Source organism: Gemmatimonadaceae bacterium (assembly GCA_035606695.1).
Taxonomy (GTDB): Bacteria; Gemmatimonadota; Gemmatimonadetes; order Gemmatimonadales; family Gemmatimonadaceae; genus JAQBQB01.
Genome location: DATNEW010000050.1, coordinates 230,687 through 276,117, shown reverse-complemented (window position 1 = coordinate 276,117; position 45,431 = coordinate 230,687). Strand labels below are relative to the sequence as shown.

Below are 45,431 nucleotides of genomic sequence, written 5' to 3'. Positions count from 1 at the left end.
CTGGCGTCATCGGGCGTCATCGGGCGTCATCGGGCGTCATCGGGCGTCATCGGGCGTCATCGGGCGTCATCGTTGCGCTCACTCACGAAATGATACGGGGGCCACGGTCCAGTGAAGTCGAAGCGAAATCCATTTGGTGTGTGTCGCGCGACGAGCGTTGTTAGAGTTTTCTGAAATTCTTCGATCGCATTCGGCTCGACGAGAAACGCCGCGTTCAGCACCATGGTGCCGCGTTCGGCCGAGGGATCGCCGGCCGTGACGCGCGGAATTAGCGAGCGCACGACGCCGTCCGGCCGCGCATGCGGCGCGAGCGCGGCGACGATCTCGTCGGCGATACGCTGCGATACCAAGCGCATCTCCGCCTTCTTTTCCGCATCGAGCTTCCGGTCGAGGAGGTAGCGCTGTCCGGGCGTCGCGTCGCGCGCGATCGCGGCCAGCTCGCGAAGGCGCGGACTCAGCTCCTCCACCGCGATCGAGAGCTCGGCCTCCACGCGATACATGCGCAGCGCATACTCGCGCGCCGCACCAATGCGCGAGAGAACGGACGCCACCTGCGCGCCGCGCTCGCGAAGCATTGATTGCACGGCTTCGCGTCCACTGAACATCGAGAACATCGGCAGGGGGATCACCGCGCCGCGATCGCTCGCCCACGTCAGCACGCGATCGTGCGCGACGGCGCGCGGGCTGAGCCACTCGATGTCGCCGCTGCGCGTCTCGAGATGCGCCGGCGCATAATCATCGCCCTGAAGCACCGACACGAGCGCCGCCACATCGTCATGCACTTCGAGCGCGACCGACGTATCGTCGAGACCGGCGGGCGCCGACGTTCCGGCATTCGCCGACGGGACGATGCCATACACGTACCACAGCGCGTTGGGTGCGTTCGATGCCATGCTCGGTCGTCAGGATTGCGTGTGCGTCGAAAATATTCGCCACGAGTGCGACCACGCGCGAATGGCGGCGGCGCCGATGGGCGGCGGAGCGATTTCCTCCGCGAAAAACTGTTGCGCGACGACCGTTGCTGGAAGAGGGTCGGGCACGTTCGTGACACGATTCCACACCAGCGCCGCGACGTCGATCCCCCGCGATTGGATCGCCCTCGAGAGTCGTTCCGTCTCGGCACGCACGATCGGCTCGTCCAGCGCAACGACGATCACGCCGCAGCGCTCGCGGTCGTGCAGCAGTGCATCGAGCGCGCGCGTGCGCTTGGCGAAGCCGAGCAGGTCCTGTGCGGCGTCGCCGAGTGGCATTGCGTCTCGATACTTGAGCATCAAGCGCATGAGACGGTGCGTCCAATCCAGCGCGATCGCCGGCATGTCGAGAAGGCGCAACAGATGTCCCGTAGGCGCCGGGTCGACGACGACGCAGGCAAAGCGCTGCTCGTCGAGTGCGTCGCCCAGGAGCGAGAGCGCGAAGAGCTCGTCGATCCCGGGCGGCGCGAGCGCGAGCAAATCGCGGAGAATGGCGCGATCGTGCTCCACGTCGACGCCGCGGCCGACGAGCGCGGCAAAGAGGTCGTCGATGCGCGTTCGATACTCGTCGCGAATGCGCGCGAACGCGGCGCCGGCATCCATCTGCCGAACGACCAGACCGGGCACGTCCGCAATCCGACTCTCGACGTCAGAGCGCGCCCAAGCGGTGCCGGACTCGCCGAGTGCGTCGGCGAGGGACGCCGCAGGATCGGTGGAGACGAGCAGCACGTCGCCGATTCCTTTCTCGGCCGCCGCGATCGCGATCGCGCACGATACGGTGCTCTTGCCGACACCGCCTTTGCCGCCGACGATGGTCAGCGTGCGTGCGGCTGGCATTGCCGTGACCGTATCATGTGCGTCGGGCGCCTCGACCATCGGTAGTTGCCACCGCGGTATCTCGACGTGCGGCACCGATGCATCGAGCACATCGCCGTCCGCGCCGGGAGGCACCGCGTTTACGACGATGGCGGCTACGCGAACGCCCAGCGCGCGCAAACTCTCGAGATAGCGCCCCGATTCGGCTTGGACCATCGGCTCGAGCCGCGTGACGAGTACCGCCGCGAGCGATGACGCGTCGGCGAGCGTTGCGCGAAGGCGATCGATGCGCTCGCGCATGTCGTCGAGAAACGCATCGGCGCGATCCCGGCGGTAGCGATGCGTGAGCGCACGCACCATGAACCGATGCTTACCCTGCATGAGGTCGAGCATCGACAGCAGCGCGCCAAAGGTGTCCGGCAGCGCGAGCAGCCGCAGCGTATGGCCGGTGGGCGCGGTGTCGACGACGATGCGCGCGTAGGGTGTCGCCGGGTCGGCGAGCACGTCGGCGAGTGCGAGCAGCGCGAAAATCTCGTCGGCGCCGGGCAGCGCCGCGTCAACCAAACCATCGACGTCCGCGCGATCGAGATACGTGCCTCGATCGACGATCTCCGCGATCACGTCGCGCCATTGTCCAAGGAAATCACGACGCAACACCGCGGCGTGGAGTTGCCACGCATCGAGATGGCTTCGCACGTGTGAGATCTCGCTGCCAACCGGTGCGCCGAGCGCATCGGCGAGTGCGGCGGCGGGGTCGGTGGAGAGCAAGAGCGTTGTCTCTCCGCGCGCCGCGAAGTCGGTCGCGACACGTGTGGCGCACGTCGTCTTACCGACGCCGCCCTTTCCGACGAGCAAAGTTGTGCGGGGGAGACGATCGAGCAGGCCCGAAAGGCGGCTCACCAAGAGACCGTTCTACGATGGCTCGTCGTCGTCTCTCGCGACGCGTACCGGGCCGCCGCTCGTCGCTTTGCCGAATCGTTCGCGCCACGCGCGCACCTCGCGCAGGCGGGCCATGAGTGCGGCTTCCCGCTCGACGTATTCATCGTCGGTGATGTCGCCGAGCTCGAGTTGCATCTGCAGCTCCATGAGCTCCTGCTTCACCGGCGCGTCGTCGGTGAGCTCTTCTTCCGCGACTTGCACGACCTTGTTCAGCGACCAGCGTATGCCGGCCACCGGACCAGTCACCGGGAAGAAGAGAACTTTGCTGAGGAGACCCATCGCCCTAGTCGGCTTTCTCCAATTTCAATTTGATGTTCACGAAGTTGTACGGCGGCCAGGGGCCGGAGTACTTGAACGACAGCACGTCTTCATACTTGCGGCTGGTTTCTTTCACGCGCTCGTCGAAGGCGGCTTCCTGGGCGCGATTCACCAGGAACGCCGCGTTGAGAATCATGCGGTCGCCGATGGGCTTGTTCGAGCGGCTCGCCACGGCGACCGGCTTCAACGCGTCGTGAATGTCGGCGACATAACGCGCGCTCATCTCCTCGAGCGCACCCTCGATCAAGCGCCCCAACTGCATGCGCGCGAAGTACGTCGAGCTGGCGGTGTGCCGGCTGATCTCGTCCTTCAGCCGCCGGATCTCGTCGTTGTCCTTCTCCAGATTCGCCACCACTTTCTCGCGGTCCCACAACACTTTGAGACCGAATTCGATCTTGTCCTGCATCTTGTCGAGCACGTCGCTGAACGCCTGATATGTCGAGCGCAGCAACTCGGTGACGTCGTCTTCGGAGCGAAAGACGGTGCCGAAGGACATCGGAATCACGGTGTGCTCGCGCATCACGGTTTCGTTCACGAACTCGTGCGCCAAGACATTGTCGCGCGTCGGATCGTAGATCACGATTGGCGTATCGCTCACGACCGCCGCGAGATCGTGAAACGCGACCGTGAACACCCGCTGGCCGCCGCCGATCCCGATCGCGCCAAAATCGCGCTGCCGCTCGCTGCGAATGATGCAATAGACGTATTTGCCGCCGTCATTCGCGCTGGGCGTGAGCGATTCGTTTTCAGCCGTCGTCTGATCGGGCATAGTGTCCAATATATGCCCGGTGCAAACCTCGGCCAGTCAGCGGCCCCTTACATCGCTTACGCGGCCTGCGCCGCTCGTGCGGTTCGTGCGCTCAGGCGAAGACGCGCTTGCGCGACACCGCCGGCCAGAGCTCGGTCTGCGGCAACTCTCCCTCGAGCTGGCTGCGCACGCGGCCCGCAATTTCTTCGACGGCGTTTGGATCGGCCACGAGATCATACTCGCGCACATCCAGGGGAAGCACCGCACAATGGCGGAACCGGCCAATCCAATCGGCGTATCGCGCGTGCAGGGACGCCCAGTATTCGGCCGACGCGTCCTTCTCTTTCGGCCGGCCGCGCGTGGCGATGCGTTCGGTGATGACGTCGAGCGGTCCGTGCAGATAGATCAACAGGCGAGGCGGACGCGCGGCCGGTGAATGCAGCAGCTCGGCGTACAAGCGGCGGTAGAGCTGCCATTCATCGCTCGTCATGAGCCCCTGCTCGTGCAGGCCCCGCGCAAAGATTTCTGCATCCTCGTACCAGGTGCGGTCGAGCACCCAGCTACCGCCGAGTCCGCGCATCCGGCGCATGCTCGCGAAGCGTGTCGCGAGAAAATGCAACTGGAGATGGAGCGCGTACGCGCGCATCTCGTCGGGACCGCCGTAAAAACTCTCGAGCCACGGATTGTCAGCGTCGACGCTCTCGAGAGCCAACTGCAGGCCGAATCGCGCGGCGAGCGCGCGCGACAGAGTCGTCTTACCCGTGCCGACCATACCAGCGACGCCAATCAACATGGCTCGCAAGGTAAGAATCACGTCCCGATTTTGAAACGGTTATTCGCGTCGTGCAACTAAGCGTGAGAGTTCCGCGAGAGATTCAACCAAATGTGAGGTTGCCCGTCGCGGCGTCGAACGTCACGGCGATGGAATCGAGCGGGCGACTCGCCGGGCCGACGATCACGGCGCCCGTATTCGCGAACACCGAACCGTGGCACGGACACTCGAAGCGGTTATTCGTGACCTGCGTGTCGCAGCCCTCGTGCGTGCACACCATCGAGAAGGCGTGAAAGGTCGACGGTCCGGTGCGAATCACCGCGCGCGAACCGCCGACGTCGACGAGCGTCCCCACGTTCGCGAGCGCGGGAAAATCATTGACGTTGATGCTTCCACCAACCTGTACGGTTGCTTCGCTCGGACCGATCTGGCCGTCGCCGCATCCTTCGGCCAGGGCGAGCGCGGCGGCGGCCATCGCGGACTTGGCGAGAAATGCGCGGCGATTCAGGCAGTCATGACAAGACATGGCAGGATCTCAGAGCGTGATGAACGCGGTATTCCACTGCGCTTCGTCCTCGTCCTGCTGATACAACTTGTCGAGATTCGCCACGATCGACGCGCCGTCCTTGCGCACCGCGAAGCGATCCAGCCCGCGCGTGGCGCGGCCGCTGTCCTTGATGTATTCACCGTCGCCGAGATAGCGCGAGTGGTGCTTGGGACACTCGAACTGCGAATCCTTCGCGGACCAGCGCACCGCTGTGTTCTGATGCGGGCACGCGAGTGAATACACGTACACCTTGCCTTGCCACCGCATGAGAATCGTTCCGTTGTCCCGATCGATCTGCGCGCCGTCGGCCGCGGGAACGGCGTAGCTCTTGTCTTCTCGGCCACCCGACAGCGCGCTCACGAACTCGATCGGCGCCGCGGCGGCGATCGAGGGCGCTATTCCGAGCGCGGCGAAGATCGCGCCGGCGGCGAGCGCCGCGTCGCGAAGAAATGTCCGCCGCTCGACGAGCGGACATTCACCGCAGTCGTGTGCGTCGTCGCCGCGAATATGTCGTGCATCCACCATGCGTCTCTCTCCGAATCAGCCGCGCTCAGCCGCGATCAGCTGCGCACTACGAGAAATTCACCAGGGCGATCCCCAATGCCGTGATGATGAACCACAACGTCAAGCTCGAGACTGCCGTCCGATGCAGCGTTTGCCACGCCGCGGCGGAGTCATCGCCGCGTTCGATCACCGCCTCGGCCCGCGTCATGAACAAGCCGTTCACGAGAAGAATCACGACGAGCGCCATTTTGATCCAGAAAATCGCCGATCCCCAAAAGGTCTCGAGATCCGACGTCAGCAGCGCGAGGCCGCTGAGCACCACCACGACGAGTCCGGTGATCACCCACCGATGCACCGACGCGAGCTCACGCGTGTAGTGCGTCCGGTCGCTCGCCGCGATTCGAAGCGCGCGCAGCGTTCCCCGGTCCGCGGCGATCGCGAGACCGCCGGCCATCAGCAACCCGCCAATGTGCAGGAACTGGACGATCGTCTCCGCCGTCTTCGAGTGGCTGTAGAAGTCGTTCCACGGCTTGAGCAAGTCGACGAGCGAGGACGGAGGCGCGATCATGGGTCGATGTTTCCTGTTTCTACCGGTTCCAGATTTTCATCGCGAGGCCGCTGAGCACAGTGACGCCCATGGCGGACAATGCGACGGTGCGATGTTCTCGTCGCTTGACCTGACTGTTTTCCGCGTCGTTGGAAAGCTTGGCGCCGGCGTAGGTAAAGGCCGCGTCGGCGCCGATCATCGTCAACGCGTGTACGGTGCGCAGCACACGTCCTTGCGGTGCCGAACGCGAATCCCACCAGTTCCACGCGCCTGTAACGGTATTCACGGTAAAGGCACCGGCCAAGTACGTCGCCCCTACGCGATGCGTCGTTTTCGCCCAGGTGGGCGCGGCACGGCTCTCGTCGTACAATCGCTTTCCCGCCGCCCACTGCGCCGCAAAGACCGGCAACGTACTGTAGGCGACGTAGCGATGAATTGTCAGTCGGCGAGAATACCAATCGCTCACGTCCACGACCTTCGGACGCTTGCGCAGTGTATCCTCCGGCGGCCTCACCGAGTCAGTCTTGATGGCTACCGGCGACCCGCCGATAATCAGACACAGCGCTCCTAGCACGAACATGATGCATCCCGGGACCAGGTTGAGCCGAACCGCTACACCCGCGATAAACCCGGCCACCATCGCCGGACGTTCCCACCACACCACCACGAAATGAGCACCGTCTTCGTCGCTCGGCAGCCGATCTTCGAGTTGGGCCGCGGATTGTTTGGCTACGAGCTGTTGTACCGGCGCGACGCTAGCGTACAGGGAGCCGACGGGGAAGATGGCTACATGAGCGCCGAGGTCATCTCGGCCTCGATGCTCGGCATTGGTCTACGCAGTCTGACGAACGGCGGATTGGCCTTCATCAACTTCTCGCGCGCCCAGCTCATGAACGAAAGCTGGACGTTGTTCGAGCCCGGCGACGTCGTCATCGAGCTCCTCGAGAGCATCGTGCACGATCACGAAACGATCGCCGCGTGCCAACGCATGGTGGAAGCCGGCTATCGTCTCGCTCTCGACGACTACATCTACTCCGAAGAAACGGCTCCCCTCCTCGATCTCGCGACGATCGTCAAGATCGACGTGCTCGATCGCCCGCTCGACGAGATCGAGGCGGTGGCAAAGCATCTCAAGCGCGCCGGCATCAGGCTGCTCGCCGAACGTGTGGAGACGGCCGCCGTTCGCGATGCGTGCACGCGCATGGGCTTTCAGCTCTTCCAGGGCTACCTGTTCAGCAAGCCCGAGACGTTGTCGAAGGAAGACGTCTCGGCCGGACAGCTCGCGATCATGCGGCTGCTCAATTTGCTGCAGGATCCCGCGACGCCGGACGCGCACATCGAGAAGGCGTTCGCGGCCGACGTCGCGCTGTCGTACAAGCTGCTGCGCATCGTCAACGCCGCGTCGGTGGGCGGGCGTGGCATCACGTCCATCTCGCACGCGATTCGACTGGTTGGCCGCGAGACGCTCCACCGCTGGCTCGCCGTGATTCTCGTCGCATCGCTCGGCGGGCAGGGCGACGTGACGCACGAGATGGCCCTCACCGCCATCACCCGCGCGCGGATGTGCGAGCTCGTGGCGTCCAGCGCGCACGCGCGCTCCGGTGGCTCGGCATTCATTGTCGGCCTGCTGTCGCTGCTCGACGTGCTGCTCGAAGTCCCGATGGATAAAATTTTATCTCGCCTCGAGCTCTCGGACGAAGTCCGCAACGCCCTGCTCAAGCGCGGCGGACCGCTCGGCACGCCGCTTCAGCTCGTGGAATCGTACGAAAAAGCGAACTGGGACGAGGCAAGGGGGCTCGCGGACGACGTGCCGCTCGAGGACGAAGTGCTGCCGACGCTCTACATGGACGCGCTGCATTGGGCCGCGCAGCAGATGGGCGACAACGCGTAACTGTCATCCTCGCGACCCGGAGCGCAGCGAAGGGGAGTCGAGGATCTGCTCTTACCCTGTCGTCCCCGGCGGCCCGATCGGTCGCGGCATCACGACCGTGCCGCTGTCCGGATTGCTCTCGAACGGCAGGAAGATCGAAATACGCCGGTTCTTCGGATCGAGCGGATTTTCCGGATTGCGCAACTGTCTATCCGCCATGCCGCGCACTTCGAGCACGCGCGAACCCGCGAGTCCTGCTTCCTCCATCACGCGCCGCGCCGCATTCGCGCGATCCGCCGAGAGCTCCCAGTTCGAGTAGAGCCCGGCGTACTGCGCCGCGTCGGTGTGCCCCTCGATGATCACCGAGTTGCGAAGGGGCGACAACTCCGTCGCGACGACCTGGAGCGTCTTCCGCATCTTGTCGGTCATCTGGGACGAGGCCGTCGCGAAGAACTGCTGTCCGCTCGAGTCCTCGGACAGCTCGATGCGCAGCCCCATGTTCGTCTCGATGATCTCGACACGATCGCCGATCGCCGACAAGCCGGCTTCCTTGAGCTTCGACTTGATGCGTCCGCCCATCTTCGACAGCTCGAGCTGTTCGTCCTGTCGCGTCACGAGCTTGATGGGCGTGGTTTTCACCATGCCGGGCGACGAGCCGGACGAGATCGGGCTCTTGCCGGCCGTGTAGCCCTTCTTGAAGCCGACCGGGTTCGAGAAGTAGCCCTCGATCGAATTTCGAAGATTCTGATCCATGCCCAGAATCCACATCACCATGAAGAAGGCCATCATCGCCGTCACGAAGTCGGCGTACGCCACCTTCCACGAACCTCCGTGATGAGCGGCGTGGCCCTTTTTCTTCTTCTTGATGATGATGATCTGCTTCTTGTCGCCCTTGGCCACCGAATTACGCCGCCTTCCGCGTCAACGCTTCCAGCTCGGAGAACGTCGGACGGTCGACCGGCTCGATGTTGCGTCGCGCGAACTCGACGCAGGTCATCGGCGCGTCGCCGCGCGCGAACGCGAGCAGCGCGGTGCGAATGCAGCTCATGTACGAGGCTTCGGCGCGGTTGCGCACCTCGATCGCCTTCGCGATCGGATTCATGACGCCGTACGAGAGCAGAATGCCGAGGAAGGTACCGACGAGCGCGGCCGCGACCTTTTCGCCGATCGACTGCGCGCTGCCGCCGATCGAGCCCATCGTGATCACGACGCCGAGCACCGCGGCGACGATGCCGAATCCGGGCATCGCGTCGGCGATGGTCGTGAGCGCGGAGGGAATCGCGTTCTCTTCTTCATGCAGCTTCTCGAGATCCATCTCCAGGATCTCGGCGAGGTGGTGATCCTCGACCGCGCCGCTCAACAACACCTTGAGTGTGTCGCAGAGGAACGGCAGCGCATGATGATGATGACTGAAGAACTCGTACTTCTTGAAGATGTCGCTCTTGTCCGGCTCTTCGATGTGCGCTTCGAGACCGACGAGTCCGTCCTTGCGCGCTTTCTGAAAAACGTCGTAGAGAACTTTGAGGAGCTCGCCGTACGCCTTTTCGCTGTACGGATTAGGTTTGAGCAGTCCCAGCATCGACGCGAACGCGCCTTTCACCACGCTCATCGGATTGCCGATCAGGAACGCGCCGAACGCCGCACCACCAATGATGATGAATTCGGACCACTGAAGCAGCACGATGACATGACCGTGATGCATCGTGAAGCCCATCAAAATGCTTCCGAATACGATGACGAGTCCGACGATGACGAACACGGGCTGCTCGCTGGGCGATGGGCGGTTGGCGGTGCACGAGGTGCAGAAGGTTCAAGGCGTGCGATCTCAAGATCAGTATCGGGCGTGTGTTCCCGTACCTATAGAGAGACGTAGAGCGTGATACAGGACGGAGCCCCCGCGACCCCTTCAAACGAGGGTCCGGAGATCGATGGCGTGCAGGAATGGCTCGATCTCGTGGACCAGGCCCTTCAGGGCCTGCACCACGCGCTCAATAACCGTATCGGCTCCCTCTCCGCCCTAGTTGAGCTTTTTCAGCTCGGCGACCTGCCGCCCGACGGGTCCGGATTCGAGAATCTCTCCGCCGATCTGACGCGACTCGAGGATTGCAACCGCATGGTGCGGCTGCTCCCGCGCGACGTTTCCGCGGGCGAAGAGCCGGTGATCCTCGACGACGTGCTCGCCGACGTGTTCGCCGTGCATCGATTTCTGCACGACATCCGCGACTCGCAAATCACCATCGTCCCGACGCGGTATGTCGAACCCGTCCGCGTGCCGCGCTGGGCGCTCGTTCGCGTGCTGACCATGTTGCTGGTGGACGCCAAGCGTCTTGCCCGCGACTTGAAGGCGGTTGTGCGCGCGGTCACCGAGTCCGACGAACAGTGGGTGCGCGTGGAGTTCCGCGTCGGGGCACCGCTCGTGGCCGAAATTCCGGCGTCTTCCGGAACGCGCTACGCGGAATTGCTCGCGGCGACGTTCGGTGGGACCGTTACTCGCCGGCCCGGCGTCGCGGAGCTTCGTCTTCCGACGCTGAAGGCGCGTCGGGCGGCGGACCGCCAATGACCTGCAGCCAGTCCTGACCGCCGCTGGCCGCCGTCTTACCGGCGCGCTGATTCTCCGTCGCCACGTCGTTCACGATCTCGCCACGCAAGATCGTCACGTCGTTCGGCGCTTCGATGCCGAGCCGAACACCGCCGCGATCGCACGCCAAAACGACGACACGAATGCCGTCGCCGATCAGAATCACGTCGCCGACTTTTCGGCCGAGAATCAGCATTCCGAAAACTAACGACCGAGATCGACCAGCGTTTGGGTCATGTCGTCGACCACGCTGACCAGCCGCGCCGCGGCCTGGTAGGCGTGCTGATGCTGGATGACGCTGATCAGCTCTTCGTCAGTCACCACGCCGCTCACGCTCTGGCGCTGCGCTTGGGCGTTCGAGGCGAGGGTCTGCTGCACCGTCGAGTCGTCCTGCGCCTGCTTGGCCGAGGTCGCGACGTCGCCGACGATCTGCTGGAAGAACGTCTGCACGGACACGCTGCCCAGTGGGTTGCCGTTCGCGTCCGTGAACGACACCGGCGTATCGCGAAGCGCCGAGATCTGCGCGGCGACGTCGTTGTTGCCGGGTCCGGTGGCGGTCCCGCCCGACGCCGCGACGAGGGAGCCGTCGGTGAGCGTCGACGCGATGCTGATGCCGCGCGCCGTGAGCGCCGGATCGCCGCCGGCCGGCGGAACGGCAGCCATCTCGAAGAAGTTGCCCGCGGGGGCGCCGACCGGCGGATTTCCGGTAAAGACCTGACCCGACGAGTGAATGCTGTTGACCGTTTGCACCAGACCCTTCGCCATCGAGTCCAGTTGATTCATCGTGGCCGGAATGCGGTTCGTGACGAGATCGACGCGGGCGCCCAGCGAACCGCCCAATCCGGTCATCGGAAGCGTCGGCGCATTCGCGAACGTGATCGTCGGCACCGTGCCCGTGCCGACCTGCAACTGGTTCACGGTCGGTCCATCGACGAGCGAGCGGCCGTTGACGTAGATCGCGACCGATCCACTGGCGTGCTCGACGACCTGTCCGCCGACGAGCGTCGACATCTGATCCACGAGGTTGTCGCGCGCGTCGCGAAGATCGTTCGCCGCGTTGCCGTTTGATTCGGCCGCGACGATCTCGTTGTTGTAGTTCGCGATCTGCTGGCTCAGCGAGTTCACCTGTGCCACGTCCGTTGTCATGCCGTCGCGCGTCTGGCTGGCCAGCGTGTCGAGCCGCGCGGCCATGTTGTTCATCGTCGTCGCGACGTTGATGCCGTTCTGCCGCACGACCTCCTTGGCGGATCCGTTGGTCGGGTCGGTCGCGAGGTCGTTCCACGAGGAATAGAACGAGTCGAGCGCGGAGCTCAAGCCGTTGTCGGACGGCTCATTGAGAATACTCTGAATGCCGTCCAGACCGGTGCTCGTCGTCTCCGCCTGGGACTGTGCCGAAGCGTCGCTGCGGTACGTGATGTCGAGCAGCGAATCGCGCGCGCGCGACACGGTCTTGATGTAGACGCCCGTGCCGATCGTGCCGTACGGAAAGATGGTCGGCAGCGAAGTAGCCATCTCGACCCGCTGCCGAGAATAGCCCGTCGAATCGGCGTTGCTGATGTTCTGCGACGCGATTTGAATGGCGGTCTGCTGGGCATTCATGCCCGTGCGCGCCATGTTGAGAATGCTGCCGATGCTCATCAGATCCTCCGGTCGAGCAGCGTCGTCGTCTGCTGCGCGCGCGGTGGGGCGGCCGGCGGCTGAACCGAGTACGTCGGTGAGCCGGCCGGGCCGGCGACGCCGGCGAGCGTGCGCGCATACTCGTCGCCGCAGGCGAGCGCCTGCCGCAGAATGCGCCGGTTGATCGCGACTTCGCGCGAGAGCGAGCGCGCCGCGTTGTGCAGATCGTCGCGCGCGGCGCGAAGCGCGGCCGTCATCCGCGGGCCCAGCACTTCGTCGAGCGAATGAATGCCGAGATCCTCGCGCTGGCCGATGAGTGTGTTGAGATTGCGGCGGCGGCGGCGCGCTTCGCTCAGCGTGACCAGCACGCGATGCGTCGCGAACACGCTGTCGTCGACGGATTGCAGGTCGTCGGCGCCCACGGCGTCCCGCTGGCGCCGCATGACGGCGATCAGCTCGTCGAGCAGACGGCGCTCCGTCTGCAGCGCGTCGGTCAACGAATCGACCGGCGACAGAACGGTGCGCTGGACGGGGAGATTCGATTCTTCGGTGGTCGTCTCGGGCGTCATCACGGAGAGGCGATCTTGCGGTCGGGGACGGAAGCGGAAGCGGGGGACGCGTGAAGCGCGGAGGATGCGGCCTGGACGTCGCTGTCCGACGCGGCCTCGGCCGAACCCAACCGCGCGCGCAGCTGATTGTAGAGCGCGTGAGCCAGCGAATGCTCGCCGTCCCACTGCGACGGAACCTGTTCCGCCATTTTTTCGTCGAGCAGCGAGGTGAACGTTTCTTCACCCGCGTTCTTCTGAATCATGCCGCCCTCGGGCACCGTGTCGCGCATGGCGGCGAAGAGGCGCTGCACGAAGAGACCTTCGAGCTGCAGCGCCGTCTTGCGCAAGCGCATCTCGTCGCTGGCCGGTGACTTGGCCGCCGCGGCGATCGAGGGCGAGACGATGGTCATCGAACGACGACCTCGGCGGCGATGGCGCCGATGGCGCGCAGCGATTCGAAGATCGCCGCGATCTCGGACGGCGGAGCAGCGACGGCATGCAGCGCGGCGGCAACGCGTGTCACCGGCGTACCGGCGGCCATGCGAAGATTGCCGGGCGGTGCCGCCGTCGTATCGTTCTGGCCGATCGTGATGGTGACGCCGCCGTGACTCACGGTGGCTTCACCGACGGTGAGCTCGCCGCCGGCGATGATGGTGCCGTCGCGGCTGTCGATGATCAACATCGACGTGCGCCGGCCCTGCACCCGCATGTCCTGAACCCGGGCGAGCAGCGTGGCGTGATCGTCTTTAGAGTCTTTGAATTTGAGCGAGATCGAGCCCGGATCGTCGACCGTCGCGGTGCCGTCGCCCATCTCCTTGTTGATCGCCGTCGCGATGCGCGTCGCCATGGTGACGTCGGGATCGCGGAGCAGGAGGCTCGAGCTCTGCGTGAATTGCGGGCGCGGCATCTCGACCTCGAGCAAGCCGCCCTCGGGAATGCGTCCGGAGTTTTCGATGGCGCTCGAGCCCTTGGTGCCGATATCGGCCATGAGCATCGCACCCTGCGCGGTCGCGACCGGATCGGCGCCGACGTCGGAGAGGAGTGGCGTCATCCACAACACGCCGCCGCGCAACGAGCGCGCGTCGCCGAGCGAGGACACGTGAATCTCGAATCGTCCGCCGGGACGAAGATACGGCGACACCTCGGCGGTAACCAAGACGGCGGCGACGTTCTTCGTCTTCAGCGCTTCGACGGGGAGCGTAACTCCAAAGCGGCGAAGAAGGTTGACGATCGAGTTCACGGTCATACCACCCTGCTTGCCCCCGCTCGCGCGATCGCCCGTTCCATCCAGGCCGATGACGAGACCGTAGCCCATCAAGCGCACCGGAATGGCCTTGTCCTCGATCGTGAGATCGCGAACGCGGATCATGTCCTGGGCGCCGAGACGAAGCGCGGGAACGAGGAGCATGGCGCCGAGGAATCCTACGGTCACCCTGACGCGCCATGCTCTCCCGATACAACTCAGTACAGATTGTTCCTCGCTGCGGCGCTTCGCACCTTCGCTCGGAATTCCGCGGTTCTTCTCGCGAGATTGTTCCTCGCTGCGGCGCTTCGCACCTTCGCTCGGAATTCCGCGGGTATAGATACGCATTCTCACGGCCAGAACACGTTGAGGATGCGTCCGACCAACCCACCACGCGTCTTGCCGATGTCACCCGACAGCTGATAGGTGAGCGTTGCATCGGCGACGCGCTGACTGCTCACGACATTGTCCGGCGAAACGTCCTCGGGCCGAATCCAGCCCGTGAAGTTGAGCGACTGCTTGTTCTTGTCGACGTCCACCATCTTCGCGCCCTTCACCTGGATCTGCCCGCTCTTGTCCACGGCGATGACGCGCACCGAGATGTCGCCTTTGAAGTTCACGGCTCGGCTCGCGCCGCCGTCCTGCTTGGACGATGCGTTCTTGTCCATGTTCATCGCGGCGTCGATCGACGGCAACGCCGTCGTGCCGATCTTCGGCGGCGCCAGGCCCAGATCATTCTTTCGCGTTTGCTGATCGCTTCCGCTCTGCGACTTTGTGGCGCTGGCGATGGTCGCTTCCGACAACAGCACCGTGATCACGTCGCCGACGCGATACTCGCGCTTGTCCGCGGTCCACGACGCGATGTGTCGCGTCGTCGCCGCGGGCTGGTCTTTCGACTGCGCCATCAATACCGGCGCGCCCAAAACTATGAAGAGGAGAGCAATCAGATACTTCATGTTCGCGTGTGATGGTTCCTCGCTGCGGCGCTTCGCGCCTGCGCTCGGAATTCCGCTGAGAGAGTTCATTAGTCGATACGTACACGGCCTGGCGCCACGACCGTTCCTTCGATGCGTTTACCCGACTCCGTGCGCACCGGCACGCGCTCGCCCATCGCCGCATTGCGCGCGGCAATGCCTTGCACGGTCAACTTGACGTTGCCGTCGACCCACTCGCACTCCACCGGCGAATTGGCGTTGATCACCGTCGGCGCTTCGACGGCCGGGACGCGCAGCACTTCGCCCGCGGCGATCGAGCGGCGCGTGACCCAGCCAACAACGATGTGGTTCGTATCGACGCCGAAGCGCACGGTCGTATCCCGCATCTCGAAGTCGCCGGCGCCGAGCACGGCACCGCGCGCCAGTGCGTGCGTCGCGACGGGAACGCGCTGCGTCGGCGGGACCTGCGCTTCCGCGAGACGCGCCCAGAGCAACGCCAGCGTCGCGAGCGCGACCAGCACGACCGGATGAAACATGCGCCGAACCATTACCGCACCATCTCCGTCGCTGTTTGTGACATTTCATCGGCGGCCTTGACCGCCTTCGAGTTGAGCTCATAAGCGCGCTGCGCCGAGATCATGTCGACCATCTCCTGCACGATTTCGACGTTACTGCCCTCGAGCTGGCCCTGAACGAGCCGGCCCATGCCGTCATCCTGCGGATACCCGACGGTGGCTTCGCCCGACGCCGGCGTCGCGGAGTAGAGGTTCTGACCCATCGCCTCGAGCCCGGTCGGATTCGCGAAGCGCGCGAGCTCGATGCGACCAAGCTCCGTCGAATCGGTACCCGTGCCCTTGGATCCGCTCACCACGCCCGTCGCCGAGATCGTGACGTCGGTGACGTCGCTCGGGATCTTGATGCCGGAGCCGACCTGATAGCCGTCGGACGTGACGAGCACGCCTTGATCAGAGATCTGAAAACTTCCGTCGCGCGTGTACGCGGTCGCGCCACTCGGCAGCTGGACGGGGAAAAATCCCGCGCCGTCGATCGCCACGTCGAGCGAGCGACCCGTCTGCTCCAGCGCACCCTGGCTGTCCAGGCGCGTCACGCCGGTCAAGCGCGTCCCGCGTCCGACCTGAATCGACGGGCTGGTGTTCGACTCGGAGCTGCCGAGCACCTGGGGACCCTGCATCGTTTGATAGAGCAGGTCCTCGAACTGCGCGCGACTGCGCTTGAAGCCCGTGGTGTTCACGTTCGCGAGATTATTCGCGATGACTTCGGTGCGCGTCTGCTGCGCGGCCATGCCGGTGGCGGCGGTGTTGAGGGCGGGATTCATGAGCGATGGGCGGTGGGCGTGGGGCGATGGGAGTGGGTCGACTTACAGTGGCCGGGCGATTTGCGTCGTGAGCGTCTCGTCGGCCGAGTCCATCTGCGTGACGGCTTTCTGCACCGAGGCATAGGCGCGCTGCACCGCAACCATGTCCACGAGCGCCGTCATCGAGTTGACGTTGCTCTGTTCGAGATAGCCTTGTTTGACATTGCGAGCTTCGGGCTTCATCGGCGCCTTCGTGGCCGGCGGAACCCACAACGATTCGCCTTCGCGCTGAAGCTGCGTGCCTTTCGGCGCGTCCTCCATGCGCAGGCGATCGACGATCTGCCCATTCTGCGTGACTTCGCCGGTACGCGAGATCGTGACCGGACCGTCGAGCAGTTTGAGCGGCATGCCCTTTTCACCGAGCAGCGGACGGCCGTCGTTGTCGACGAGTTGATGCTTGTCGTCGAGACGGAAGCTTCCGCCGCGGGTGTAGCGCTCGCCGTTGGGCGTGCTGACGACGAAGAACCCGCTGCCGTCGATCGCGACGTCCATCGTATTACTGGTTTGCTGAAGCATCCCCGTCGACAGATCGGACGTGGCGTTGGCGACCGGATCGACACCGTTCATGAGCTGCGCGAAGACACGCTGCGACTTGAATCCGGTGGTCGAGACGTTGGCCAGGTTGTTCGCCACGACGTCCTGCTTGCGCTCCCAGTAGCGAAGCGCGCTCGCGGCGCTTTCCATTCCATTTAGAGGAGGCATGTCAGGGAGAGCGGCTGGGCGGGGGACTTCGGAGGAAGGAACTACCAAGGGAGGGACCTGCGGGCTTTCAGCGTGCGAATCGTGCCGCACGCGCCATGGGGAAAAGCAAGGCGGGGGCCATGCCGTGCGCAGACATTTAACTGTATGTCACACAACAACTTAGCCAGCATTCTGGCACCATTCTAACACTCGCCCCGGGCAGGCAATTCTTGCCGGGGCGGCGGTTCTTGCCGAGCAGCCACGGACCACGGCGGACGTACGCAGACCGGCGCGGAGACGGCGGAACTGCGTTCAACGGCAGTTCACGCCGTCTCCGCGCCTATCCGACGTTGTCCGCCGCGGTCCGTGGCAAAAAAGGTCCGCCCCGACCCAGACGGGCCGAAGCGGACCAAGGTGCCCCTCCGCGGTACCCCCTCAGGACGCCAACGCGACCCCGATTGTCTCCCGCAACCGGCTCAACGCCTTCGAGCGGATCTGCGACACGCGCGACTCGGTCAACCCGAGAATCTCCGCGATCTCGTGCAGCTTCAACTCCTCGAAATAGTAGAGCGCGAGCACGGTCCGCTCCTGCTCCTTGAGCTTCATGATCGCGTCGCGCAGCATCGCCACTTCCTGCTCGCGGCCAAGCTGCTCGTCCACCGCATCGCTCGGATCCGTGTGCAGCAGGTCGAGCGGCGACGAATGCGACTCGCCGCGATCGTTCGTCTGACGGTCGATCGGTACGCGAATGGCGCCCTCGACGTCGGATTCCCACTTCCACAACGTCTGCACGTCGACGCCCAGCGCCTCCGCGACTTCGTTGTCATCGGGAAGACGGCACAACTTCGCGGCGAGCGAGGACCGCGCCGCTTGAATGTCGCGCGTCTTGCGCCGCACCGAACGCGGCACGTGATCCTGCCGGCGCAGTTCGTCGAGAATCGCGCCGCGAATGCGCGGCACCGCGAAGGTGCTGAACGCAAGTCCGCGATCGGGGTCGAACGAGCTCATCGCCGACATCAGGCCGAGCGTTCCGGCGCTCACCAGTTCGTCGTGATCGAGCTCGTTGCTCAGTTTGCGCTCGAGCTGGCGTGCAACGTGATGCACGAGGCTCAGATTTTCGGTGAGGAGCGCGTCTCGGGCAGCCAGGTCGCCACCGGCGAAGGCCTTCCAGGTAGCTCGGGGATCCATATCAGCTCCAGCGTCGGGAGAGGGGGGTGGGGAGAGGGAGAGGGGGAGGGGGAGGGGGAGCAACAGTCGAGGCAGCAGACATCGCCAGCGTCTGAGACGCCGCGCGCTGCGAAGGAAGCAGTCGTTGCACGGTCACGCGCACCGCATCCGCGGCGGGCGAGCCGTCCAGTGCATCACGAATCGTCATGCCGGCGCCGATGGCCGCCTGCAGACACGGGTCGTCGGGAATACCGCTCACGACGTCGATCGAACGAGCGAGAAAGTGCGAGCACGCGCCGACGAGGAAATCGCACGCTTCCTGCGCGAGTCCTTCGCCGTGGCGATTGGCGATCAACGCTATCGGCGCGTCGTTGCGCTTGGCGGTGACCGATTTCACAAGGGCGTAATTCGCCGCGAGCGCCAGCCGGTCGGCCGATGTCACCAGCAACAGCGACGCGTTTGACACTTCACTGATGGCGGAAATCGTATCGAGCCGCGAGCCGCCGTCGATCACGACCACGTCGTACTGCGCGTACAGTTCGGCGAGACGCTTGAGCGCATCGCGGCGTTCGGCATCCGTCGCCGGCGCCACCGCGGCGCCGCTCGTGCCGCCCGCGACGAGCGTGAGATTGTGATCGATCGCGATCGGCAGATCCTCGGGTACCGCGCGCGGATCGCAGAGCATCCAGAGGCTGTGCGTCGGACGCGCGCCGAAGAGATGATGCAGCGAGCCGCCGCCTTCGTTCGCGTCGATGAGCAGCACGCGATCGCCGCGTTCGGCAGCGGCGAGCGCATGGAGCGCCGCCACCACCGACGTGCCGACGCCGCCCTTGCCGCTCGCGACCAGCAACGGCGTAGGCGCCGGTGCGGGTTGCGGCACGCGTGGATCGTGGGTCGGCGCGATCATGCGGCCTCCCACATCGCGACGCTATGCAGCTTCACGTACACCGGCAGCTCGGCCAGCGAGACGACGGGCAGATTCGGCAGGACCGGCTCGATGAGTCGGCGCAGTCCAACGCGAAGCGACGGCGGCGCGAGGACCGGCACCGGCCGGCCTTCGACCATGTTGATGCTCGACAGGTTGTCGAGCTCGCGCAGCAGGCCGCCCAGACTGTCGGGCGTGAGCAGCGACGCGGGGTTCTGATTCGCGCGCGGGCTGAAGAGACCGAGAAGCGCCATCTCGAGCTTCGGTCCAACCGTGATGCCGCGCACCGTGCCGGATTCGTCCATGTGCAGTCGTGCGATGGTATTGGTGAGTGCGCGGCGCGCGTGCTCGGTGAGCGCTTCCGGATCCTTCGTCTGATCCGCCGCGTCGGCGACCGCCTCGAGAATCGTGACGAGGTCGCGAATCGGCACGCGTTCCTTGAGCAATCTCTGAAGCACGCGATGCAGCACACCGAGCGTGAGCTTGCCGGGAATGACGTCGTCGACGAGCGCCGGGTGCGTCTTCTTGAGCGTGTCGACCATTTCCTGCACGTCCTGGCGGCCGAGCAGGTCGGCGGCGCTGGACTTGAGCTTTTCCATCAGATGCGTCGCGACGACCGTCGCCGGTTCCACGACGATGTAGCCGAGCGACTCGGCTTCGACGCGCTTGTTGGTCGCGATCCACTTGGCGGGCATGCCGAAGCTCGGATCGATCGTGTCGATGCCTTCGGTCGTGCCGATGACGCGGCCGGTATCCAGCGCCAACAGGAAGCGCGGCATCACTTCGCCGCGCGCGATCTCGGCGCCGCGCAACTTGATGATGTACTCATTGGCCGGCAGGCGAATGTCGTCGCGAATGCGAATGGCCGGGACGAGAATGCCGAGCTCCTGCGCGGATTGCTTGCGCAGCATCGAGATGCGATCGAGGAGATCGCCGCCCTGCTTCTCGTCGACGAGCGGAATGAGCGCGTAGCCGACCTCGAGCTCGATCGGATCGATCTGGAGCAAGTCCGTCATCGGATCCGCGATGGGCGCGGGCGGTGCGGCCGCTTCCTTCGCCGCAACCTCTTCGGCGAAGCGTTTCTTTTCCGCGGTCTTGGCCATGCGGCCGAGCATCGCGAGACCGCCGCCGAGCAGGAAGAACGGCAGCTTCGGAAGTCCCGGTACGAGACCGAACGAACCGAGCACCGTGCCGGCGATCACCATCGAACGCGGATGCGCGCTCAGCTGCTTGGACAACGTTTCGCCCATGCGCGAGCCGCCCGCCGCGTGCGTCACCATGATACCCGCGGCGGTCGAGATGATGAGCGCGGGAATCTGCGTGACGAGACCGTCGCCGACGGTGAGGATCGTGTACTGCGACAGCGCCTGGCCGATCGGCAGGCCGCGCTGGAATGCGCCGATAAAGATGCCGCCGACGATGTTGATCGCCGTGATGAGCAAACCGGCGATCGCGTCGCCCTTCACGAACTTCGACGAGCCGTCCATCGCGCCGTAGAAGTCGGCGGCTTGCGAGATCTCGTCGCGGCGCTTCCGCGCTTGCTTCTCGTCGATCAGGCCGGCGGAGAGATCGGCGTCGATCGCCATCTGCTTGCCGGGCATCGCGTCGAGGGTAAAGCGCGCCGCGACTTCGGCAACGCGGCCCGCACCTTTCGTGATGACGATGAAGTTGATGCCGACGAGAATGATGAAGAGCACGAGTCCGACGGCATAGTTGCCGCCGATCACGAACTCGCCGAACGCCTGAATCACCGCGCCCGCATGACCTTGTGACAGGATCAAACGTGTCGAGCAGACGTTCAGCGCCAGACGGAACAGCGTGAGCAGCAACAGCAGCGACGGGAAGCCGCTGAACTCGAGTGGATCGGTGGTGTTCAGCGCGACGAGCAGCACCACGAGCGAGGTGCCGATGCTCGTCGCGAGAAGCAGATCGAGCACGACGCCGGGCAGCGGCACCATCAGCAGCGCGACGATCGCCAGCACCGCGATCGCCAGACCCACCTCGGCGTTGCGCTTGCCGTTCGACTGCATCATCGGCAGCGGAGCGACGGCGGTACTCATGCCAGTTTGCTCAAGCGAGCGGCGCCCAGCTTGCCGCGGGTGCGGATCACGAAGGCGAGGACTTCAGCGACGGCCATGTAGAGCTCGTAGGGGATCATGGTACCGACGCGCGCGGTCTTGAGCAGCGCGCGGGCGAGCGGGCGGTTCTCGACCATCGGCACGCCCGCCTCGCGTGCGATCTCCTTGATGCGCTCGGCGACTTTGTTCATGCCGATGGCGAGGACGATCGGGGCGGGGGCGATGCTCGTGTCGTACTTGATGGCGATGGCGATGTGCGTCGGATTGACGATGACGACGTCGGCCTTCGGCACATCCTTCATCATTTGCTTGCGGGCGTACTGGCGGGCGATGGAGCGGCGGCGCTGCTTCACGTGCGGGTCGCCGTCGTTCTGCTTCATCTCCTGCTTCACCTCTTCCTTCGTCATGCGCAGCGACTTTTCGAGCTGCCACCACTGCCAGACGTAGTCGGCCGCGGCGAGCGCGAGGTAGGCGCCGCCCGCGGTGGCGAGCATGCGCACCGAGTAGTGCTTGACGACGTAGAGGAGTCCGAGCTGCGATTCCTGCGACAGCGCGATGGCGTCGGGCAACGCCGCCTTGATCGAGCCGTACACCGCGAGACCGACGATCGCGACCTTCGAGAGCGACTTGAGGATCTCGATTACCGCGCGCATGCCAAACATGTTCTTGGCGTTGGCGAGCGGATTGACTCGGTTGAAGTCGGGCATGATCGGCTTGGCCGACAACACGCCGCGGCCTTGCAGCGCCGCCATGGCGAACGTGCCGACGCCCATCGCGACGAGTAACCCGGCGATGGCGGCGAACGTCTTCATCGCGGTCTCGCGCAGCAGCAGCGTAGCGGACGCGCCGTCGAGCGCGACGTTGCCGACGTTGGCGAGCCCGTGTCCCATGATCTCGAACAACCCATGGCCGGCGATCGGCGCGACGCTCGAGAGCACCACCGCGCTGCCGAGCAGCGAAGCGGCGATCGTGAGCTCCTGGCTCTTCGCAATCTTGCCCTCCTCGCGCGCGTCATCGCGTTTTCGAGGAGTGGCGTTTTCTGTGCGTTCCGCTTCGGTATCGGCCATTACGCCGTCCCCCGCATGAGCGCACTGAAGACGTGATCGAGCGCGTTGTTGTACACCCCGGACCAGCCGTGGTAGAACGCGCCGATGAACGGAATCGACGCGGCGAGCGCGAAGAGGCCAATGCCGATCTGAATCGGGAAGGCGACGGACAACAGATTGAGCGCCGGCGCGGCGCGCGAAAGAATCGCGAGCGCCGTGTTGGCGACGAGCACCGCGGCGATGACCGGCGCCGCGAATTGAAGCCCGAGCGAGAACAGCACACTCGCGCCGCGCACCATGGACAAGAGACCCAACGCATGCGCGCCGCTGCCGACGGGAATCAGATGTGCGCTGCGCGCGACGGCGTCGATCATGACGAGATGCCCATCGACGGCCAGCATCATCGTGATCGCGAACAGATTGCCGAACGAGCCGAGCACGTTTTCGGACGTGTTGTTGATGGGGTCGAGGATCGCTGCGCCCGACAGGCCGATCTGCGTGCCGATGAGGTCACCGGCCACCGACGCCGCGCCGACGAGCAACGCGGCGCCCAGTCCAAGCGCGAATCCGATCAACATCTCCGCCATGAACGTCTCGGGCGTGATGCGCGGAATGCCGGTGGCCGACGCCAGCGCAATCGGCTGCAACAGCACGGTCAGCAGAATCGTGATTCCCGCGCGCAGCATCACGGGCACCGTCTTCGTGGAGAAGACGGGTGCGATCGTGACCAAGCCCCCGATGCGTGCGGCGAGCAGCACGAACGTCTGGAAGGAGCCGGGGGCGAAGAGATCGAACATGCGCTGGGCGCTGGGCGATGGGCGGTGGAGAACTACGAGATCAACGACGGAAGACTTCTGAATAACTCAGTGGTGTATTTCACGAGCAGCTGGATCACCCACGGAAGGGCGATGAGAAAAACCGCGCTGACGCCGACCAGCTTCGGCACGAACGCCAGCGTTTGTTCCTGGATCTGCGTCACCGCCTGAAGCACGCTGACGGTGAGGCCAACGAGCAGCGCCACGACGAGCATGGGCCCCGAGATGAGCAAGGCCAGCATGATGGCGTTGCGCGCGAGATCGACGACGAGAGCGTGAGACATGGATTATTTGAAGCTTGTGACAAGGCTCTGAACGATCAGGGACCAGCCATCGACCAACACGAAGAGCAGCAGCTTGAACGGCAGCGAGATCATCGCGGGCGGGAGCATGAACATGCCCATGCTCATCAACACCGAAGACACGGCGACGTCGATCACGATGAACGGCAGGAAGAGCGCGAAACCGATCTGAAACGCGGTGCGCAGCTCGCTGATCACGAACGCGGAGGTCAGCGTGACGGTCGGCACGTCGGCGATCGACGCCGGCGCCGGCGTGTGGCTCATGCGCACGAACGTCTCGACGTCCTGCGGACGCACCTGCTTCAGCATGAAGGCGCGAAACGGCTTCACGCCAAGATCCATCATCTGGGCCTGGTCGATCTGGCCGTCCATCCATGGCGTGAGCGCCGTGCGATTGAACTCGCTCAAGGTCGGCGCCATCACGAAGCCCGTGAGCAAGAGCGCGAGCGCGGCGACGAGCTGCGCCGGCGGCGACGTCTGCGTGCCGAGCGCTTGTTTGAGGAAGTTGAGGACGATGAGGATTCTGGTAAATCCCGTCATCATCAGCAGCAGCGTCGGCAAGAGGGTCATGAGACCCATCATCACGACGATACCCACCGTACCACTCAGGTGCAGCCCGTCGCCGTTGCCGACCTTGATGTCCATCTGCGGCGCACCCTTCGCACCGGTCAGCATGGAGCTCGTCGTGGCGCTCGCCGCGAGACGCTGCACGATGTCGGCGGGCGATGCCCCCGCGCTCGTTCCGGCCTTCGTGCCCGCAACCGCCTGGGCCACGATGTTGGCGCGCTGCGCCTGCGTGGTCGGCTTGGGCGTTTGCGCGCGCGCGAGCGTCGACGACGCGATCGCGAACACGACGACGAGTCCCGCCGTCTTGAGCGCGCCCTTGAACGCGGCCTTGAAGTCGAGCGGCGACACCGGACGTCGTGTCGGAAACTCCGACTCGCCGCTTCCGATCGTTGCTGGACGGCTTCCCGACGTCGTATTCGCGACTTCAGCGGCCTCGAGCTCGAATAGGCGATTGACGCCGCCTTCACCAACCGACACGGCGACGACGCGCTCGCCGACGCGAATCACGGCAATGCCTTGCTTGGGACCGAGCGCGAGCCGCTGCACCACTTCCATACGAAGCGAGGTGCCGGACGACGACGTCGGCGCGAAACGACGAAGCAGCTTGAGAGCGATGCCGAGCAGCGCGAGGACGAAGCCCAGCGTGAACAGCACACCCATCACCGACCCAAACGTCACGCGTTGCCCTCGGTCGCGGGCAGCGAGGAGATGATGCGCGTGATGCGAACGCCGAAGTGCTCACCGAGCACCACGACTTCGCCTTCCGCGAAACGGCGGTCGGCAACGAAGAGGTCGATCGGCTCACCGGCGAGACGCTCGAGCTGCACCACCGATCCGCGGCCCAGGCGCAGGATTTCCTGCACCGTCATCCGCGTGCGTCCGAGCTCGATGGACAGCGGCAGCGTCAGGTCCATCAACATCGAGATCGGCACTTCGGTGCCGGCGGTCGGACTGTTCTGGAACTCTTCGAGCGGCGGCGGCGCGACCTGGCCCGCGGCGTTGGTGAGCGCGTCGATTTCGGACTGATTCATGGCTTGTCGTCCACAGAAGTCGGAAGGGGTTCAGCACTGAGCGGCTCGAGCACACGCACGGCGAGCTTGCGGCCGACGCGGCCCGCGCTCGTCTTGAAGCGCGGCGAATTGCCAACGAGCAGGTTGACGGTCGTATCGATCGGAATGCCGGTCGACAGCATGCTGCCGGCCTTGAGCCCCGCGATGTCGCGCATCGACAGCCGGAACTCGGGCAGTCGCGCCGACATCTCGACGCGCGTCGCGCGCAACGCGCCCTCGCTGATCGCGCGTTGTCCGGGCGGCTCGCGCCGCGCCTGGTGCGCGCGCGCGCTCGCGCTGTTCATGACGAAGAATTTTTCGAGCACCGAAAGCGGCACCGCGATCGAGACCAGACTCTCCGTGCCCGCGAAACGCGCGGTGATGTTGGTGACGAGCACCGGCGCTTCACGCGCCGCCGCCTGTATGATTTCTGGAATGGACTCGAAGCCCGACAGCGTGAGCTCGAGCTCGACGTGGTCTTCCCAGATTTCCTGCACGAGCGCCATGACGCGTTCGGCGACCACACGCACCGCGAGGCGCTCGATCGGCGTCAGGGCGCGATCGAGGATCGTCGTCTCCGCGCCGCCGCCGAACAGCCGGTCGACGAGGAAGTAGGCGAGCTCGCGGCCGATGTCGATCACGGCCTGCTCGCCCACCGCGTCCGCGCCGCTCTTGTCCTTGATGTCCGCGATGAACGAATTGCAGCTCGGCGGCAGCGACAGCACGTATTCGCCGAACGAGATCTGCTCGACGCTCTCGAGCTTGAGATCGACGACGCCGCGCACGCGGCCCATGAGCCATCCTTCGAGCGACTTCACGAGGCGGCTGTACATCGCCTCGAGCACGTGCAACCGCTCCTTGGAGACGCGGTGCGGGCGGCGGAAGTCGTAGACCTGGACATCCTGCTGCGGGCGCGGAATGACCGGCGCTTCCGCGGCCTCGCCGCGCATCAGGCGATCGATGTCGTTCTGCGACAGCTGCTGTGTGATCTGCTCCGTGGAGCGCGTCGGACGAGGTGCGCTCATTGGATCACGAACTGCGGAAAGAAGACCTTGAGCACGGTGCCTTTCGGGAACACGGGACCGACGGCGTCGAGGACTTCTTTCTTCAGCTCGTCGCGGTGACTGATGTCCGCCAGCTCGTCGACCGTCTTCTTGCCCATGAGCGCCAGGATGCGATCGCGCACTTCGGCTTCCCTGTCCTTCATCATCTGCTCGCCGGTGCCGTCCTTCAGCTCGAAGGTGGCGGTCATCATGAGGAACCGGGTGCCGCCGCTACCAGCGGGGTTGAGCACGAGGTTCTCGATCGCGTGGTCGATCGCGCTCGCGGATTCCTCGGCCTTTTTGGGCGCGGCTTTGGCGGCGTGACCCTTGGCGAGCATGGGACCGAGGGCGAAGAGTCCAGCGCCGGCGCCGGCGAGAATGCCGGCGAGCGCGAGAATGAGCACCAGCCCCTTGCCCTTCTTGGGTTCGGCGGCTGCTGCGTCTGTTTCGGGGACCTGTTCGATGGCTTGAGTCGCCATGGGTCGACGGGGGAAGGCGGGAGGGATGGTGCCGGCGGGACGTGCGAAGGAGGGAGTTGCGGCACCGGAAAAAGCAGGGCCCATGCCTAGCGATGGGCGATGGGAGATGGGCGCTGGGTGTGTGCGTAAGTCACTCAGATAGAGTGAGTTACAATGGAAACGAAAGTTTTCATTCTACCCTTGCCACCACGAACACAAATGGCCGCCCGGCAGGAAATTCCTACCTGTCAGCGGCCATTTCTGCCTACCCGAGCGATTGGGCGTCAAGCGAGCCGTTCACGCCCATCGCCCAACGCCCATCACCTAACGCTCATCGCTACTGCTTCAGCTGCACCAGCTCCTGAAGCATCTGGTCCGACGTCGTGATGACGCGACCGTTCGCCTGGAACCCGCGCTGCGCAACGATCATGTCCGTGAACTCGCGCGCCAGGTCGACGTTCGACATCTCGAGCGCGCCGCTCGCGATGCTCGACGCATTGCCCGAACCTGCATAGCCGACCACGCCTTCACCCGAGTTCGACGTCGAGGAGTACATGTTGTCGCCGACGCGATTGAGGCCCGTCGGGTTGTTGAAATCAGCCAGCGCGATCTGCCCCAGCGTCTGCGTCGTGCCGTTCGTGAACGAACCGACGACCGTGCCGCTCGCATCGATCGTGTAGCCCTGCAGCGTGCCGTTGCTGAAGCCGTCCTGATCGTTCATGACGGCGTTCGCCGAGCCGGCGAACTGCGACAGGCCGCTCATGCCGCTGCCGAGATCGATCTTGATGTCCACCGTCGCGGCGCCCGAGTTCGGCGTGAACTTGATCTCCGGCGGAACGAACGGTGCCGTCGTGTCGACCGTGCCGTCCGACTTGAACGTAATCGGGTGCGTGGGGCTGCCCACTTCCGTCACGCCGGCGGCCGTGATGTCCAAGCCCGACGGATCGATCTTCCAATCCCACTTGTCGGCCGCGGTCTTCCACATGACCATCTTCACCTGGTGCTTGTTGCCGAGCGAATCGTAGGCGTTGATCGACAGATCCTTGAACGAGTCCGCGTTCTGCGGCAGCGCGCGCTGCGTCGCATCGAGCGGATCGAGGGTCGCGGCCGCGCCCTTGTCGAAGATGCCGGCCGACGCATCGAGATTGCCGCCGATCTTGATCGTGGTCGTCGCGCTGGCCGGCGCCGTCTGGCCGAACGGAATGGTGATGTTGGTCAGGTTCGGCTGGAGCTTGCCGCCCACGGCCATCTGGCCCTGCACGTGATAGCCGTTGTCGCCCGACACGAGCGAGCCGTCGGAGTCGAGCTGGAAGTTGCCGGCGCGCGTGTACAGCGTCTCGGCGCCCTTCTTCACGACGAAGAACGAGTTGCCCTGAATTGCGAGATCGGTGGTGTTGCCGGTCGTCTCGAGGTTGCCCTGCGTGAACGCGGTGTCGATCGTGCCGATCGCCGAGCCCAGTCCGACCTGCACCGGGTTGACGCCGCCGACGTTCGTGTCGGGGCGGCTGGCGCTCGAGATGAGCTGCGCGAAGCCTTCCTTGAACGTGACGCGGCCGGACTTGAACGCGACGGTGTTGACGTTGGCGATGTTATTGCCGATTACGTCCATGTGGGTCTGCTGGTTCTTCAGACCGGTGACCGCCGATGAGAGCGAGCGAAGCATTGATGAATCCTGGGAAGAGGGAAGAAGAGGCGGGTCGGCCGCGAGCCGTCGTGAGGGAGGCGGTGCGGCGTGTTCTGGTTCGTTAATTCAAGATCTTGATGACGTTCGCGTACGGGACGTTCGTGCCGGCGACGGTGAGCGTGAGGCCCGACGTTCCCGAGCTGACGCCGGTCACACGACCGGTCGTGTAGGTCTGCACCGAGACGGCGCTGCCGTCGGCGGCCTTCACGTCGATCGAGTAGGTGTAGTTGCCGGCCGGCAAGTTGTCCGCCGCCGAACCGAGGGTGATGGTCTGCTGCGAGCCGGCGCTCACGGCGCCGAGGTCGCGCGTGCCGACTTCCTTGCCCGACGCATCGAGAATGTGAAGCGTCGCGCTCGCGCCGTTCGCCGCAATGTCCGCGGTGACGCTCGTCGCGCCGTCCGTGCCGCCGAGCTGGAGACCGTTGCCGGTCGCCATGACGGTGTGGCCGATGGTATTGATCGCCGACGTAGCCTGCACCGCGCCGAGCAGCGATGTCGACGAGGTCTGCTGGTTGGTGAGCGTCTCGTTGATGTTCTGCAGCTGCTCGAGACTCGAGAACTGCGCGAGCTGCGTGGCCATCTGCGTGCCGTCCATCGGATTCATCGGATCCTGATTCTGCATCTGCGCCACCAGCAGCTTCAGGAACGCGTTCTTATCCATCGCGCCGCCTGGTGCGGCGGCCTGCGTCGTCGCCGCGGCGGCCGCGGCGGCGGGATTTGTCGGCGCCGCCGGAGCCACCGGCAGCGTCGGCGTGGTGGTGGTCGTCGTGGACGTGACCATTACTTGCGGCCTCCGCGCTGTTCGCGCTGTTGCTGGCGGCTCTGGCGATCCTGCTGCGTTTGCTGCCGCTCTCGTTGATCCTGCTGTTGCTGCCACGCATCGCTGCGCTGGAAGCGCGATTGATTCGACGCGTCGCCGGAGTTCTGGCCGGCCTGCGAACCCGCGGCGGCGGCGATGCCGCCCTGATCGGTCGCCGCGCGGACGCGCACCGAGTCGACCTGCATGCCGTCCTTCGTCAACGCGCGTACGAGCTCATCGCTGCGCGCGCTCATCGCTTGCGCGCCGCGCAGATCCGCCGCGTTGATCGTCGTATCGAGCGACGACCCGCGGAGCGCGACGTGAATCTGATCCGTGTTGCCGTTGCCGGCGTCGACGGACATCGTGATGTGCGACAGCGGACGCGCCGGTGCGTTGTCCATGACCGACTGAACGTGCTCGGCCCGCGCTGCGGCGTCCGTCCCGGACGCCGGCGCCACCGTGCCGGTCGAGAATTGATTCGATGTCGTGTCGCGCATCGGAAATGCGCCGAGCGAGCCATAACGACCGCGCGAATCACTCTGCGTGCCGCTGTCGTTCGCCTGGTCGCCGGTGTTCTGGCCGCGCGCACCGTTGCGCGCGGTGGCGGCGATCGCGGAATGCGTCGCGGCGTTCGGCGTTGCCTTGCCCGGCACGTTCGCCGACGTCGGCAACGCGGGCTGCGAGGCGTTCGCACGATGAGCATTCGCGGCATTCGCCGCATTCGAGGTCAGCTGGCTCGCAGCCACCGATGCCGGATTCGCCGCGGTTGCCTTCATCGACGTTGCATTCGCAGCCGTCGCGTACGCCACGTGCGCATGCGTCGTTGCGGCGTTCGCGAATTCAGTGTTGGCCGATGCCGAGTTCATGGAGGTTGTGGGATTCGCTCGCACGGCCGCCGGACGCGCCGATGCATCTGGCGCCGCCGCTTGGGCAACGCGAGCGATCTGGCCGGGCTGCGCGACCTGCGCAACGCGCGCGGTCGAGGCCACCTGCGCGACCTGCGCGACACGAGCCACTCCGCTGGGCTGCGCGATCTTGATGTTGGACACCGGCGCCAGCTGGGCCAACCGCGCGATCGACACTCCACCCGGGCCTGTCGCGTCAGCCGGCGCGTCGGGCATTAGAGATGTCTCATCGACGGCCGCGCCGGTGCCGGGCAGCTCGAGGTGGCCCGGGTCGCGCGCGCCGAGCGTGTGCAACCCTTCTTCGTTCGCGATGCGCTGCAGCGCCGCGTAGGCGTTCGGCCCCGCCTTGCCTCCGTCGAGAATGAGATCGACGGCGCGGCCCTGCGTGTGCTTCGAGTTGTGCGTCCAGGTAACGACGGGGCCGGCCGTATCCCGGCCCTGCTCGTACAGCGCATCCTGGCGCGACTGCGTGCGGAACGTCTCGGCCACTTCGACTTCGTGGCCGGTTTCGCTCTGCACGCGTTGAATCACGCGCGACAGCTTGGCTTGCAGCGCGGGGTCGAGCGCCGCCACCGAACGAACGATGTCGTTGGGCGACGTTGGGAGCACCGTCGCCAGTGCCCCATGCACCGGATCGCTGCCGGTGGACTTGTCCTTTCCGGTGGATCCGGTCGCGTCATCGTCGACGCCCGTCGCGTCCTGCTGGTCGAGCTCCGACGTGCCGGCGACAGTCGCCGGCGCCGCCTGAAGCTTGGGCGCCGCGGCGAACATCACACCCGCCAGAAGTCCCGCAAACGACGGCGCGGCAGCATCGGCGCGCGCGTCGCGGGCGTTCGGCGTCGTATCGGACGCGGGCAAGGCGGAAAACAGTCCGCCGACTGGAGTGGTCATCACTATCGTTTACCCTGAATTTCGAGTTTGCTCAACGTGGCGACTCGCTCCGGCGGCAGCGCCGCCATGATCGAGGCGGCTTGCTTGACGCCGACGTAGCCGAGAATGATGTGGACGTCGTTGTCGCTCATGTGCTCCAGCACCTTGGCCGCCTGCTTCGCGTCCATTGAGGTGAAGACTTTCGCGAGCCGGCGTTCCGATCCTTCGCCAGCCGTGTCGTTCGCCGGTGCGGCGGCTGCTGGTGCGGCGGCTGCTGGTGCGGCGGCCGCTGGTGCGGGCGTCGCTGCTGCCTTGGTCGGCGTTGGCTGCGTTGGCTGGGTTGGCTGCGCCGGCACGATCGGCGAGGCTTTCGCCTTCAACGAGTCCGTGCGCAGATTCACGCCCGGCGGTGCGCTGTCGACCGGCGGCGCCACCGGCTGACCCGACGCGACGACAGCAGTGTCGGTGCGCGTCGAGTCCGCGGGTTTCCGGGTGCTGTCCGCCGCCGTTGAATCGGCGGCGGCGGAGGAATCAGGCTTCGCGGGGAGCGGCTTCGTCATCATGACCTTGGCGCCTGTGGCCGCCGCGGTCGATACGACAAATGCGATGATGCCAATGACAACCGGCTTCATGCGCTCGCCGCTCCCGTCCCGCCGTTGTCACTGTCGGTGCTCGTATCGCGGCGGGTGAATCGCGACAACGCCAACTCGTCCATCTGCTTCATCTCCTGGGCGCTGTCTTCCACGCGCCAATTGGCGAAGTGACGATCGCGCAACCGGCTCAACACGCGGCGCGCCTGCAGCGCCGAGGTGAGGTCGGTGCGGGCCTGCGTCACGAGCTGCTCCGCCATCTCGACGCGCGACTGCGCGTCGACGATGTGATGGTTCAGCTGCTCGATGACGTAGCCGATCGTCTTGAGCTGCCCGATCGTGGGCTCGCTCGCGTGCGCGGTGCGCAGCGCGGCCGAGCCGCTCTGGCGAATCGTCTCGAGCGCCTTCTGGGCGACGCGGGCCTGATCGGCCGCGGTTTCCGCTTCCGCGAGCTTCGCGGCGACCTGCCGTTCGTGCTGCTCGCGCAGGTCGAGGACCTGCTGCAGACGAAACTTGAACGCGCTCATGACGACCTCCTCGTCGTGTGATCGATCTGGGACGCGATGGAGACGAGCGCCCGTCTCGTTGCGTCGAATGCCGTGCTCTCTTCCGGAGTTTGCTGCAGAAATTCAAGGACCTGCGGCCGAAGCCGCAGCGCGGCATCGACGCCGCGATCCGAGCCTTCGTGATACGCGCCCACGAGAATGAGATCCTCCTTCTCGCGATACGACGCCTCGAGCCGCCCCACGGCGTTCGCCGCGGCGCGATGTTCCGCCGCGATCACATGGTCGCGCACGCGGCTCTTGCTTTCGAGCACGTCGATCGACGGGTAGTGCCCCGCGCCGGCGAGCTTGCGCGTCAGCACGATGTGGCCGTCGAGAATGGAGCGGCTCGCGTCGGCGACCGGCTCGTTGAAATCGTCGCCGTCCACGAGGACGGTATAGATTCCTGTAATACTACCTTTCTCATCGGTGCCGGCTCGCTCGAGCAGCCGCGGCAGCGCCGCGAACACCGACGGCGGATACCCCTTCGTGGTCGGCGGCTCGCCGACGGCAAGCCCGATCTCGCGCCACGCCATCGCGACGCGCGTCACCGAGTCCACCATCAGCAACACTTCCTTGCCCTGATTTCGGAAATACTCGGCGATCGACGTCGCGACGAGAGCGCCGCGGGCGCGCACCAGCGCCGCCTGGTCGCCGGTTGCCACCACGATCACCGATCTCGCGAGCCCTTCCGGTCCGAGCGAGTTCTCGATAAAGTCGCGCACCTCGCGGCCACGTTCGCCGAGCAGCGCGATCACGTTCACATCAGCTTTGGCTTGACGCGCGATCATGCCCAGCAGCGTCGACTTGCCGACACCCGAGCCGGCGAAGATGCCGACGCGTTGTCCCTTGCCGAGCGTCAGGAAGCCGTCGATCGCGCGAACGCCGGTCTCGAGCGGCTCGTGAATGATCTGGCGCTCGAGCGGATGCGGCGGCTCGGCCGACAGCGGCATGCGCGTCGCGTGATCGATGCGTCCTTTCCCGTCGATCGGATGACCGAGGCCATTGAGCACGCGGCCGAGCAGCCCGGGGCCAACGTCGGCGCCGAAGCTGCGGCCAAGCGGAGTCACGCTCGATCCCGGATGCAATCCGTCGATGTCGCCGAGCGGCATGAGCAGCACACCGCGCTCGTGAAAGCCGACGACTTCGGCGAGCACTGACTTCTCTTCGTTCATCGACGTGACGCGGCAGAGCTCCGACAGACCGACGTCGAGTCCCGCGGCCTCGATGACGAGGCCGACGACGCGCGTCACGCGTCCCATGCGGTAGATGCGCGGCAGATCGCCGATGCGCGAGGCGAGACGATTCTTAAGCATCGATCACCGCCATGCGGCGATACGCGCGCTCCAGCGCCGTATCCACGCGTCCATCGACAATGCGATCGCGGCCCTCGACGAGACAGCCACCACGCGCCACGCGCGCATCGGCAAGCCAGCTCGCGTCGCGCGTGCCGGTGATCGGCGCCATGTCCCGCTTCCCATCGCCGCCGGGGCCATTGAGCGTCAGCAGCGCAAGATCGAGCGGATTTACACGAATCCGCACGCTCTGCTCGATCGGAAATTCAGTCAGTGCACGACGGACCAGGTCCGCCACGAGCTCGCGATCGAGGCTCACTTCGCGCGCCACGATCTGGCGCGCGACGATCACCGCGAGCGCGGCGATGTTTTCTTCGATCACCGCCGGCGCGAGCGACGCGACTTCGCGCATCTGCGTGACGACCTGATTGATCACACCGAGCGATTCGTCGACGCGCGCTTGCGCGGCGGCGGTGGCGCGACGCTCGCCGTCGGCGAGACCGCGCGCGTACCCTTCGTCGATCAGTCGCGACTTCTCTTCGGCGGTGAGCTGCGCGTTGGCGGCTGCCGTCGGCGGAACAGTCGGCGTCCCACGCGGCGTCGCCATCGGCAGCTTGAGCTCCTGCAGCGGCCAGGTCGCGCCCGCGACGGATTGCTCCGACACGGGCGTCTGCCGCACCGTCGCGGCGCCCGTCGCTCTAAACGACGAGGTCATCCGCGCCTCCGCCGACCACGATCTCGCCGGCGTCCTCGAGCTTGCGAATCATCGCGACGATCGCCGTCTGCGCCGATTCGATGTCGCGCTTCCGCGCGGGTCCGAGCATCTCCATCTCTTCCTTGAGCGCGGCCGACGCACGCTGCGACATCGCGCCAAGGATCTTGTTCCTGACTTCGTTCGACGCCGACTTGAGGGCCAGCGCGAGCTCCTTGACGTCGATCTCGCGCAACAGGCGCTGCATCGACCGATCGTCGAGGCTGACGACGTCTTCGAAGACGAACATGAGGTTGCGAATCTGCTCGCAGAGCGCCGGATCCTTGTCCTCGACGCCGCGCATGATCGCCTTCTCGAGCGACGGCGCGACGAGATTGAGCATCTCGGCCACCACCGCCGGTCCACCGGAGGTCGTGAGGCTCTGCGCCGGTCCAAGATCCGTCTCGGTCACGATCGACCGCTCGATCAACACGAGCATGTCCGGCGAGACCTTTTCCATGCGCGCGACGCGCAGCACGACTTCGGCGCCGAACTGCGGATCGATTTCCTTGAGTACGTGCGCCGTGTGCTGCGGATCCAGATGCGCCAGGATGAGCGCCACCGTTTGGGGGTGCTCACCGCGCAACATGTTGCCGAGCTGCTGCGGGTCCGCGTTGCGCAAGCGATGCAGACCGGCCGTCTCGGAGATCTGCGCCTGAATGCGCTTGAGCATCGCGCCGGCCTTCTGCACGCCGAACGCCTTCTCGAGCACTTCGCGGGCGAACTCCATACCGCCCGCGGCGATCGAGTCGGCCGCCATCATGATGTCGAGCCACTCGGAGAGCACGGCCTCGGTGGCCTCGGTGCTCACGCGATCCATGCGCGCGATCTCGAAGGAGATCTCTTCGACCTCCTCCGCACCGAGCTTCTGCGTGATCATCGCCGCCGATTCGGAGCCGAGGACCATGCACAGGATCGCCGCCTTTTGGGCGCCGGTGAGCTGCTGGAGCTGATGCGTCCGCGCGAGATTCATTGCCGCCATGGCTTAGGCTTCCTTCAACCAGGCGCGTACGACGCGCGCGGCGACGTCGGGCTGCTGCTCGATCGTCGAGTTCACTTTGTCGCGCATCGTGTTGGTCGGCATCACGACGGGAATGAGCGGATTCGCGCCCGCGACGAGCGCCGGCTGCGGCGGATGCGTTTCCGCGCGCGGCAGCTGCATCACCGCATGCGTCGACGCACCCGCGGACTTGAGCGACTTGAGGCTGATCAGCGCGATCACGATGATCAGCACCAACCCGAGAATCCCAAGCAGCGGACGTTGCGCCGTCTGCACCACTTTGATGATGTCGGTGTGCGGCACGTCGGGTGGTGCCACCGCGATCGGCGCGAACGGAACGCTCACGACCGACACGACGTCGCCGCGCGTGGAGTCGGCGCCGACCGCACTGCGCACGAGCGTTTCGATCTGCTGCAACTCCGCCGCTGAACGCGGAGTCGGCGACGCGGTCTTGCCCTTCGCCGCCGTTGCCGGCGCGCGATCCGCGACCGCGACCGCGACGGTGAGTCGCTTGATGGTGCCCGGCGCGGCGACGAACTGCTCGGTGCTGCGCGTGTTCTCGTATGTCGTCGACGTGTTGTTCTGACCGGCGCCGCCTTGCGCGCCGGGAACGATCTCCGCCTTCTGCTCGGCGGTGACGGCCTGTTTTTCGGGATCGACGGCGGCGACGGTGCGCTCGACGTGATCGAAGCTCATCGCGGCGGAGACCTGCACGCGAAGGTTGGTGGTGCCGACCATCTGCGCGACGATCTTCTCCGCCTTGTCGCGGAGATAGTCCTCGACTTCACGCTGCATGGCGAGCTGGCGGCTGGTCAGCCCCGTGGGTGACGAGGCTTCCTCTCCTTCAGAGAGCAAGCGGCCGGCGTCGTCGACGATCGTGACGTGCTCGCTCGTGAGCCCTTCGACGCTCGACGCGACGAGGTGTGCGATGCCTTTCACGATCTCGGGATCCGGATCGCCGCTCTTGAGCTTGAGCACCACGCTCGCTTCCGTCGGCTTGTCCTGCGCCGCGAATCCGTCGGTCTCGTGCATCACGAGATGCACCTGCGCCTTGTCGATGCCGCGCATCTGCCCGACCGTCCGCTCCAGCTCTCCCTCGAGCGCGCGGCGGTAGTTGATGCGCTGTGTGAAATCCGTCATGCCCCACGACGGCTGATCGAACAGCTCCATGCCCGGGCGGCCCGCGTTCGGAATGCCGCCCTTCGCCAGCGCCACGCGCGCCTTCGCGAGATCGCCGGCGGCGACCATGATGTCGGCGCCGCCGCGCTCGAGGCGATACTTCACGCCCGCTTGATCGAGCTTGTCCGTCATGGCGGAGACACTCTCCAGCGGAACGCCGGAGAGCGCAGGCACCCACGTCGGCGCCCCCGCCCACTGCGAGACGGCGAAGATCAGGATGGCCGCGACGAGGCCGACGCCGAGCATGACTGCGCGGCGCGGTCCACCGATACGATCGAAGAGCGAAGAGAAATCAGGCATTTATCTCGGTCATCCCATCTGCATGACGGTCTTGTACGCATCCATCACTTTGTTGCGAAGCTCGACGAGCATCTCGAGCGAGATCGACGCTTCTTCACTCGCCGCCATCACCTGGTGCAGCTCCACCGGTTGGCCTTGCACGAATTGTTGGATGTAGTTCTGGGCGACATCCTGCGTGGCGCTCACCTGATTGAGCGCGCGCGTCAGCGTGTCGCCGAACGATCCACCGCCGGGCCGCGACTGGCCGGACCCCGCGATGCTGTTCTCGCCGGCGATGTCGAGCCCGAGCTTGCGCGGGCCGGTCGGACCACCGAAGCTCGAAGGTCCGCCGAACCCGCCCATGCCACCGATCGGTGCGGTCATGAGAGATCTCAGATCTTGACGTCGAGACGGCCGCCGCGATTGGCGGGCATCTGCGCCGTCTTCATGTCGGTGAACGCGCGGCCGTAGGTCAGCGGACCCATGTTGCCGGCCTTGGCGAAGAACGCGCGCTCTTCGCCGGAGAGGATGCTCCACAGAGCGGGATCGGTGCCCGGAGGCGGCTCGACCGGAACGCCGGCGCCTGCCCGGCCCGCGGCGGTCGCGGGCTGCTGCGGCGCAAGCGGCGTCGTGTTCGCGACGCCGGCCGCCGGCTTCTGGCCGGGCTGACGTACGTCTCCGGTGGTGTCGCGCAGCGGGAGCTGCGGCCGGTTGATTCCGCTGTTACCAATTCCGTAAATCGACATTATAGAACGCTGAAGTCGAGGAAGTCGGGCAAATACCGCTTAGATATCGATCGCTTTGTGCAACATCGCCCGCGCGACCTGAAAGACCGTGGCGTTGGCCTCGTACAGGCGGCGCGAGTTCATGAGATCCATCATTTCGTCCGTCATGTTCACGTTCGGCATGTGGACGTATCCATTCTTGTCGGCGTCGGGGTGGCCCGGGTCGTAGACCATCGGGCCGTCCGTCTTGTCTTCGCCGATCGACGCCACGCGCACGCCGCCGGTGGCGTCGGTGCCGTCGAACGAGGAGGTCGTCGCGGTGGCGAGCGCGTTCTGTGTCGCCGCGGCGGCTGCATTGACGGCGGCACTCGCGGTACCAGCGGTACCAGCAGTACCGCCGGCGCCCACAGTGCCTGCGGCGCCCGGCGTTGCCGGAGCGACGCCGGTCGTTGTCGTCGTCGTCGTGACGGATCCGTCGGGTCCGATCGCCTCGAGATTCACAACGCGGCGATGATACGGGCCGCCCTGCGCCGTGTGCGTCGTCTCGGCGTTCGCGAGATTCTGTGCGACGATCTCCATCCGCGTGCGCTGCGCCGACAAGCCACTCGACGCGATCGCGAGCGCGCTGAACATCGGGCGCGGCGCATCGGTGCGTGGCATGGGAGGAAAGCTCGGGAAGCTGCTGCTGCTGATGGGGCTCGTCATGGCTCAGCTCACTTGATGGAGGTGCGGAGCTGCTCGTACGCTTTCTGGAGAAGCTTGGTCATCGCATCGCTGCGGACCTGCTCGTCGGCCAACGCGGTCATGTCCGTCTCGAGATCCGCCTGCGCGGAGGGATCGGGCTGCCCGGTGGTTGGATCGATCGGCAGCGAGAACCCGTTGCCATTCACCGACGCCTGTGCGACCCGGCTCGCGATGGCGCGAGTCCGCTGCGCGCTCAAATCGAGCGCGTCTTTGAGATCGTTGGCGTTCGTGGTGCGTCCGATGATGCCGAACAGCATTGTCAGGAGGCGGGCGGAGGAGGGAACTGCGAGACCGCGAGGTAGGAAGTGCCTGTGCTTCGCGACACGAGAAAAGCAGGGCGCGGACCACAATGGAACACGAAAGAAGAGACGTGTTTTCCGCCTCGTTGCAGCATTATAAACGATTGTATGACAGTGGTTTATGAGAATCCGCGCGATTCTCTCCGCCGTCCGAAGTGGTCTGTGACCACGACGGCAGAAATGTCCCCACCGGCACCTTTTGCCGGGTGAAACAGGCCGGAAATGTTTGCCGTCGCCCCATCCACCGAAGCGGATGAGCTCATCAAACGAGCCTAGGGAAGGCTGTCGAGCAGCAATCTCGCGGCTGGCCGGCGCACCAGATCGGGCCTCACGATGCCGTACGTGTCGCCCTTCGCGACATCCGTGATCAGGTTGTAGAGGTACGCCCGATCGTACCGGTTGTTTTGAACGAAATCAGCGACGACGTCGCGAATGTCGTTCGCCTGCGCCGCGTCGTCGGTCGAATTGTTGCCGAATTCCGTGCACCAGAGCGGCGTCGACCCAACGACGCCGCGCATCGCGATCGACTTCGAGCGAAAGACCGGCGCCACCGGACGGCCATAGCAGTGAACAGCGACCGCGTCGAACTTCGTGGTGCGTTGGGCCAGACCTTTATAGAAGCCGGTTGGCTCGAGCGCGATCCCGCCCGTCACCACGATCGCCGACGGATCGGCCGACTTGATCGCGTCGTATACGGGAGGCAGAAACTGGCCATACAAATCGCCCCGGTCACGCTGCGAAAGCGACTTGTCCGACGCACCGAACCAATCATGGCGCCCGCCGTTGAAGCCGGCGTCGCCGTCCATCTCGTTCATGATTTGCCAGACGCGTTTCCGGTATGGCGCGGTCCGAACGAGCTGTCCGAGCAGCGTGGCGAGGGCGGCCCGACCCTGCGTCATCGAGTAGTCGGCGCCCGCGGGCGGCGTGTGCACCACGATCAACGACTCGATTCCCGCCCCATCGAGCTGGCCGAGCGCCGACGCCAGATTGCGCTGATAGGCGACATTGTCGGGGACGCCGTCATGGTTGAGGTCGCGCGCCTCCACCCACGCCTGCCAGTCGAGCGTCATGCGGACCTGCGTGACATGAAGCGACTGCAGGATCTTCACGACATCGGGCGTCACGGTGTGAACGCCAACACCCAAGTGGCGACCGGTGCGGCGCCAGGTCGCAAGCTCGGCGATCCCGGCAACGCCAACGAGGCCGGTGAGGCCGGCCATGCTGGAAGAAAGAAAGCGGCGGCGATTCATCACCCGCCCACGCTTCTATTTTCGCGCCGCTCCGGAATAGTCTTTCGCGAAGATCGCCTTCGGGATCATCACGTGAACGCCAACGGTGCCGTCAACCAACTGGGTGACATCCACGTCCGATGACACGCTCAGCAGCTGGTACGCGTCCTCGCGCGACAGATGATAGGTGTCGACGAGCAATTGAATGCCCTGGCGAACAGCCGTCTTCGTCGCTTTCTCCAGCACCGAGTCGGTGCCCATCGCAATCCAGTGCGTCGGTGTTTCGGCGCGCGGCCAGTCGAGATGCATGTTCTTGTGCACGACGAGCTGCACGTCGCCGATGAGCGAAGTCTCGATCGCCGTGATGTCGACCTCGCCATTCCCCATCGCCGCGTGGCCGTCGCCGACTTCGAGCAGCGCGCCCTTGGTCCACACCGGAATGAACAGCGACGTGCCGGCGACCAATTCCTTATTGTCGAGATTGCCCGCCCAAATGCTTGGCGGAGCACTGTTTACACGACCGAACGAAGCCGGCGGCGCGAGCCCGACGCTGCCGAAGAACGGGTGCAGCGGAATGTCGATGCCCGGGGCGAAATGCCCGACCATCCGCACCGTGTCGAGCTCGATGATCTTCGACTGCGACTTGCCCGGAAAATCCTCGGGCAGAAAGCCGCTCCTTGGCCCAAACGAATTGCATCCGTAGTCGATCGCCGGCTTGATCGAGCGAAAGCGAATTTCGAGTACATCGCCTGAGTCAGCTCCATCGACATAGATGGGGCCGGTGAGAATGTGGCCGCCCGGGCCCCATTTCATGGATGAGCGCGCGGCAAATATGTCCTTCGCCAGCTTTTCGACGCGGTTGGAGTCGAGCCCGCTACGGATCAGTGATTGCGGCGAACACGTCGACAGCGCGCGCAGGTGCACCTGGTCGCCCGATTCCACGTGTAAGACGGGTTCACCGGCGGCGTCGTACCAGCCCCATGCGACCGTCTTCGGCGTTGGAAGCAGCGAGTACGTCCGTCGTATCGCAGGCGCCGGCCATTCGGTGGCAGGCGCTGCCACCGGCACGTTGGTAAGTGAAGACGGGGTGCGGCACCCAAGTGCCAACACCCCGCCGCAGATGATCGCTAATCCAAGTCGTCCCGTCATTCGCTGCCTCCTCCGTCCGCGCCGACCTTTTCGGCGTTGAGCTTGTTTCGTAGCGTTCTGACACTAATTCCGAGCAGCTCCGCGGCCTTCGTGCGATTCCCGCTCGACACCTCCAGCGCGCGCTCGATCAACTTCGCTTCGGCCTCGCCGACATTGAGCGACGTCAGCACCACCGCGCCGTCGGGCACGGTCATCGTCCCGACGGCCGGTGTGCCCGATCCGATCGAGATTGCCGCAAAGTCGCCCGAGATGCGCGATGGTGTCGGGCCGCTCCAAGCTCCGCTCAGGCCGAACCGCTGTCCGTCGAACGCGTGCAGCGGTATGAGCTTCTCGCCGCTGAGGATCACCGCCCGTTCCACCGCATGCTGCAACTCGCGGACATTACCCGGCCAATCGTATTGCTGCAACAGCGACAGCGCATCCGGCGCGATCCCGGAGATTTCCTTCCCGATCTCCTGCGCGTAATGCGATGCGAATCGATAGGCGAGCAGGGGAATGTCTTCCTTCCGCTCGCGCAACGGGGGTAACCGAACCGGAATGACGCCTAATCTATAGTAGAGGTCCTGCCGGAAGTGCCCGGCGGCCGAGTAGGCGGCCAGATCGCGATTCGTCGTCGCGATGATCCGGACGTCAACCTTGATGGCCGACGATCCGCCGACGCGCTCGAATTCCTGCTCCTGCAGTACGCGCAGCAGTTTGGCCTGGAGATCGAGCCGCATCTCCGAGATTTCGTCCAGCAGCAGCGTGCCGCCGTTCGCGCGTTCGAACGCGCCTTCGACGCGTTTGATCGCCCCGGTGAACGCGCCCTTTTCATGGCCGAACAGCGCGCTTTCCACCAGCCCTTCAGGCAGAGCGGCGCAGTTCAGCTTGATGAACGGTCCGTCGCGCCGCTCGCTCTGGGCGTGAATCGCCCGGGCAAACAGCTCCTTGCCGGTGCCGGATTCCCCTTCGAGCAGCACGGTCGCCCGCGTCGGCGCGGCGGTCGCCACCGTCTGCAACACCCGGCGGATGGCCGGGCTGTCGCCAATGATCTGCCGCTCGTTGCGGTACTCCATCACTTCTTTCCGCAGCCGCTCGTTCTCGCGGCGCAGCCGGACCACCTCGAGCGCCTGCTTCACGGCGAGCTCGAGCTGCTCCGGGCGGACCGGCTTCGTGATGTAGTCGATCGCGCCGGCTTTGATCGCCGCCACCGCGTGCTCGATGCTGCCGTATCCGGTCAGCATGATGAGCGGCGTCTCATAGCCTTCCTGCCGTAAGAGGGCCAGGAACTCGAGACCGGTGAGGCCGGGCATCCGATAATCCGAGATGATCAGATCGACGGACCCGACGGCCAACGCCTGCAGGGCCTGCGGGACATTGTGGGCCGAGACTGTCTGATGGCCGGCGCGTTCGAGCGTGTCCTGAAGGATCAGGCCGATCGCGGGTTCGTCATCGAGACAGAGAATGGTGGCCATAAAAAACTATCTCAGCGGGGGTGCGCAGCGCCGAAGTGAGGAAGCACCTGCCTTCTAACAGTTTAGAGCAGCCGCTCAAGTCGCTGCGACGTGCTGCCGATACTCGTTGAAGACGCGTGGGTCTACCCAGCGGCAACAATTGCCGGGTGGCTCGCGATCCTACGAGGAACGCATGCGCATTTCCAACAACTTGGTGGTTCAGCAGCAGCTGGCCGGGCTGACGCAAAACATGACCGCGCTGCAACAGGCGTCGCAGCGTGTCACGACGGGCAAGCAGCTGCTCGAGGCGTCCGATGATCCGCTCGCCGCAACCCAAGTCATGGCGTCGAGCACGAGCCTCGCCGCGCTCGATCAATACAAGTCGAACGTCCAGGCAGCCTCGAGCCGCGTGAGCCTGGAGGACAACATCCTCCAGCAGATCGGCGACCTGGTGACTCGCGCGAAAGAACTGGCGATTCAGGAAGGCACCGGGACGGCGAGCGATGCAACACACGCCGTGGCCAGCGCCGAAATGCAGCAGCTCTTCGGGCAGGTCGTCGCGCTCGGCAACACAAAAATTGGCAACGAGTATCTCTTCGGTGGCGATCAATCCTTGACCGCGCCGTTCGCCGTGTCCGGCGCCGGCGCGAACACGGACTACTCGACGACGAATCCGCAGGGCACGCGCACTGTCGCGATCGACACGGGTCAGTCGATCGCGATGTCGAATGACGGTACTCAGCTGCTGATCACGACGGGCGTGCTCGATTCGATGAAGCAGCTCGCGCAGGCGATGGCGGCCGGTTCGCCGACGTATGGGCAGGCCGGAATTACCACCGCCGCGTCCGCGCTCGATACCGCTTTCGACAAGGTCCAGACGCTCGTCGGCGACGTCGGCGCGCGCGGGAAGCAGCTCGACGTCACGCAACAAAATCTCGACGCGTACAAGACGAACCTCACGACGTTCAAGTCGAATCTCCAGGACGTCGACATGGACACGGCTGTCACGGAGCTCACGAACCGTCAGATGGCATATCAGGCGGCGATGCTCGCCACCTCGAAAGTCATGGGTCTCACACTCACCGATTATTTGAAATGACGTTGACCTTGATGCAGGAAGCCGCGCCGGAAACGGTGACGGTCGTGTCGGATTTGCTCGGACCGTTGCAGTTGCGCGCCAACGAATTGTTGCACTTTCCCTCGGGTTTGCTCGGCTTTCCCGAGTGCACCGACTTCGCGCTCGTGCGCGCCGCGCATCCCGCGATGTTCTGGCTGCAGTCGAAGCAGTATTCGACCCTCATCTTCCTGCTCGTCGATCCGTTCTCCGTCGATGCCGCCTACGCGATCGAGATTCCGCCGTCGCAGTTGATGGCGCTCGGACCGCATCGCCCGTCCGACGTCGCGCTGCTCGCGGTCGTGACGCTTCCCGAAAGCGCCGAAGGGCAGGCAACCGCGAACCTGCAGGGGCCGATCGTGATCAACTTCGCGACGCGCCACGCGAAGCAGGTCGTCGTGAGCGACACGGATTTCGGTGTGCGCTGCCCGATCGACATGCAGGCGCTCACCGCGCGCGCGGTCAGCGCGCAGTAACACGGCATAGCGCAAAAGGCAACTCAAGTCCGTCTTGTGACGGACGATACTGAACCACAGCGGCGACTGAACAGCCGACGCACTGGAGCACGGACGCTCCACATTCAGTTCACGGAGGAACACCGAAATGCGTATCAACACCAACGTCAGCGCGCTCACCGCTGCGAACAACCTGAACCGCGTGCAGAACGCCGTCAGCGAGTCGATGGCGAAGCTCTCCTCGGGCTTCCGCATCAACAAGGCTGCCGACGATGCCGCGGGTCTTGGCATTGCGAACAAGCTTCGCGCCGATGGCCGCGCGCTGTCGCAGGCGTCGCGCAACGCTGACCAGACGAACTCGCTGTTGCAGGTTGCTGAAGGCTCGACCAGCACGATCCAGTCGATCCTCGAGCGTATGAAGGAACTGGCCACGCAGGCGGGTTCGGATACCGTCGACGCGAACGGCCGCGCGCAGATTCAGTCGGAGTTCTCGTCGCTGCGCAGCGAAATCGATCGTACGGTTTCGACGACCAAGTTCGAAGGCAACGGCCTGCTCGACGGTACGTTCGGCGTCGATGCGAACGCGATCTCGACCAGCGACATCACGCTCGATCCGGCTTCGACCGCGTCGGCCGGCACGTACACGTTCACCGTGTCCAACGGCGTCGTCTCGCTCGATAAGGGCTCGACGAACATCGGCAAGGTGACGGTCTCGGCCCTCGCCGCGTCGGCGTACAACGCCTCGACCGGCAAGACCACGTTGACGTTCGGCAGCGGCACCGGCGCGATCTCCGTCGGCGTGAACGCGAACAGCGCGACCGATCTGTCGAGCATCTCGGCCGACCTGGCCGGCAAGAGCTTCGCCATCACGGCGGGCGCGACGATCCACAGCGCGAAGGCGGATGCCACGAACCTGACCGCCAAGGGCGTGACGGTTGCGGCGGATGTCCCGACCGCGTTGACCTCGGCCACGAACTACAGCCTCAAGGTCACCGACGCTTCGGTCGCGACGACCGTCGCGGCTGGTAACATGACGGCTGGCATCACGGCTCCGGCGGCTTCGGGCACCGATGCGAGCTACGTGATCCGCGTCGTCGGCAACAACCTCGACGTGTATGCGGCGAACGATCTGTACCAGACCACCTCGTTGGCGACTGGTGTCGTGAGCGATGCGGCCCTCGGTGCTGCTGACGTTGCGATCAACATCACGGCGGCGGGTGCGGCGGCTGGTCTCGGCACGCAGGGCGCGGCGTATACGACCGTGAAGCACTCGGCGGTCGGTTCCAACGCGGCCGCGGTTACCGCGTTCGACGGAAAGACGGTGACGGTCACCGGCGCGACGATCGAGCTCGATAAGGGCGGCGTGCTGCAGGGTTCGGCGGTCAAGCTCGGCGCGTGGACGGACGGCGTGTCCAAGCTCTCGAGCCTGAACGTCGACGGCGTGGTCGTGTCCACGGACAACCAGAACTCGGGCACCGACACGTACGCGCACTTGAAGGCGACGATGAACGCCGGCTCGGCGCTGATCGAGATCGCTGACCGTGGCACGGGCTTCAGCTCGGTCACCTCGAACTCCGTCACCGGCAACAACGGTGTCCACCAGGCGAGCTTCCTCGTTGACTCGTCAGGCCAGTACAAGTCGAACGACGCCGTGAAGCTGTCGGCGATCAACCTCACCACGTCGGCCCTCGGCATCACGGACTCGGATCTCTCGACGTCCGCGGGCGCGGTGGACGCGATGTCGAAGATCGACTCCGCGATCACCACGGTGAGCCAGGCGCTCGGCTCGATCGGTGCGAACCAGAACCGCATCAGCTACGCGCAGGACAGCCTCAAGACGAAGATCTCGAACTTCTCGGCGGCTGAGTCGGTCATCCGTGACGTCGACATGGCGGACGAGATGACGACCTTCTCCAAGAACCAGATCCTG

General features: G+C 65.2%; 51 protein-coding genes (1 of these 51 cut by a window edge). 5 read left to right on the top strand and 46 right to left on the bottom strand.

Features of this window, described 5'->3' with window-relative positions; genetic code table 11:
• Positions 1 to 56 precede the first annotated feature (56 nt).
• From VN706_25995 to VN706_25955, 9 genes are all read right to left on the bottom strand, one after another.
• A complete protein-coding gene (locus VN706_25995; GenBank protein ID HXT19107.1) occupies positions 57 to 893 on the bottom strand; it encodes a GvpL/GvpF family gas vesicle protein in 837 nt (278 codons plus the stop codon).
• Between the two features lie 9 nt (positions 894 to 902).
• Positions 903 to 2,687, bottom strand: a complete 1,785-nt coding sequence (locus tag VN706_25990) for an ArsA family ATPase (GenBank protein HXT19106.1) — start codon at positions 2,685 to 2,687, stop codon at positions 903 to 905.
• A 12-nt stretch (positions 2,688 to 2,699) separates the two neighbouring features.
• The gene (locus VN706_25985) at positions 2,700 to 3,005 is read right to left on the bottom strand and encodes a gas vesicle protein GvpG (GenBank protein HXT19105.1); all 306 of its coding nucleotides are present in this window, start codon (positions 3,003 to 3,005) and stop codon (positions 2,700 to 2,702) included.
• Positions 3,006 to 3,009: 4 nt separating this feature from the next.
• Positions 3,010 to 3,813, bottom strand: a complete 804-nt coding sequence (locus VN706_25980; protein HXT19104.1) for a GvpL/GvpF family gas vesicle protein — start codon at positions 3,811 to 3,813, stop codon at positions 3,010 to 3,012.
• Between the two features lie 91 nt (positions 3,814 to 3,904).
• Positions 3,905 to 4,585, bottom strand: coding sequence for a deoxynucleoside kinase (locus tag VN706_25975; GenBank protein HXT19103.1), 681 nt, complete (start codon positions 4,583 to 4,585; stop codon positions 3,905 to 3,907).
• An 82-nt stretch (positions 4,586 to 4,667) separates the two neighbouring features.
• Positions 4,668 to 5,090, bottom strand: a complete 423-nt coding sequence (locus VN706_25970) for a Rieske 2Fe-2S domain-containing protein (GenBank protein HXT19102.1) — start codon at positions 5,088 to 5,090, stop codon at positions 4,668 to 4,670.
• 9 nt (positions 5,091 to 5,099) lie between these two features.
• The gene (locus VN706_25965; protein HXT19101.1) at positions 5,100 to 5,636 is read right to left on the bottom strand and encodes a Rieske 2Fe-2S domain-containing protein; all 537 of its coding nucleotides are present in this window, start codon (positions 5,634 to 5,636) and stop codon (positions 5,100 to 5,102) included.
• Positions 5,637 to 5,682: 46 nt separating this feature from the next.
• Entirely contained in the window at positions 5,683 to 6,183 is a 501-nt protein-coding gene (locus VN706_25960) for a hypothetical protein (protein HXT19100.1), read from the bottom strand.
• 19 nt (positions 6,184 to 6,202) lie between these two features.
• Positions 6,203 to 6,829: a hypothetical protein gene (locus VN706_25955; protein HXT19099.1), complete on the bottom strand. Its 627-nt coding sequence runs from the start codon at positions 6,827 to 6,829 to the stop codon at positions 6,203 to 6,205.
• Between the two features lie 3 nt (positions 6,830 to 6,832).
• On the opposite strand from VN706_25955, the gene VN706_25950 reads away from it, so the two are divergent.
• The gene (locus VN706_25950; GenBank protein ID HXT19098.1) at positions 6,833 to 8,053 is read left to right on the top strand and encodes an HDOD domain-containing protein; all 1,221 of its coding nucleotides are present in this window, start codon (positions 6,833 to 6,835) and stop codon (positions 8,051 to 8,053) included.
• Between the two features lie 51 nt (positions 8,054 to 8,104).
• Here the strand turns inward: VN706_25950 and VN706_25945 are convergent, their stop codons facing one another.
• Complete coding sequence (locus VN706_25945) at positions 8,105 to 8,932, bottom strand: flagellar motor protein MotB (protein ID HXT19097.1); 828 nt, start codon at positions 8,930 to 8,932, stop codon at positions 8,105 to 8,107.
• 4 nt (positions 8,933 to 8,936) lie between these two features.
• Positions 8,937 to 9,791, bottom strand: a complete 855-nt coding sequence (motA, locus tag VN706_25940; protein ID HXT19096.1) for a flagellar motor stator protein MotA — start codon at positions 9,789 to 9,791, stop codon at positions 8,937 to 8,939.
• A 174-nt stretch (positions 9,792 to 9,965) separates the two neighbouring features.
• Here motA and VN706_25935 point away from each other — a divergent pair, with 174 nt between their 5' ends.
• Positions 9,966 to 10,592, top strand: coding sequence for a hypothetical protein (locus VN706_25935; protein HXT19095.1), 627 nt, complete (start codon positions 9,966 to 9,968; stop codon positions 10,590 to 10,592).
• Here the strand turns inward: VN706_25935 and VN706_25930 are convergent.
• The 35 genes from VN706_25930 to VN706_25760 form a co-directional block, all read right to left on the bottom strand.
• Positions 10,519 to 10,806: a carbon storage regulator gene (locus tag VN706_25930; GenBank protein HXT19094.1), complete on the bottom strand. Its 288-nt coding sequence runs from the start codon at positions 10,804 to 10,806 to the stop codon at positions 10,519 to 10,521. The genes VN706_25935 and VN706_25930 overlap by 74 nt on opposite strands.
• 8 nt (positions 10,807 to 10,814) lie before the next feature.
• A complete protein-coding gene (gene flgK / locus VN706_25925) occupies positions 10,815 to 12,248 on the bottom strand; it encodes a flagellar hook-associated protein FlgK (protein ID HXT19093.1) in 1,434 nt (477 codons plus the stop codon).
• The gene (flgN, locus tag VN706_25920) at positions 12,248 to 12,796 is read right to left on the bottom strand and encodes a flagellar export chaperone FlgN (GenBank protein ID HXT19092.1); all 549 of its coding nucleotides are present in this window, start codon (positions 12,794 to 12,796) and stop codon (positions 12,248 to 12,250) included. Before flgN ends, flgK begins: the two co-directional genes overlap by 1 nt.
• Positions 12,796 to 13,185, bottom strand: coding sequence for a rod-binding protein (locus VN706_25915; protein ID HXT19091.1), 390 nt, complete (start codon positions 13,183 to 13,185; stop codon positions 12,796 to 12,798). Before VN706_25915 ends, flgN begins: the two co-directional genes overlap by 1 nt.
• On the bottom strand, positions 13,182 to 14,207 hold the full coding sequence (locus VN706_25910) for a flagellar basal body P-ring protein FlgI (protein HXT19090.1): 1,026 nt from the start codon (positions 14,205 to 14,207) through the stop codon (positions 13,182 to 13,184). The genes VN706_25915 and VN706_25910 overlap by 4 nt, the downstream gene beginning before the upstream one ends.
• A 161-nt stretch (positions 14,208 to 14,368) precedes the next feature.
• Positions 14,369 to 15,043, bottom strand: a complete 675-nt coding sequence (locus VN706_25905) for a flagellar basal body L-ring protein FlgH (GenBank protein HXT19089.1) — start codon at positions 15,041 to 15,043, stop codon at positions 14,369 to 14,371.
• A complete protein-coding gene (gene flgA, locus VN706_25900; protein ID HXT19088.1) occupies positions 15,043 to 15,501 on the bottom strand; it encodes a flagellar basal body P-ring formation chaperone FlgA in 459 nt (152 codons plus the stop codon). The genes VN706_25905 and flgA overlap by 1 nt, the downstream gene beginning before the upstream one ends.
• The gene (flgG, locus tag VN706_25895; GenBank protein HXT19087.1) at positions 15,501 to 16,289 is read right to left on the bottom strand and encodes a flagellar basal-body rod protein FlgG; all 789 of its coding nucleotides are present in this window, start codon (positions 16,287 to 16,289) and stop codon (positions 15,501 to 15,503) included. The genes flgA and flgG overlap by 1 nt, the downstream gene beginning before the upstream one ends.
• A gap of 42 nt (positions 16,290 to 16,331) precedes the next feature.
• On the bottom strand, positions 16,332 to 17,030 hold the full coding sequence (gene flgF / locus VN706_25890) for a flagellar basal-body rod protein FlgF (GenBank protein HXT19086.1): 699 nt from the start codon (positions 17,028 to 17,030) through the stop codon (positions 16,332 to 16,334).
• A 414-nt stretch (positions 17,031 to 17,444) separates the two neighbouring features.
• Entirely contained in the window at positions 17,445 to 18,197 is a 753-nt protein-coding gene (locus VN706_25885) for a FliA/WhiG family RNA polymerase sigma factor (protein ID HXT19085.1), read from the bottom strand.
• Between the two features lies 1 nt (position 18,198).
• Positions 18,199 to 19,083: a P-loop NTPase gene (locus VN706_25880; GenBank protein ID HXT19084.1), complete on the bottom strand. Its 885-nt coding sequence runs from the start codon at positions 19,081 to 19,083 to the stop codon at positions 18,199 to 18,201.
• Entirely contained in the window at positions 19,080 to 21,161 is a 2,082-nt protein-coding gene (gene flhA, locus VN706_25875) for a flagellar biosynthesis protein FlhA (protein ID HXT19083.1), read from the bottom strand. Before flhA ends, VN706_25880 begins: the two co-directional genes overlap by 4 nt.
• Positions 21,158 to 22,246 carry a flagellar type III secretion system protein FlhB gene (locus tag VN706_25870; GenBank protein ID HXT19082.1) on the bottom strand — a complete coding sequence of 363 codons (1,089 nt, stop codon included), beginning with the start codon at positions 22,244 to 22,246 and terminating at the stop codon, positions 21,158 to 21,160. Before VN706_25870 ends, flhA begins: the two co-directional genes overlap by 4 nt.
• The gene (locus VN706_25865; GenBank protein ID HXT19081.1) at positions 22,246 to 23,022 is read right to left on the bottom strand and encodes a flagellar biosynthetic protein FliR; all 777 of its coding nucleotides are present in this window, start codon (positions 23,020 to 23,022) and stop codon (positions 22,246 to 22,248) included. The genes VN706_25870 and VN706_25865 overlap by 1 nt, the downstream gene beginning before the upstream one ends.
• 32 nt (positions 23,023 to 23,054) lie before the next feature.
• A complete protein-coding gene (fliQ, locus tag VN706_25860) occupies positions 23,055 to 23,324 on the bottom strand; it encodes a flagellar biosynthesis protein FliQ (protein HXT19080.1) in 270 nt (89 codons plus the stop codon).
• Positions 23,325 to 23,327: 3 nt separating this feature from the next.
• Entirely contained in the window at positions 23,328 to 24,587 is a 1,260-nt protein-coding gene (fliP, locus tag VN706_25855; protein ID HXT19079.1) for a flagellar type III secretion system pore protein FliP, read from the bottom strand.
• Complete coding sequence (gene fliN, locus VN706_25850; GenBank protein ID HXT19078.1) at positions 24,584 to 24,940, bottom strand: flagellar motor switch protein FliN; 357 nt, start codon at positions 24,938 to 24,940, stop codon at positions 24,584 to 24,586. Before fliN ends, fliP begins: the two co-directional genes overlap by 4 nt.
• A complete protein-coding gene (locus VN706_25845) occupies positions 24,937 to 25,983 on the bottom strand; it encodes a FliM/FliN family flagellar motor switch protein (GenBank protein HXT19077.1) in 1,047 nt (348 codons plus the stop codon). Before VN706_25845 ends, fliN begins: the two co-directional genes overlap by 4 nt.
• Positions 25,980 to 26,564, bottom strand: coding sequence for a flagellar basal body-associated FliL family protein (locus tag VN706_25840; GenBank protein HXT19076.1), 585 nt, complete (start codon positions 26,562 to 26,564; stop codon positions 25,980 to 25,982). Before VN706_25840 ends, VN706_25845 begins: the two co-directional genes overlap by 4 nt.
• Before the next feature lie 232 nt (positions 26,565 to 26,796).
• Positions 26,797 to 28,122, bottom strand: coding sequence for a flagellar hook protein FlgE (locus tag VN706_25835; GenBank protein HXT19075.1), 1,326 nt, complete (start codon positions 28,120 to 28,122; stop codon positions 26,797 to 26,799).
• A gap of 82 nt (positions 28,123 to 28,204) precedes the next feature.
• Entirely contained in the window at positions 28,205 to 28,924 is a 720-nt protein-coding gene (locus VN706_25830) for a flagellar hook capping FlgD N-terminal domain-containing protein (GenBank protein HXT19074.1), read from the bottom strand.
• The gene (locus VN706_25825) at positions 28,924 to 30,741 is read right to left on the bottom strand and encodes a hypothetical protein (GenBank protein HXT19073.1); all 1,818 of its coding nucleotides are present in this window, start codon (positions 30,739 to 30,741) and stop codon (positions 28,924 to 28,926) included. The genes VN706_25830 and VN706_25825 overlap by 1 nt, the downstream gene beginning before the upstream one ends.
• Positions 30,741 to 31,349 (bottom strand): hypothetical protein, encoded by a 609-nt coding sequence (locus tag VN706_25820; GenBank protein HXT19072.1) that lies wholly within the window; start codon positions 31,347 to 31,349, stop codon positions 30,741 to 30,743. Before VN706_25820 ends, VN706_25825 begins: the two co-directional genes overlap by 1 nt.
• Positions 31,346 to 31,834 (bottom strand): flagellar export protein FliJ, encoded by a 489-nt coding sequence (fliJ, locus tag VN706_25815; protein HXT19071.1) that lies wholly within the window; start codon positions 31,832 to 31,834, stop codon positions 31,346 to 31,348. The genes VN706_25820 and fliJ overlap by 4 nt, the downstream gene beginning before the upstream one ends.
• Positions 31,831 to 33,165 carry a FliI/YscN family ATPase gene (locus VN706_25810; protein ID HXT19070.1) on the bottom strand — a complete coding sequence of 445 codons (1,335 nt, stop codon included), beginning with the start codon at positions 33,163 to 33,165 and terminating at the stop codon, positions 31,831 to 31,833. The genes fliJ and VN706_25810 overlap by 4 nt, the downstream gene beginning before the upstream one ends.
• A complete protein-coding gene (locus VN706_25805; protein HXT19069.1) occupies positions 33,158 to 33,859 on the bottom strand; it encodes a FliH/SctL family protein in 702 nt (233 codons plus the stop codon). Before VN706_25805 ends, VN706_25810 begins: the two co-directional genes overlap by 8 nt.
• The gene (gene fliG / locus VN706_25800) at positions 33,843 to 34,877 is read right to left on the bottom strand and encodes a flagellar motor switch protein FliG (GenBank protein ID HXT19068.1); all 1,035 of its coding nucleotides are present in this window, start codon (positions 34,875 to 34,877) and stop codon (positions 33,843 to 33,845) included. The genes VN706_25805 and fliG overlap by 17 nt, the downstream gene beginning before the upstream one ends.
• A gap of 3 nt (positions 34,878 to 34,880) precedes the next feature.
• Positions 34,881 to 36,374: a flagellar basal-body MS-ring/collar protein FliF gene (gene fliF / locus VN706_25795; GenBank protein HXT19067.1), complete on the bottom strand. Its 1,494-nt coding sequence runs from the start codon at positions 36,372 to 36,374 to the stop codon at positions 34,881 to 34,883.
• A gap of 9 nt (positions 36,375 to 36,383) precedes the next feature.
• Positions 36,384 to 36,737 carry a flagellar hook-basal body complex protein FliE gene (fliE, locus tag VN706_25790; GenBank protein ID HXT19066.1) on the bottom strand — a complete coding sequence of 118 codons (354 nt, stop codon included), beginning with the start codon at positions 36,735 to 36,737 and terminating at the stop codon, positions 36,384 to 36,386.
• A gap of 8 nt (positions 36,738 to 36,745) precedes the next feature.
• A complete protein-coding gene (locus tag VN706_25785; protein HXT19065.1) occupies positions 36,746 to 37,099 on the bottom strand; it encodes a hypothetical protein in 354 nt (117 codons plus the stop codon).
• Positions 37,100 to 37,138: 39 nt separating this feature from the next.
• Positions 37,139 to 37,783: a flagellar basal body rod protein FlgC gene (flgC, locus tag VN706_25780; GenBank protein ID HXT19064.1), complete on the bottom strand. Its 645-nt coding sequence runs from the start codon at positions 37,781 to 37,783 to the stop codon at positions 37,139 to 37,141.
• Between the two features lie 8 nt (positions 37,784 to 37,791).
• Positions 37,792 to 38,079, bottom strand: coding sequence for a hypothetical protein (locus VN706_25775; GenBank protein ID HXT19063.1), 288 nt, complete (start codon positions 38,077 to 38,079; stop codon positions 37,792 to 37,794).
• 314 nt (positions 38,080 to 38,393) lie between these two features.
• Complete coding sequence (locus VN706_25770) at positions 38,394 to 39,341, bottom strand: glycosyl hydrolase (GenBank protein ID HXT19062.1); 948 nt, start codon at positions 39,339 to 39,341, stop codon at positions 38,394 to 38,396.
• Positions 39,342 to 39,386: 45 nt separating this feature from the next.
• A complete protein-coding gene (locus VN706_25765; GenBank protein ID HXT19061.1) occupies positions 39,387 to 40,499 on the bottom strand; it encodes an acetamidase/formamidase family protein in 1,113 nt (370 codons plus the stop codon).
• Positions 40,496 to 41,953, bottom strand: a complete 1,458-nt coding sequence (locus tag VN706_25760) for a sigma-54 dependent transcriptional regulator (GenBank protein HXT19060.1) — start codon at positions 41,951 to 41,953, stop codon at positions 40,496 to 40,498. The genes VN706_25765 and VN706_25760 overlap by 4 nt, the downstream gene beginning before the upstream one ends.
• Before the next feature lie 172 nt (positions 41,954 to 42,125).
• Here VN706_25760 and flgL point away from each other — a divergent pair, with 172 nt between their 5' ends.
• From flgL to VN706_25745, 3 genes are all read left to right on the top strand, one after another.
• Positions 42,126 to 43,031: a flagellar hook-associated protein FlgL gene (gene flgL, locus VN706_25755; protein ID HXT19059.1), complete on the top strand. Its 906-nt coding sequence runs from the start codon at positions 42,126 to 42,128 to the stop codon at positions 43,029 to 43,031.
• Positions 43,028 to 43,522 (top strand): flagellar assembly protein FliW, encoded by a 495-nt coding sequence (locus VN706_25750; protein ID HXT19058.1) that lies wholly within the window; start codon positions 43,028 to 43,030, stop codon positions 43,520 to 43,522. The genes flgL and VN706_25750 overlap by 4 nt, the downstream gene beginning before the upstream one ends.
• 127 nt (positions 43,523 to 43,649) lie before the next feature.
• Positions 43,650 to 45,431: the 5' portion of a flagellin gene (locus VN706_25745; protein HXT19057.1), read on the top strand. Its footprint extends 75 nt past the window's final position; 1,782 of the gene's 1,857 nt are visible here — the first part of the coding sequence; its start codon is at positions 43,650 to 43,652; its stop codon lies beyond the right edge, outside the window.

What these genes read in the sequence shown, in the direction of transcription:
- fliJ (HXT19071.1), bottom strand. Translation starts at nt 31,834, where the DNA reads ATGAGCGCGTTCAAGTTTCGTCTGCAGCAGGTCCTCGACCTGCGCGAG.
- VN706_25970 (HXT19102.1), bottom strand. Translation starts at nt 5,090, where the DNA reads ATGTCTTGTCATGACTGCCTGAATCGCCGCGCATTTCTCGCCAAGTCC.
- fliN (HXT19078.1), bottom strand. Translation starts at nt 24,940, where the DNA reads ATGAATCAGTCCGAAATCGACGCGCTCACCAACGCCGCGGGCCAGGTC.
- fliG (HXT19068.1), bottom strand. Translation starts at nt 34,877, where the DNA reads ATGGCGGCAATGAATCTCGCGCGGACGCATCAGCTCCAGCAGCTCACC.
- fliQ (HXT19080.1), bottom strand. Translation starts at nt 23,324, where the DNA reads ATGTCTCACGCTCTCGTCGTCGATCTCGCGCGCAACGCCATCATGCTG.
- flgF (HXT19086.1), bottom strand. Translation starts at nt 17,030, where the DNA reads ATGCCTCCTCTAAATGGAATGGAAAGCGCCGCGAGCGCGCTTCGCTAC.
- VN706_25915 (HXT19091.1), bottom strand. Translation starts at nt 13,185, where the DNA reads ATGACCATCGTCTCGCCCTCGATCGCCGCGGCGGCCAAGTCACCGGCC.
- VN706_25810 (HXT19070.1), bottom strand. Translation starts at nt 33,165, where the DNA reads ATGCTTAAGAATCGTCTCGCCTCGCGCATCGGCGATCTGCCGCGCATC.
- VN706_25765 (HXT19061.1), bottom strand. Translation starts at nt 40,499, where the DNA reads ATGACGGGACGACTTGGATTAGCGATCATCTGCGGCGGGGTGTTGGCA.
- VN706_25930 (HXT19094.1), bottom strand. Translation starts at nt 10,806, where the DNA reads ATGCTGATTCTCGGCCGAAAAGTCGGCGACGTGATTCTGATCGGCGAC.
- VN706_25775 (HXT19063.1), bottom strand. Translation starts at nt 38,079, where the DNA reads ATGCTGTTCGGCATCATCGGACGCACCACGAACGCCAACGATCTCAAA.
- VN706_25805 (HXT19069.1), bottom strand. Translation starts at nt 33,859, where the DNA reads ATGACCTCGTCGTTTAGAGCGACGGGCGCCGCGACGGTGCGGCAGACG.
- VN706_25965 (HXT19101.1), bottom strand. Translation starts at nt 5,636, where the DNA reads ATGGTGGATGCACGACATATTCGCGGCGACGACGCACACGACTGCGGT.
- VN706_25830 (HXT19074.1), bottom strand. Translation starts at nt 28,924, where the DNA reads ATGGTCACGTCCACGACGACCACCACCACGCCGACGCTGCCGGTGGCT.
- flgL (HXT19059.1), top strand. Translation starts at nt 42,126, where the DNA reads ATGCGCATTTCCAACAACTTGGTGGTTCAGCAGCAGCTGGCCGGGCTG.
- fliF (HXT19067.1), bottom strand. Translation starts at nt 36,374, where the DNA reads ATGCCTGATTTCTCTTCGCTCTTCGATCGTATCGGTGGACCGCGCCGC.
- VN706_25880 (HXT19084.1), bottom strand. Translation starts at nt 19,083, where the DNA reads ATGATCGCGCCGACCCACGATCCACGCGTGCCGCAACCCGCACCGGCG.
- VN706_25985 (HXT19105.1), bottom strand. Translation starts at nt 3,005, where the DNA reads ATGGGTCTCCTCAGCAAAGTTCTCTTCTTCCCGGTGACTGGTCCGGTG.
- VN706_25750 (HXT19058.1), top strand. Translation starts at nt 43,028, where the DNA reads ATGACGTTGACCTTGATGCAGGAAGCCGCGCCGGAAACGGTGACGGTC.
- VN706_25865 (HXT19081.1), bottom strand. Translation starts at nt 23,022, where the DNA reads ATGTTCGATCTCTTCGCCCCCGGCTCCTTCCAGACGTTCGTGCTGCTC.
- VN706_25995 (HXT19107.1), bottom strand. Translation starts at nt 893, where the DNA reads ATGGCATCGAACGCACCCAACGCGCTGTGGTACGTGTATGGCATCGTC.
- flgN (HXT19092.1), bottom strand. Translation starts at nt 12,796, where the DNA reads ATGACGCCCGAGACGACCACCGAAGAATCGAATCTCCCCGTCCAGCGC.
- VN706_25950 (HXT19098.1), top strand. Translation starts at nt 6,833, where the DNA reads ATGAGCACCGTCTTCGTCGCTCGGCAGCCGATCTTCGAGTTGGGCCGC.
- VN706_25845 (HXT19077.1), bottom strand. Translation starts at nt 25,983, where the DNA reads ATGAGCGCACCTCGTCCGACGCGCTCCACGGAGCAGATCACACAGCAG.
- VN706_25960 (HXT19100.1), bottom strand. Translation starts at nt 6,183, where the DNA reads ATGATCGCGCCTCCGTCCTCGCTCGTCGACTTGCTCAAGCCGTGGAAC.
- flgA (HXT19088.1), bottom strand. Translation starts at nt 15,501, where the DNA reads ATGGTTCGGCGCATGTTTCATCCGGTCGTGCTGGTCGCGCTCGCGACG.
- VN706_25760 (HXT19060.1), bottom strand. Translation starts at nt 41,953, where the DNA reads ATGGCCACCATTCTCTGTCTCGATGACGAACCCGCGATCGGCCTGATC.
- VN706_25840 (HXT19076.1), bottom strand. Translation starts at nt 26,564, where the DNA reads ATGGGCCCTGCTTTTTCCGGTGCCGCAACTCCCTCCTTCGCACGTCCC.
- VN706_25870 (HXT19082.1), bottom strand. Translation starts at nt 22,246, where the DNA reads ATGGCCGATACCGAAGCGGAACGCACAGAAAACGCCACTCCTCGAAAA.
- flgG (HXT19087.1), bottom strand. Translation starts at nt 16,289, where the DNA reads ATGAATCCCGCCCTCAACACCGCCGCCACCGGCATGGCCGCGCAGCAG.
- VN706_25835 (HXT19075.1), bottom strand. Translation starts at nt 28,122, where the DNA reads ATGCTTCGCTCGCTCTCATCGGCGGTCACCGGTCTGAAGAACCAGCAG.
- VN706_25885 (HXT19085.1), bottom strand. Translation starts at nt 18,197, where the DNA reads ATGGATCCCCGAGCTACCTGGAAGGCCTTCGCCGGTGGCGACCTGGCT.
- flgK (HXT19093.1), bottom strand. Translation starts at nt 12,248, where the DNA reads ATGAGCATCGGCAGCATTCTCAACATGGCGCGCACGGGCATGAATGCC.
- VN706_25785 (HXT19065.1), bottom strand. Translation starts at nt 37,099, where the DNA reads ATGTCGATTTACGGAATTGGTAACAGCGGAATCAACCGGCCGCAGCTC.
- flhA (HXT19083.1), bottom strand. Translation starts at nt 21,161, where the DNA reads ATGAGTACCGCCGTCGCTCCGCTGCCGATGATGCAGTCGAACGGCAAG.
- VN706_25980 (HXT19104.1), bottom strand. Translation starts at nt 3,813, where the DNA reads ATGCCCGATCAGACGACGGCTGAAAACGAATCGCTCACGCCCAGCGCG.
- fliE (HXT19066.1), bottom strand. Translation starts at nt 36,737, where the DNA reads ATGACCGCACCGATCGGTGGCATGGGCGGGTTCGGCGGACCTTCGAGC.
- VN706_25770 (HXT19062.1), bottom strand. Translation starts at nt 39,341, where the DNA reads ATGGCCGGCCTCACCGGCCTCGTTGGCGTTGCCGGGATCGCCGAGCTT.
- VN706_25905 (HXT19089.1), bottom strand. Translation starts at nt 15,043, where the DNA reads ATGAACTCTCTCAGCGGAATTCCGAGCGCAGGCGCGAAGCGCCGCAGC.
- VN706_25820 (HXT19072.1), bottom strand. Translation starts at nt 31,349, where the DNA reads ATGAAGCCGGTTGTCATTGGCATCATCGCATTTGTCGTATCGACCGCG.
- flgC (HXT19064.1), bottom strand. Translation starts at nt 37,783, where the DNA reads ATGACGAGCCCCATCAGCAGCAGCAGCTTCCCGAGCTTTCCTCCCATG.
- VN706_25975 (HXT19103.1), bottom strand. Translation starts at nt 4,585, where the DNA reads ATGTTGATTGGCGTCGCTGGTATGGTCGGCACGGGTAAGACGACTCTG.